Source organism: Actinosynnema sp. NPDC050801, from assembly GCF_040673975.1.
In the GTDB taxonomy this organism is placed as follows: domain Bacteria; phylum Actinomycetota; class Actinomycetes; order Mycobacteriales; family Pseudonocardiaceae; genus Actinosynnema.
Window position 1 is genome coordinate 114,052 of record NZ_JBFAQZ010000006.1, and the last position, 55,867, is coordinate 169,918.

The 55,867-nt window shown below is 73.2% G+C and carries 55 protein-coding genes, 1 pseudogene and 1 riboswitch (2 of these 57 running past the window's edge); of the genes and pseudogenes, 21 read left to right on the forward strand and 35 right to left on the reverse strand.

The genetic code is table 11. From position 1 onward, the window contains the following. Positions 1-1,724, reverse strand: partial view of a proline--tRNA ligase gene (locus tag AB0K14_RS15545; RefSeq protein ID WP_360447394.1) — the 5' portion only. 22 nt of this gene lie to the left of the window's left edge; 1,724 of the gene's 1,746 nt are visible here — the first part of the coding sequence; its start codon is at positions 1,722-1,724; its stop codon lies beyond the left edge, outside the window. Positions 1,725-1,860: 136 nt separating this feature from the next. Between AB0K14_RS15545 and AB0K14_RS15550 the strand changes: the two genes are divergently transcribed. Both AB0K14_RS15550 and yaaA read left to right on the forward strand, forming a co-directional pair. Beyond that, complete coding sequence (locus AB0K14_RS15550; protein WP_360447392.1) at positions 1,861-2,214, forward strand: VOC family protein; 354 nt, start codon at positions 1,861-1,863, stop codon at positions 2,212-2,214. A 54-nt stretch (positions 2,215-2,268) separates the two neighbouring features. Beyond that, a complete protein-coding gene (gene yaaA, locus AB0K14_RS15555) occupies positions 2,269-3,006 on the forward strand; it encodes a peroxide stress protein YaaA (protein ID WP_360447390.1) in 738 nt (245 codons plus the stop codon). Between the two features lie 15 nt (positions 3,007-3,021). On the opposite strand, the gene AB0K14_RS15560 is transcribed toward yaaA, so the two are convergent. Next, positions 3,022-3,264 carry a hypothetical protein gene (locus AB0K14_RS15560; RefSeq protein ID WP_360447388.1) on the reverse strand — a complete coding sequence of 81 codons (243 nt, stop codon included), beginning with the start codon at positions 3,262-3,264 and terminating at the stop codon, positions 3,022-3,024. An 86-nt stretch (positions 3,265-3,350) separates the two neighbouring features. Between AB0K14_RS15560 and AB0K14_RS15565 the strand changes: the two genes are divergently transcribed. The 3 genes from AB0K14_RS15565 to AB0K14_RS15575 all read left to right on the forward strand — a co-directional run bounded on the left by AB0K14_RS15565 (position 3,351) and on the right by AB0K14_RS15575 (position 6,078). Continuing rightward, entirely contained in the window at positions 3,351-4,313 is a 963-nt protein-coding gene (locus tag AB0K14_RS15565) for a helix-turn-helix domain-containing protein (protein ID WP_360447386.1), read from the forward strand. Positions 4,314-4,364: 51 nt separating this feature from the next. Then, positions 4,365-4,877, forward strand: a complete 513-nt coding sequence (locus AB0K14_RS15570; protein ID WP_360447384.1) for a hypothetical protein — start codon at positions 4,365-4,367, stop codon at positions 4,875-4,877. Positions 4,878-5,157: 280 nt separating this feature from the next. Then, positions 5,158-6,078 carry an RIO1 family regulatory kinase/ATPase gene (locus AB0K14_RS15575; RefSeq protein ID WP_360447599.1) on the forward strand — a complete coding sequence of 307 codons (921 nt, stop codon included), beginning with the start codon at positions 5,158-5,160 and terminating at the stop codon, positions 6,076-6,078. 88 nt (positions 6,079-6,166) lie between these two features. Here AB0K14_RS15575 and AB0K14_RS15580 read toward each other — a convergent pair whose 3' ends face one another. Continuing rightward, complete coding sequence (locus AB0K14_RS15580) at positions 6,167-6,289, reverse strand: hypothetical protein (protein ID WP_360447382.1); 123 nt, start codon at positions 6,287-6,289, stop codon at positions 6,167-6,169. Between the two features lie 377 nt (positions 6,290-6,666). Between AB0K14_RS15580 and AB0K14_RS15585 the strand changes: the two genes are divergently transcribed. Next, a complete protein-coding gene (locus tag AB0K14_RS15585; protein ID WP_360447380.1) occupies positions 6,667-8,145 on the forward strand; it encodes a DEAD/DEAH box helicase in 1,479 nt (492 codons plus the stop codon). A 159-nt stretch (positions 8,146-8,304) separates the two neighbouring features. Here the strand turns inward: AB0K14_RS15585 and AB0K14_RS15590 are convergent. Both AB0K14_RS15590 and AB0K14_RS15595 read right to left on the reverse strand, forming a co-directional pair. After that, a pseudogene (locus tag AB0K14_RS15590) lies at positions 8,305-8,407 on the reverse strand (class I SAM-dependent methyltransferase); the annotation flags it as partial. A 119-nt stretch (positions 8,408-8,526) separates the two neighbouring features. After that, entirely contained in the window at positions 8,527-9,432 is a 906-nt protein-coding gene (locus tag AB0K14_RS15595) for a DUF5937 family protein (protein ID WP_360447378.1), read from the reverse strand. 94 nt (positions 9,433-9,526) lie between these two features. Here AB0K14_RS15595 and AB0K14_RS15600 point away from each other — a divergent pair, with 94 nt between their 5' ends. Beyond that, positions 9,527-10,468, forward strand: a complete 942-nt coding sequence (locus tag AB0K14_RS15600) for a hypothetical protein (RefSeq protein WP_360447376.1) — start codon at positions 9,527-9,529, stop codon at positions 10,466-10,468. Here the strand turns inward: AB0K14_RS15600 and cobA are convergent. From cobA to AB0K14_RS15645, 9 genes are all read right to left on the reverse strand, one after another. Continuing rightward, complete coding sequence (gene cobA, locus AB0K14_RS15605; RefSeq protein WP_360447374.1) at positions 10,413-11,630, reverse strand: uroporphyrinogen-III C-methyltransferase; 1,218 nt, start codon at positions 11,628-11,630, stop codon at positions 10,413-10,415. The genes AB0K14_RS15600 and cobA overlap by 56 nt on opposite strands. Positions 11,631-11,704: 74 nt before the next feature. After that, positions 11,705-11,974: a hypothetical protein gene (locus tag AB0K14_RS15610; protein WP_360447372.1), complete on the reverse strand. Its 270-nt coding sequence runs from the start codon at positions 11,972-11,974 to the stop codon at positions 11,705-11,707. 70 nt (positions 11,975-12,044) lie between these two features. Continuing rightward, positions 12,045-12,836: a serine protease gene (locus AB0K14_RS15615; protein ID WP_360447370.1), complete on the reverse strand. Its 792-nt coding sequence runs from the start codon at positions 12,834-12,836 to the stop codon at positions 12,045-12,047. Positions 12,837-12,936: 100 nt separating this feature from the next. After that, positions 12,937-14,199 carry a cobalamin biosynthesis protein gene (locus AB0K14_RS15620; protein WP_360447368.1) on the reverse strand — a complete coding sequence of 421 codons (1,263 nt, stop codon included), beginning with the start codon at positions 14,197-14,199 and terminating at the stop codon, positions 12,937-12,939. After that, positions 14,196-15,038 carry a hypothetical protein gene (locus AB0K14_RS15625; RefSeq protein ID WP_360447366.1) on the reverse strand — a complete coding sequence of 281 codons (843 nt, stop codon included), beginning with the start codon at positions 15,036-15,038 and terminating at the stop codon, positions 14,196-14,198. The genes AB0K14_RS15620 and AB0K14_RS15625 overlap by 4 nt, the downstream gene beginning before the upstream one ends. A 1-nt stretch (position 15,039) precedes the next feature. Next, positions 15,040-16,200, reverse strand: a complete 1,161-nt coding sequence (locus AB0K14_RS15630) for a cobalt-precorrin-4/precorrin-4 C(11)-methyltransferase (RefSeq protein WP_360447364.1) — start codon at positions 16,198-16,200, stop codon at positions 15,040-15,042. A 65-nt stretch (positions 16,201-16,265) separates the two neighbouring features. Beyond that, positions 16,266-17,639, reverse strand: a complete 1,374-nt coding sequence (locus AB0K14_RS15635) for a cobyrinate a,c-diamide synthase (RefSeq protein WP_360447362.1) — start codon at positions 17,637-17,639, stop codon at positions 16,266-16,268. Continuing rightward, a complete protein-coding gene (gene cobO / locus AB0K14_RS15640) occupies positions 17,636-18,250 on the reverse strand; it encodes a cob(I)yrinic acid a,c-diamide adenosyltransferase (RefSeq protein ID WP_360447360.1) in 615 nt (204 codons plus the stop codon). Before cobO ends, AB0K14_RS15635 begins: the two co-directional genes overlap by 4 nt. Before the next feature lie 10 nt (positions 18,251-18,260). Next, complete coding sequence (locus AB0K14_RS15645; RefSeq protein WP_360447358.1) at positions 18,261-20,237, reverse strand: putative cobaltochelatase; 1,977 nt, start codon at positions 20,235-20,237, stop codon at positions 18,261-18,263. 56 nt (positions 20,238-20,293) lie between these two features. Next, positions 20,294-20,390: riboswitch (cobalamin riboswitch) on the reverse strand. Positions 20,391-20,498: 108 nt separating this feature from the next. On the opposite strand from AB0K14_RS15645, the gene AB0K14_RS15650 reads away from it, so the two are divergent. Together AB0K14_RS15650 and AB0K14_RS15655 are read left to right on the forward strand one after the other, a co-directional pair. Next, on the forward strand, positions 20,499-20,894 hold the full coding sequence (locus AB0K14_RS15650) for a DUF6247 family protein (RefSeq protein WP_360447356.1): 396 nt from the start codon (positions 20,499-20,501) through the stop codon (positions 20,892-20,894). A gap of 28 nt (positions 20,895-20,922) precedes the next feature. Continuing rightward, positions 20,923-21,183, forward strand: a complete 261-nt coding sequence (locus AB0K14_RS15655) for a hypothetical protein (RefSeq protein WP_360447354.1) — start codon at positions 20,923-20,925, stop codon at positions 21,181-21,183. Here AB0K14_RS15655 and AB0K14_RS15660 read toward each other — a convergent pair. Then, positions 21,135-22,352, reverse strand: coding sequence for a cytochrome P450 (locus tag AB0K14_RS15660; RefSeq protein ID WP_360447352.1), 1,218 nt, complete (start codon positions 22,350-22,352; stop codon positions 21,135-21,137). The two genes, AB0K14_RS15655 and AB0K14_RS15660, sit on opposite strands and share 49 nt — an antisense overlap. 36 nt (positions 22,353-22,388) lie before the next feature. On the opposite strand from AB0K14_RS15660, the gene AB0K14_RS15665 reads away from it, so the two are divergent. Further along, positions 22,389-23,567, forward strand: coding sequence for an 8-amino-7-oxononanoate synthase (locus AB0K14_RS15665; protein WP_360447350.1), 1,179 nt, complete (start codon positions 22,389-22,391; stop codon positions 23,565-23,567). On the opposite strand, the gene AB0K14_RS15670 is transcribed toward AB0K14_RS15665, so the two are convergent. Both AB0K14_RS15670 and AB0K14_RS15675 read right to left on the reverse strand, forming a co-directional pair. Next, entirely contained in the window at positions 23,521-23,979 is a 459-nt protein-coding gene (locus AB0K14_RS15670) for a GNAT family N-acetyltransferase (RefSeq protein WP_360447348.1), read from the reverse strand. The genes AB0K14_RS15665 and AB0K14_RS15670 overlap by 47 nt on opposite strands. A 20-nt stretch (positions 23,980-23,999) precedes the next feature. Beyond that, positions 24,000-24,719 (reverse strand): serine protease, encoded by a 720-nt coding sequence (locus AB0K14_RS15675; RefSeq protein ID WP_360447346.1) that lies wholly within the window; start codon positions 24,717-24,719, stop codon positions 24,000-24,002. Positions 24,720-24,896: 177 nt separating this feature from the next. Here AB0K14_RS15675 and AB0K14_RS15680 point away from each other — a divergent pair, with 177 nt between their 5' ends. Next, complete coding sequence (locus tag AB0K14_RS15680) at positions 24,897-25,502, forward strand: LysE family translocator (protein ID WP_360447344.1); 606 nt, start codon at positions 24,897-24,899, stop codon at positions 25,500-25,502. Between the two features lie 66 nt (positions 25,503-25,568). On the opposite strand, the gene AB0K14_RS15685 is transcribed toward AB0K14_RS15680, so the two are convergent. Together AB0K14_RS15685 and AB0K14_RS15690 are read right to left on the reverse strand one after the other, a co-directional pair. Then, complete coding sequence (locus AB0K14_RS15685; protein ID WP_360447342.1) at positions 25,569-26,387, reverse strand: serine protease; 819 nt, start codon at positions 26,385-26,387, stop codon at positions 25,569-25,571. Positions 26,388-26,460: 73 nt separating this feature from the next. Beyond that, positions 26,461-27,483: a M48 family metallopeptidase gene (locus AB0K14_RS15690; protein ID WP_360447340.1), complete on the reverse strand. Its 1,023-nt coding sequence runs from the start codon at positions 27,481-27,483 to the stop codon at positions 26,461-26,463. Positions 27,484-27,553: 70 nt separating this feature from the next. Here AB0K14_RS15690 and AB0K14_RS15695 point away from each other — a divergent pair, with 70 nt between their 5' ends. Further along, complete coding sequence (locus AB0K14_RS15695; protein ID WP_360447338.1) at positions 27,554-28,486, forward strand: alpha/beta hydrolase; 933 nt, start codon at positions 27,554-27,556, stop codon at positions 28,484-28,486. Between the two features lie 4 nt (positions 28,487-28,490). Here AB0K14_RS15695 and AB0K14_RS15700 read toward each other — a convergent pair whose 3' ends face one another. Together AB0K14_RS15700 and AB0K14_RS15705 are read right to left on the reverse strand one after the other, a co-directional pair. Beyond that, entirely contained in the window at positions 28,491-29,339 is an 849-nt protein-coding gene (locus AB0K14_RS15700; protein WP_360447336.1) for a serine hydrolase, read from the reverse strand. Continuing rightward, entirely contained in the window at positions 29,336-30,277 is a 942-nt protein-coding gene (locus AB0K14_RS15705) for a LysR substrate-binding domain-containing protein (protein ID WP_360447334.1), read from the reverse strand. The genes AB0K14_RS15700 and AB0K14_RS15705 overlap by 4 nt, the downstream gene beginning before the upstream one ends. 107 nt (positions 30,278-30,384) lie before the next feature. Between AB0K14_RS15705 and AB0K14_RS15710 the strand changes: the two genes are divergently transcribed. Further along, positions 30,385-31,320, forward strand: a complete 936-nt coding sequence (locus AB0K14_RS15710; RefSeq protein ID WP_360447332.1) for an MBL fold metallo-hydrolase — start codon at positions 30,385-30,387, stop codon at positions 31,318-31,320. A gap of 19 nt (positions 31,321-31,339) precedes the next feature. On the opposite strand, the gene AB0K14_RS15715 is transcribed toward AB0K14_RS15710, so the two are convergent. Beyond that, positions 31,340-31,768 (reverse strand): hypothetical protein, encoded by a 429-nt coding sequence (locus tag AB0K14_RS15715; RefSeq protein WP_360447330.1) that lies wholly within the window; start codon positions 31,766-31,768, stop codon positions 31,340-31,342. A 97-nt stretch (positions 31,769-31,865) separates the two neighbouring features. Here AB0K14_RS15715 and AB0K14_RS15720 point away from each other — a divergent pair, with 97 nt between their 5' ends. Beyond that, positions 31,866-33,779 carry a patatin gene (locus AB0K14_RS15720; RefSeq protein ID WP_360447328.1) on the forward strand — a complete coding sequence of 638 codons (1,914 nt, stop codon included), beginning with the start codon at positions 31,866-31,868 and terminating at the stop codon, positions 33,777-33,779. Positions 33,780-33,785: 6 nt separating this feature from the next. Here the strand turns inward: AB0K14_RS15720 and AB0K14_RS15725 are convergent, their stop codons facing one another. Both AB0K14_RS15725 and AB0K14_RS15730 read right to left on the reverse strand, forming a co-directional pair. Further along, positions 33,786-34,586, reverse strand: coding sequence for an SAM-dependent methyltransferase (locus AB0K14_RS15725; protein WP_360447326.1), 801 nt, complete (start codon positions 34,584-34,586; stop codon positions 33,786-33,788). A 74-nt stretch (positions 34,587-34,660) separates the two neighbouring features. Next, positions 34,661-34,831 (reverse strand): hypothetical protein, encoded by a 171-nt coding sequence (locus AB0K14_RS15730; RefSeq protein WP_360447324.1) that lies wholly within the window; start codon positions 34,829-34,831, stop codon positions 34,661-34,663. A 114-nt stretch (positions 34,832-34,945) separates the two neighbouring features. Here AB0K14_RS15730 and lon point away from each other — a divergent pair, with 114 nt between their 5' ends. Continuing rightward, positions 34,946-37,321, forward strand: a complete 2,376-nt coding sequence (lon, locus tag AB0K14_RS15735) for an endopeptidase La (protein WP_360447322.1) — start codon at positions 34,946-34,948, stop codon at positions 37,319-37,321. A gap of 61 nt (positions 37,322-37,382) precedes the next feature. On the opposite strand, the gene AB0K14_RS15740 is transcribed toward lon, so the two are convergent. The 4 genes from AB0K14_RS15740 to AB0K14_RS15755 all read right to left on the reverse strand — a co-directional run bounded on the left by AB0K14_RS15740 (position 37,383) and on the right by AB0K14_RS15755 (position 41,498). Next, the gene (locus tag AB0K14_RS15740; RefSeq protein WP_360447320.1) at positions 37,383-38,183 is read right to left on the reverse strand and encodes an NAD(P)H-binding protein; all 801 of its coding nucleotides are present in this window, start codon (positions 38,181-38,183) and stop codon (positions 37,383-37,385) included. A 60-nt stretch (positions 38,184-38,243) separates the two neighbouring features. After that, a complete protein-coding gene (locus AB0K14_RS15745) occupies positions 38,244-39,881 on the reverse strand; it encodes a substrate-binding domain-containing protein (RefSeq protein ID WP_360447318.1) in 1,638 nt (545 codons plus the stop codon). 198 nt (positions 39,882-40,079) lie between these two features. After that, positions 40,080-40,565: a hypothetical protein gene (locus AB0K14_RS15750; RefSeq protein ID WP_360447316.1), complete on the reverse strand. Its 486-nt coding sequence runs from the start codon at positions 40,563-40,565 to the stop codon at positions 40,080-40,082. A 69-nt stretch (positions 40,566-40,634) separates the two neighbouring features. Further along, complete coding sequence (locus AB0K14_RS15755; RefSeq protein WP_360447314.1) at positions 40,635-41,498, reverse strand: polysaccharide deacetylase family protein; 864 nt, start codon at positions 41,496-41,498, stop codon at positions 40,635-40,637. Positions 41,499-41,683: 185 nt separating this feature from the next. Here AB0K14_RS15755 and AB0K14_RS15760 point away from each other — a divergent pair, with 185 nt between their 5' ends. Together AB0K14_RS15760 and AB0K14_RS15765 are read left to right on the forward strand one after the other, a co-directional pair. Then, positions 41,684-42,211: a YbhB/YbcL family Raf kinase inhibitor-like protein gene (locus tag AB0K14_RS15760; RefSeq protein WP_360447312.1), complete on the forward strand. Its 528-nt coding sequence runs from the start codon at positions 41,684-41,686 to the stop codon at positions 42,209-42,211. A 41-nt stretch (positions 42,212-42,252) separates the two neighbouring features. Beyond that, entirely contained in the window at positions 42,253-43,638 is a 1,386-nt protein-coding gene (locus tag AB0K14_RS15765) for a mycothione reductase (RefSeq protein WP_360447310.1), read from the forward strand. Positions 43,639-43,801: 163 nt separating this feature from the next. Here the strand turns inward: AB0K14_RS15765 and AB0K14_RS15770 are convergent, their stop codons facing one another. Beyond that, positions 43,802-44,938 (reverse strand): MFS transporter, encoded by a 1,137-nt coding sequence (locus AB0K14_RS15770; protein WP_360447308.1) that lies wholly within the window; start codon positions 44,936-44,938, stop codon positions 43,802-43,804. Positions 44,939-45,141: 203 nt separating this feature from the next. On the opposite strand from AB0K14_RS15770, the gene AB0K14_RS15775 reads away from it, so the two are divergent. Then, on the forward strand, positions 45,142-45,813 hold the full coding sequence (locus AB0K14_RS15775; RefSeq protein ID WP_360447306.1) for a FadR/GntR family transcriptional regulator: 672 nt from the start codon (positions 45,142-45,144) through the stop codon (positions 45,811-45,813). Between the two features lie 193 nt (positions 45,814-46,006). On the opposite strand, the gene AB0K14_RS15780 is transcribed toward AB0K14_RS15775, so the two are convergent. Then, positions 46,007-46,915, reverse strand: a complete 909-nt coding sequence (locus tag AB0K14_RS15780) for a LysR family transcriptional regulator (protein WP_360447304.1) — start codon at positions 46,913-46,915, stop codon at positions 46,007-46,009. 73 nt (positions 46,916-46,988) lie between these two features. Here AB0K14_RS15780 and AB0K14_RS15785 point away from each other — a divergent pair, with 73 nt between their 5' ends. Further along, on the forward strand, positions 46,989-47,894 hold the full coding sequence (locus tag AB0K14_RS15785) for an EamA family transporter (protein ID WP_360447302.1): 906 nt from the start codon (positions 46,989-46,991) through the stop codon (positions 47,892-47,894). A gap of 119 nt (positions 47,895-48,013) precedes the next feature. Beyond that, complete coding sequence (locus AB0K14_RS15790; protein ID WP_360447300.1) at positions 48,014-48,955, forward strand: pentapeptide repeat-containing protein; 942 nt, start codon at positions 48,014-48,016, stop codon at positions 48,953-48,955. A gap of 330 nt (positions 48,956-49,285) precedes the next feature. Here the strand turns inward: AB0K14_RS15790 and AB0K14_RS15795 are convergent, their stop codons facing one another. After that, the gene (locus tag AB0K14_RS15795; protein WP_360447298.1) at positions 49,286-50,809 is read right to left on the reverse strand and encodes a cobyric acid synthase; all 1,524 of its coding nucleotides are present in this window, start codon (positions 50,807-50,809) and stop codon (positions 49,286-49,288) included. 69 nt (positions 50,810-50,878) lie between these two features. Between AB0K14_RS15795 and AB0K14_RS15800 the strand changes: the two genes are divergently transcribed. Further along, on the forward strand, positions 50,879-51,577 hold the full coding sequence (locus tag AB0K14_RS15800) for a hypothetical protein (RefSeq protein ID WP_360447296.1): 699 nt from the start codon (positions 50,879-50,881) through the stop codon (positions 51,575-51,577). Here AB0K14_RS15800 and map read toward each other — a convergent pair. The 4 genes from map to ispG all read right to left on the reverse strand — a co-directional run. Continuing rightward, on the reverse strand, positions 51,564-52,421 hold the full coding sequence (gene map, locus AB0K14_RS15805; protein ID WP_360447294.1) for a type I methionyl aminopeptidase: 858 nt from the start codon (positions 52,419-52,421) through the stop codon (positions 51,564-51,566). The genes AB0K14_RS15800 and map overlap by 14 nt on opposite strands. Before the next feature lie 280 nt (positions 52,422-52,701). Beyond that, positions 52,702-54,546 carry a penicillin-binding transpeptidase domain-containing protein gene (locus tag AB0K14_RS15810; RefSeq protein WP_360447292.1) on the reverse strand — a complete coding sequence of 615 codons (1,845 nt, stop codon included), beginning with the start codon at positions 54,544-54,546 and terminating at the stop codon, positions 52,702-52,704. 45 nt (positions 54,547-54,591) lie between these two features. Further along, positions 54,592-55,446, reverse strand: a complete 855-nt coding sequence (locus AB0K14_RS15815; protein ID WP_360447290.1) for a GNAT family N-acetyltransferase — start codon at positions 55,444-55,446, stop codon at positions 54,592-54,594. Positions 55,447-55,520: 74 nt separating this feature from the next. Continuing rightward, on the reverse strand, positions 55,521-55,867 hold the 3' end of the coding sequence (gene ispG / locus AB0K14_RS15820) for a flavodoxin-dependent (E)-4-hydroxy-3-methylbut-2-enyl-diphosphate synthase (protein ID WP_360447288.1). 811 nt of this gene lie beyond the right edge of the window; only the last 347 of its 1,158 coding nucleotides appear in the window; the start codon falls outside the window, past its right edge; its stop codon occupies positions 55,521-55,523.

Genomic DNA, 55,867 nt, shown 5'->3' on the forward strand with positions numbered 1-55,867 from the left:
AGGTGTTGCACGGCGTCGTCGACCGGCACCTCTTCGCGCTCGCCGGTGCGGCGGTCCTTGACCTCGACCAGGCCGTTGGCCAGGCCGCGGCCCACGACCAGGATGGTCGGCACGCCGATCAGCTCGGCGTCGGCGAACTTCACGCCCGGGCTCGCCTTGCGGTCGTCCAGCAGCACCGTGAGACCGGCCGCGGACAGCTCGCCGGCCAGCTTCTCGCCGCCCGCGAGCAGCGTCTCGTCCTTGCCCGCGACGACCACGTGCACGTCGGCGGGCGCGACGTTGCGCGGCCAGATCAGGCCGCGGTCGTCGTGGCTCTGCTCGGCGATCGCGGCGACCAGGCGCGACACGCCGATGCCGTAGGAGCCCATGGTGATCCGGACGGGCTTGCTGTCCGGGCCGAGGGCGTCCAGCGAGAACGCGTCCGCGTACTTGCGGCCCAGCTGGAAGATGTGCCCGATCTCGATGCCGCGCGCGGCGACCAGCACGCCCTTGCCGTCGGGCGACGGGTCGCCCTCGCGGACCTCGGCCACGTCGATCGTGCCGTCGGGGGTGAAGTCTCGGCCGACGACCAGGTCCACCACGTGGTGGTCGGCCTTGTCCGCGCCGGTCACCCACGCCGTGCCGCGCACCACGCGGGGGTCGGTCAGGTACCGCACACCGTTGGCCTGCAGCGCCGCCGGGCCGATGTAGCCCTTGACCAGGAAGGAGTTGCGGGCGAAGTCCGCCTCCTCCAGCATCGCCACCTCGGCGGGCTCGACCGCCGCCTCCAGGCGCTTGAGGTCCACCTCGCGGTCACCGGGCAGGCCGACGGCCAGCAGCTCCCAGTCCCCGTCACCGGGCTTGCGCGTCTTCACCAGGACGTTCTTCAGGGTGTCCGCGGCGGTGAAGGTGCGGTCGGTGTTGGCGTTGAGGAAGGCGACGAGGGACTCGATGGTGGGCGTGTTCGGCGTGTGGTGCACCTGCGCCTCGGGCCGGGTCGCCGGGTCCTGCTCGGCGGGCGCGGGCGTGGTGACGGCCTCGACGTTCGCCGCGTAGTCCGACTCCGTGCTGCGGACGAAGGTGTCCTCACCGTTCGGCGCGACCGCCAGGAACTCCTCCGACGCCGAGCCGCCCATCGCGCCCGACGTGGCGGAGACGATCACGTACTCCATGCCCAGCCGGTCGAAGATGCGGATGTAGGCGTCGCGGTGCTGCCGGTAGGACTGCGCCAGGCCCTCGTCGGTGAGGTCGAAGGAGTAGGAGTCCTTCATCACGAACTCGCGCCCGCGCAGGATGCCCGCGCGGGGACGCGCCTCGTCGCGGTACTTGGTCTGGATCTGGTAGAGCGTGACCGGGTAGTCCTTGTAGGAGGAGTACTCGCCCTTCACGGTGAGCGTGAACAGCTCCTCGTGGGTGGGGCCGAGCAGGTAGTCGGCGCCCTTGCGGTCCTTGAGGCGGAAGATGTTGGGGCCGTACTCGGTCCACCGGTTCGTCGCCTCGTAGGGCTCCTTCGGCAGCAGCGCGGGGAACTGGATCTCCTGCGCGCCGAAGGCGTCCATCTCCTCGCGCACGACCTGCTCGATGTTGCGCAGCACCCGCAGCCCCAGCGGCAGCCACGAGTAACCGCCCGGTGCGACGCGACGGACGTAGCCGGCGCGGACCAGCAGCTTGTGGCTGGGTACTTCGGCGTCGGCCGGATCCTCGCGCAGGGTGCGCAGGAACAGCGACGACATCCTCGTGATCACGGTGGGCGCTCCTCGTGGGCGGGTTGTCCGAGAAGGGTAGTGAACGGCCCCTGATCAGTTCCAACGGGTTCCGCCTGGGGTGGCGGCGGCGGACGTCGGCGGGAATTGTCGGTGGCCGGGTCTAGCGTGCCGGGTCATGACCTTCACCATCGGGATGATCACCATCGACACCGCCGACGTCCACCGGCTGGCGGACTTCTGGAGCAAGGCGCTCGGCACGTCGGTGCAGCACGACTGGGGCAAGTTCCTCGTCCTGGCGCCGACGGGCGGCGAGGGCGCGGTGCAGCTGGTGCTGCAGGAGGTGGACGACCCGACGCCGGGCAAGAACCGGGTGCACTTCGACGCGCACGTGCCCGACCGGCGGGCCGAGGTGGAGCGCCTGGTCGGGTTGGGCGCGACGGAGGTCGCCGAGCACACCGCGCCGGGGATGGCGTGGACCGTGCTGGCGGACCCGGACGGCAACCAGTTCTGCGTCGCCCAGTCGGACTGACCGCGGCCTCCGGCGCGGGAGCCGTCGGCAGGGGACCGCCTAGGCTTGCCCGTCGTGTTGGTACTGCTCCCCCCGTCGGAGACCAAGGCCCTCGGCGGCTCCGGCGCGCCGCTCGACCTCGACCGGCTGTCGCACCCGGAACTCACCCCGGTGCGCGGCAAGCTGGTCGACGCCCTGGTCGACCTCGCCGCCGACGTCCCCGCGAGCCTGGCCGTGCTCGGGCTCTCCGAACGCCAGGCGGGCGAGGTGGGGCGCAACGCCGAACTGCGCCGGTCACCCACGCTGCCCGCCCTCGCGCGGTACACGGGGGTGCTGTACGACGCGCTGGCCCTCGACTCGTTGACCAAGACGGAGAAGTCCCGCGCCCACGCACGCCTCGCGGTGGCGTCGGCGCTGTTCGGCGTCGTCGGCGGTGGTGACCCGATCCCCGCCTACCGGCTGTCCGGCGGCAGCGTGCTGCCGTCCGTCGGACCGCTGGGCGGTCTGTGGCGACCGGCGCTCGAACCGGTGCTGGCCGCCGCCGACGGGTTCGTGGTCGACCTGCGGTCGAGCCCGTACACGTCGCTGGCCCGCATCCCCCACGCCGCCGTGGTCCGCGTCGTCACCGAGGACGCGAAGGGCCGCCGCAACGCGGTCAGCCACTTCAACAAGGCCCACAAGGGTCGGCTCGCGCAGGCGATCGTGCGGTCGCGGTCGGAGCCGACCGACCTCAAGGGGTTGATCAAGGTCGCGGTCCGGGCCGGGCTGCGGCTGGAGCCGACCGGGACCAAGACCGCCGACCTGGTCGTCTAGCCGTACCGGCGAAGGTCAGACCGAGCGGACCGCGCGCATCGAGCGGACGGGTGCCGCCGGGCGGCGGTGCGCGGAGCGGTCGGCGGTGGTGTGCACGGACGCGGCCCGCAGGTCGGCCGCCACGCGCCGCACGTCCCGGTCCTCGACGTCGGTGCTGCCGGCGAGGCCGGTGCCGAGGCGGGTCCGGCGCTGGTGGTTGCGCTCCAGGCCGTAGACGACCAGGGCCAGGACGGTCAGGGCGAAGAGGATCGCTGTCATGGCACTAACTATGCGATGCACAAGAAACCGCCACAATTGGCAGTTGCGCCGTTGTGCATCAAAATCCTGCCAAGTACGGTGAGGTCATGCTCCGCTCCGTTGCCGCCGTGGTCATCGACGGCCTCGCGCCGTTCGAGTTCGGCGTGATCTGCGAGGTCTTCGGCATCGACCGCACCGAGGACGGCGTACCGGCGATCGACTTCAAGGTCTGCGGCGAACGCCCCGGCGAGCCCGTGCGCACGAGCGTCGGTGCCTCGCTCACGCCAGACCACGGCCTCGACGCGCTCGGCGAGGCCGACCTGGTGGCCGTTCCCGCCGTGGCGATCCGCGACGAGTACCCGCCGCTCGTGCTCGAAGCCATCCGCCGGGCCCACCGGGGAGGCAGCACGCTGCTGTCGGTCTGCAGCGGCTCGTTCGTCCTGGGCGCGGCCGGCCTGCTGGACGACCGCCGCTGCACCACCCACTGGCACCACGCCGCCGAGCTCGCCGAGCGCTTCCCCAACGCCAAGATCGACCCGGACGTGCTGTTCGTGGACGAGGGCGACATCGTGACCAGCGCGGGCACGGCCGCGGGCATCGACGCGTGCCTGCACGTGGTCCGCCGCGAGCTCGGCGCGGCCGTCACCGCGACCATCGCGCGCCGCATGGTCGTCGCGCCGCAGCGCGAAGGCGGTCAGCGCCAGTTCGTGGAACTGCCCGCGCCGCACCAGGCCGACAGCCTCCAGCCGCTGCTGGCCTGGTTGCAGGACCGGCTCGACCAGGAGCACACCATCGCGAGCCTGGCCGAGCAGGCCACCATGTCCGAGCGCACGTTCGCCCGCCGCTTCGCCGCCGAGACCGGCACGACCCCGCACCGCTGGCTCACCGTCCAGCGGGTGCTGCGCGCCCGCCAGCTCCTGGAGGAGACGCAGCTCACCGTCGAGGAGGTGGCCCAACGCGCCGGCTTCGGCACGGCCGCGTTGTTGCGCCACCACTTCACGACGGTGGTGGGCGTGCCGCCAAAGGATTACCGACGGTCGTTCGCGCACCGCCGACCGCCGAATGCGTGACGCAGCGCAGTGATTTGTCACCAGTCGTGAGGGTAGTGACAGAATGACCGGGTGAGCCCCGACACACCTGGCGACACACCCGGCGCGACACACCCCGACGCGGTCACCCCCGCGCAGCTGCGGGGCGTCACCGAAGACCTGCGGACCGACGCGCTGGACGCGCCGGAGGCCTTGAAGCGGGTGTGGGCGGGGCTGTGCCTGGCCCGGCTGCTCGGGCTGCGCCTGGCCCTGACCGACCCCACCTGGCGGCAGCGGCAGCTCAACGCGGAGTCGGTGGAGTACCAGCTCGCCCGCGACCTGGGCACCACGGCGACGTTCGCGGACGCCGCGCCCTCACTGCCGGACACCGCGGCACCCCGACCGCTCGCGTCGGTCGAGGTCGAGGAGGCGGTGGCGGCGTTGGTGGAGTTCAGCGGCACGGCCCGGCAGCGGATGCTGGCCGCCGCGCCCCTGGCCTCGCAGTGGCACGACGAACGCGTGCTGCGGCACGACTCGCTGGTGATCGCCCAGCTGGGGGCGGCCTGGTTGGGGGAGCGCGGCAGCTACCGCGTGGAGACGCGGTAATTCGGTTGCGACCGTGCCCGGGCGCCGGGCAACCTGTGCCGGTACGCGCACAGCGCCGGTGGTGGCAGACCACGGCGGAGTCGAGGAGGTGCCAGATGGCGACAGCTGTCCGGGACGTGGCACCGACCCGTCCGCTCGCCCCTCTCGCCTGACGCGAACCCGCGCGAAGGACCACACCGCGCCGGTGGGGGCGATCCACCCCACTTCACCTGGAGCTCATCCAGTGCGCGAGCACGAGCAGTACGCGGAACTCGAATCCGACTTCGACCACGCAGACGACCTGAAGTGGCGCGCCAAGAAGGCCAAGAAGGCCTCGGCGCGCGCTGACGGCGACATCGAGCCAGGCCGTCGTGGCCGGCTCACCGAAGAGGCCAAGGACCGCCTCGCCCAGATGCGGGAGGACGCCGCCGCTGCGGACGTGCCCGAGGACGGCGACCGGTGGTCCACCTGGGGCGATGCCGACCAAGGGCCGAAACCGCACCCGGACTGGCTGGTCACCGACCTGTCCGCGGTGGACCGCGAGCTGGGGATCGTCAAGACCGGCAAGGAGGCGGACGTCTTCCTGCTGGAACGCGCGATGCCCGGCACCGACCGGTCGTGCCTGCTGGCGGCGAAGCGGTACCGCAGCAACGACCACCGGCTGTTCCACCGGGACGCGGGTTACCTCGAAGGCAGGCGGATGCGGCGCTCGCGCGAGATGCGCGCGATGGCCAACCGCAGCGCGTTCGGCCGCAACCTCATCGCCGAGCGGTGGGCGGTGGCCGAGTTCGCCGCGCTGACGACGCTGTGGCAGTCGGGCGCCCCGGTGCCCTACCCGGTGCAGCGCGACGGCACCGAGCTGCTGCTGGAGTTCGTCGGCACGGACGGCGCGGCCGCGCCCCGGTTGGCGCAGCTGCGGCCCGAGCCGGACGAGCTGCTGGGGCTGTGGCGGCAGCTGGTGGACGCGCTGAGCGTGATGGCGTCGGTGGGTCTGGCGCACGGCGACCTGTCGGCGTTCAACCTGATGGTGCACGACGGGCGGCTGGTCGTGATCGACCTGCCGCAGGTGGTGGACCTGGTGGCCAACCCGCGCGGGCCGGAGTTCCTGGAACGGGACGTGCGCAACGTGGCCGGCTGGTTCACCGCGCGCGGCCTCCCACCGGAGCTGGCGGAGCCGCACGACACCACCGAGATGCTGCTCGACCTGGCCGGTCTGCGGTGACCGGTGGTCACCCGTTCGGCGTGAGCGAGGGCCGGACGAGGTCGCGGACGGCCCGCGCGGAGCGGGCCTCGCCGGGCGCCGGTCGGTGCTAGGACGGCAGGGCGCGCACGAGCTCCGGGTCGAAGTCGGCCCGGAGCTCGCCGCGCGACCGATCGGCGCGGCGCCGCACGAGCGCCTGCGGGAAGTCGAAGTCCTTCCGCCCGGTGCGCACCGCGCCGATCGTTTGTTGCTCCGTTCAGCTGGTGGGAACCGCGTCGGCACGAGCGGGCCGGAAGCCTTGCGCACCCCTCGCCACGTGCGGTTTCATGGTCCTGCACGATCATCGGCGCGGCCCATTCGATCGTCCGCACGGCCACCCGTGTGCGCGAGAACACCGCCGGGATGACGAACTCCGGTCCGTGATCGGCTAGACTGAGTGGTGCACCGCCCGGTGGCGCCGCTGCGTGCCCCAGGCCGCCAGAGTGGCCGGTGGTGCTTCCCAACCACTATCGGCGCGACCCGCGCGCCGGGCCCGTCCCCGCGATCGCGCCTGCTGAAGCAGAGCAATCCTCGAGACGTGCCGTGTCCCGGAGGTTTGTTTTGCCGACAATGTCCCAAGGCCGTTCCGAGCGCCCGCAGTTCCGCAAGCCCCGCAGTAACAGGCGCCCAGGCCAGGGCAACCGTCGTCCCGCTTCCAGCGTGGAGCTGACGACCACCATTCCCGACCACGTCGAGAGCACGATGCCCGAGGGCCCGCTGCCCTCGTTCGCCGAGTTGGGCCTGTCCGACGAGCTGCTGCGCGCGCTCGAGCAGGCGGGCATCACCGATCCGTTCCCGATCCAGGCCGCCACGCTGCCGGATGCCATGGCCGGCCGCGACCTGCTCGGGCGCGGCCAGACCGGCTCCGGCAAGACGCTGGCGTTCGGCCTGGCGCTGCTGTCCCGCCTGACCGGTGGTCGGGCCAAGCCGCTCAAGCCGCGCGCGCTCGTGCTGGTGCCCACCCGCGAGCTGGCGATGCAGGTCGAGGAAGCCCTCAACCCGTTCGCCCGTTCGCTGGGCCTGTGGTGCCGCACGGTCGTCGGCGGCACGTCGTTCCCGCGCCAGGTCGACGCGCTGCGCCGTGGTGTCGACCTGCTGATCGCCACGCCGGGTCGGCTGTCCGACCACGTGCGGCAGGGCACGGCGGACCTGTCCGAGGTCATGTTCACGGCTCTGGACGAGGCCGACCAGATGGCGGACATGGGCTTCATGCCGCAGGTCCGGGCGATCCTCGACCTGACGCCGCAGGACGGGCAGCGGCTGCTGTTCTCCGCGACGCTCGACGGCGACGTGGACAAGCTGGTCCGCCAGTACCTGCACGACCCGGTGGTCCACTCGGTGTCGCCGCCCACGGGCAGCGTCACCACGATGGAGCACCACCTGCTGTTCGTGTCCGCCGAGGACAAGCAGAACGTGGTAACCGAGGTCGCGGCGCGCGAGGGTCGCACGATCATGTTCGTGCGCACCAAGCACCACGTGGACAGGTTGGCCAAGAAGCTGCGGTCGATGGGCGTGCACGCCGGTGCGTTGCACGGTGGCAAGGCGCAGAGCGCGCGCACGCGGGTGCTCAGCCAGTTCCGCGAGGGCACGATGCCGGTGCTGGTCGCCACGGACGTCGCGGCACGCGGCATCCACGTGGACGACGTGAGCCTCGTCGTGCACGTCGACCCGCCGGCCGACCCGAAGGACTACCTGCACCGGGCCGGGCGCACCGCGCGGGCCGGCCAGTCCGGCACGGTCGTCACGCTGGTCACGCACGACCAGCGGCGCGCCGTGCAGGGCCTGACGTCGCGCGCGGGCATCCGCCCCACGTCGACCAAGGTCCGTCCGGGTGACGAGGACCTGGCCCGCATCACCGGCGCGCGGGTGCCGAGCGGCATCCCCGTGATCGAGCCCGAGGTCCCGGTCCGCGCTCGTCGCGGTGGCGGCGGTGGCGGCGGTCCTCGGCGCAGCGGCGGCACCGGCGGCGGCGGTTTCCGCGGCGGCCGATTCGACCGCGACCGCAGTGGCGCGGGCTCGGGCCGGCCTCGCCGGGTGGCGCAGCACTAGTCCACAGATCGTCGGCTGACGGGCTCTGACGCCAGAAATTGTCAGACCCTCGTGGCAGCATCACAGCAGGGGTCCCCTTGGCGGGGACCCCTGCTTTGCCGTTCACGGGGCCCTGCCTCGACTCCGGCCGTCCTGCGCGACCCGGTTGTTCCGCGCGACCCGGCCGCCGGGCTTCAGCACACGCCGCAACTCGGCCGGCGGTCCAGTCCTCCAGGTAGTGCAGCACCAGGGCCGCGACGACGTCGTCGAACGCCACGTCGGGGGTACGGCAGCGGTCTCGGGACCGACGGACATGTCGCCCGCACTGCCGAGTGATCAACCACGACGCCAGGAGGTCGACGTCCTCGGAGGCGCCGGCGCGGCGATCCGGTCAGTGCTCCCCTAGCCCAGGAGTGCGTCGGCCCGGGTGGTGCGCATGTGCAGGACGTGCCGCCCTTCACGCCGCGTCGTCACCAGCCGGGCCGCCCTCAGCACGCCGATGTGCTGCGAGACCGCCCCCGCCGTGACGCCCAGCGCCGCCGCCAGGTCGGACGTGCTCTTCGGCGCTTCGAGCAGCGTGAGCAGGTGGGCACGGGTGCGGCCGATCAGCGCGGCCAGGCCGTGCGGTGCCTCCCGGTCCTCCCACAACGTGCCGATGCCGCGCGCCGGGTAGCGCAGCACGCCCTGGCCGACGGGGTCGAGCGCGATCCACGCCTTCGGCCAGCAGAACACGCTGGGGCACAGCACCAGACCGCGCTCGGCCAGGTCGACCCGGTGCTCGGGCTTGCGGTGCAGGACCAGTTCGCCGTCGGCCCACGTGACCTCGGGGTGCAGGTCGTGGAACACCGCCTCGACGCCCTTGTCCGCCAGGGTCGCCGCCCGCGCCGCGATGTCGGCTTCGAGGACGGTGGTGATGCGCTTCCAGTGCGGCGCGATGAGCAGGTCGTGGCAGCGCCGGATGACGTCGGCCTCCGGTTGCGCGACGTGCCGCAGTTCCGCGTCCAGGTCGGGCATCCGCACGTCCGGCACCGGCATCAGGTCGGCCGGTTTCGCCGGACCCTCCAGCCTGGCCAGCAACGTGTCGAGGCCGGCGATCCCGTCGACCCGGTCCCGCGCCCACCGCACCCACGGCAGGTGCACGGCGTGTGCGCCCGGTGTGCGCAACCCGTCGACCGCCATGACGGTCTCGAACACCGGCGAGTAGGCGAACCGCACCTTGGCCAGCCCCACCCCGGCGAGCCGAACCCACACCGCCACGCCGACCCCGTTCCGCGCGGCCCGCCGCCGCGTCCGGGCCTCGTCCCCCATTGTCCCATCCGGACACGGGGGGAGGGCCTGCCCCACCTCCGAGTGCATGGACAGCACCAGTGATCTTGGTGGTGCGTCCGGCGAGGCTGGTCCCATGACGAAGACCTGGCACCGGCCCACCCTGTGGTTGGCCGTGGTGATGGCGGTGGGCGCGGTGGGGTTCGCGGTGGCGATGCTGCTGGACGGACGGGTGTTGCAGGGGGCGTCGCCGTGGGCGAAGCCGTTCAAGTTCGCGGTGTCGCTGGCGGTCTACTCGGCGACGCTGTCCTGGATGCTCTCGCTGCCGCACCGGGGGCGGAGGTGGACGGCCGGCGCCGCCACGTTCATCGCGGCGATCATGTTCGTGGAGGTCGGGCTGATCGCGGTGCAGGCCGGGCGCGGCATGTTCACCCACTACAACACCTCCGACGACCCGCTGAACCAGTTCCTCCAGGTCAGCTTCGGCACCGCGATCCCGGCGATGTTCCTGGCCAACGTGGTGCTGGCGCTGGTGCTGTCGTTCCAGCGCTTCGGGCGGCGTGACGTGCGGTGGGCGGTGCGCGGCGGGCTGTACCTGGCGATCGCCGGCATGTCGTCCGGCTACCTGATGGTGTTCCAGCGCAACGAGTACACGGCGGTCGACGCGGGCGGCCGGGAGGTCGAACTGGTCGCCGGGCACAGCGTCGGCGTGCCCGACGGCGGCCCGGGCCTGCCGCTCACCGGGTGGAGCACCACCGGTGGCGACCTGCGCGTGCCGCACTTCGTCGGCATGCACGGGTTGCAGGTGATGATCGTGCTGGCGCTGGGACTGGCCGCGCTCGGACTGGCCGAACGGGCCCGCACCCGCCTGATCGGCGTGGCCGCGCTCGGGTACGCCGGGTTGTTCGCGCTGCTGGTGTGGCAGGCGATGCGGGGTGAGGCGCTGGTCCACCCCGGCGGCACGACGTGGGCCACGCTGGGCGGGCTCGTCGCGGTCGTCGCCGCCGGGGCGGGGTGGGCGCTCAGGAGCGCGGCGGCAACTGCCCCGCCAGTGCGGCAACCGGTCCCGCAACGATGATCGCGGGCGGGCGGATGCCGTGCTCGGCGATGTCCGCGGCCAGGGACGCCAACGTGGACCGCACGACCTTCTGGGTGCGGGTGCCGCCCTCCTGGATCACCGACACCGGGGTGTCGCCCGGACGACCCGCCATGAGGGCGTCCGCGAACGCCGCCGCCCGCTCCACCCCCATGAGGATCACGACCGTGCCGCTCAACCTGGCCAACGCCGACCAGTCGACCAGCGACCTGGGGTCGTCCGGCGCGACGTGCCCGGACACGACCACCACCTCGTGCGCCACGCCCCGGTGCGTCACCGGCACGTCCGCCAGCGCGGGCACGCCGAACGCGCTGGTGACGCCGGGCACGACGGTGACCGGCACGCCCGCCTCGGCGCACGCGATCAGCTCCTCGAAGCCCCGGCCGAACACGTACGGGTCACCGCCCTTGAGGCGGACCACGAACCGGCCCGCCTTGGCGTGGTCGACCAGCGTGGTGTTGATGAAGTCCTGCGTCGCGGCCCGGCCGTACGGGATCTTCGCCGCGTCCACCACCTCGACGTGCGGCGGCAGCTCGTCCAGCAGCTCGCGCGGCGCGAGCCGGTCGGCCACCACCACGTCGGCCCTGGCGAGCAGCCTGCGCCCGCGCACGGTGATCAGGTCGGGGTCGCCCGGGCCGCCGCCGACGAGCGCCACGCCCGCCGGCTGGTCGTGGTGGTCTGCCAGGGAACCGTCGCGCAGGGCGGAGAGCAGCCCGTCCCGCACCCCCGCGGAACGGCGGTGCTGCCCGCCCGCGAGGACGCCGAGCAGCAGGCCGTCGTGCTCGCCGACCGCCGGCGTCACGGCGGTGCCCTTCACGGCCACGTCGGCGCGCACGCAGAACACGCGGCGCTGCTCGGCGTCCGCGGTGATCCTGGCGTTGACCTCGGGCGAGGAGGTGCAGGCCAGCACGTACCAGGCGCCGTCCAGGTCACCGTCGGCGTACTCGCGGGCGTGCCAGGTCGCCTCGCCGCCGTCGACGATGCCCTGGACCGCCGGGGTGACCTCGGGCGAGATCACCTCCACCCGCGCGCCCGCCGCGACCAGCCTGGGCAGCCTGCGCTGCGCGACCGTGCCGCCGCCCACGACGACGACGCGCCGACCGGTCAGGTCCAGGCCCACGAGGTAGTGCTGTTCACCGTGCATGGGTAGAAGCATCCACACCAGACATGTCCTGTCCAACCGGGGTGCTTCACATCACGGGAACCCGCTGGGAGCGGCTACCTCTGCTCGATCCACGCCTCCAGGGCGTTCGACCGGCAGCGGATCTTCGTCTTGCCGATGCCGTTGGTGAAGTTGAGCCAGGAGCTCCGGGCGGTCGAGCCGTCCTCGCAGGAGGCGAGCAGGCGGAACGACCCGCCGCCCTCGCACTGCCCCGAGGCCGTGTGCCCGTCGACCGACGTGGTGCACGAGTGCAGCACGCCCGACGCGGAGGCCACGCCCGGCACGGTGAACATCAGGGCCAGCATCGTCACGAGTAGTCGGCGCATGTCACCGGATCGAACCCGACGAACGTGCCCACGACCGGGAACCACCCGGTCGTGGGCACGTCACGGGTGACTACAGCTGAGCGGTGATCACGGAGTAGTAGGCCGCGATCCGCGCGTACACGCCGGGGTAGCCGGCCAGCGCGCAGCCCCGACCGAACGAGGTGGCGCCGATGAGCTTGCCGCCCGCGACCAGCGGGCCGCCCGAGTCGCCCTGGCAGGTGTCCACGCCGCCCTGCGGGTAGCCCGCGCACACCATCGAGGTGTTGCTGTAGTTGGAGTAGGCCGAGCGGCAGGTCGCGTCGGAGGTCACCGGCACGGTCGCCCCGAGCAGGTACCGCGACGCCGAGCCGCCCGAGGACGTGGTGCCCCAGCCGTAGATCCGCGCGCTCGTGCCCGCCGCGTACAGCGCGGTGTCCGACGGGGTGGCCAGCGGCAGGTAGGTCGAGTTGATGCTGGTGCCGAGGGTCAGCACCGCGACGTCGTAGCCGGAGCTGGCGGTCCGGTAGCTGGGGTGCACCCAGATCCGGCTCACCGTGGCGACGGTGCCCGCCGTGCTCTGCTTGTCGTCCCGGCCGTGCACCACGCGGGTGCTCGACGCGCTGCGGCCGCTCACGCAGTGCGCGGCCGTGACGACCTTGTTGGCCTTGACCAGCGTGCCGCCGCAGAACTGGCCGCCGGAGCTGGTGGCCAGGTAGACGACCCACGGGTAGGTGCTGGTGGACACGCGCGAGCCACCGACGATGAACGGTGACACACCGGTGTCGGAGGACGTCTCGGCCGAGGCGGGCGCGACGGTCATCAGACCGATCGCGGCCACGGTCGTGGCCAGGACGGTGAGCAGGCGACGCAGGGTTTTCGCCATGTCGATCCTTCCAGTGCAGGGGCGCCCCGGTTCGGGCGCACCTCCAGCTAGGACCAAGACGACGAACGCGACAACCGCCTTTCGACGGTGCCTCGCAACTTCACAGTTGACCGGTGACGCCGGTCACGCGGATGACATCGGCCCGTATCGGCCCGGCAACAACCGGCCCGGCGCCCGCGTCCACGAACGCCACCGCCGCACCCGCCTCGGCCAGCCGCACCGCGCCGTCGGCCGCCACCCGCGTGCCGGGCCGCAGCAGGTGGCGCACCTGCGCGACGCACTCGGCGCTGCCCACCACGACCGCCGCCCGCCGCAACTCCGCCTCGGCGCGCGGCGTGCGCTCGTCCGCGTCGCCAGGACCGAGGCCCACGAGCGCCAACCGGCCGCGGGGCAGCACGCGGGCGGCGGCGACGATCACCCCGACGCCCTTCACCTTCTCCGCCGCGATCTCCACCCGGCCGCCGCCGGACAGCTCCACCGCGCCGCGCAGCGCCGCCGCCTCGGCCACGCTCGGGATGCCGATGGCGAGTTCCGCCGGGTTGGGCACCGGGATCACCGCCAGCTCCTCGCCGGGGTAGGACAGCAGCGGCGCGGTGGTCGAGTCGTGCCAGAAACCCCAGTCCTCCAACGCGTCCGCGATGCCCTGCTCGGCGACCTTGCGGTCCAGCGTGGCGAACGCCCTGATGGCGCGCAGGTCCAGCCCGCGCTTCTCCTCCAGCTGCGCCAACGCCGCCGACACGGCCGCCGCGGACACGCCGGTGCTCGACCCGACGCCCACGACGAGCGTGCGCGGCACGACCCGCACCACGTGGTCGTCCGGCGGTCCCTTGGGCACGCGGTCGTCCACCAGCACCGTCCACGCCGCGTCGTGCCCGTGGCCCGCCACCACGTTGTCGGGCAGCGCGGGCAGCGGGAAACCGAGCGGGTTGGCCAACGCCACCGGCTCGCCCAGCCGCACCGCCTCGCCGCACCCGGCCAGGTCACCCTCGACGGTGGCGTCCAGCAGCTCCACCAGCTCGTCCAGCGGCGAGTCCACGTCCGCGGAGGTGAGCACGGCCCGCGCGCCGAGCACGTCGGCGACCCGTTCGGCCAACGCGTCCGCGCCGCCCAGCAGCGACACGGCGAACCCGCCGTCCACGCACACCACGCCCGGATCGGCGCGCTCGTCCCGCAGCAGCGGCGCGACCAGCCGCACGGTCGCACCCGTGCCCAGGAAGAACACCGCCGATCCCAGCCGGGGCCACAGCGCGCGCAACGCGGGCCCGATCGGACCGTCCGGCACCACCGCGTCCGGCCCGAGGAACCCGGCCAGCTCGACCGCGGCCCGCCGCCCGTGCTCGCCCGCGGCGAACACCCCGATCACGCCTTCTTCACCCCCCACAGGACGGTCACCGGGTTGGTGGCCAGCAACGTGCCGCCGGTCAGCCGCGCGGCGGCCAGCTGGCTGCCCTCGACCTCGTAGCCCGCGTCCAGCAACGCGTCCCGGGCGGGCAGGACGCGGTCCAGGTCGGGGGTCGCCACCACGACCCGCCGGGCGCCGGACCGCGCGCTGCGCCGCACCACGTCCGCGCCACCGCCGCCGACGAACACCGCGTCCGGCCGGGGCAGCTCGCCCGCCTCGTCCAGCTCGGCCTCGACCACGCGCACGTCCACGCCGTGGGCGGAGGCGTTGGCGATGATCCGCACGCACTGCACCGGGTCGCGTTCCACCGCGACCACCGCCGCACCGAGCCGGGCGCACTCGACGCCGATCGCGCCGGGACCCGCGCCGACGTCCCACACCAGCACGCCGGGGCGCGGTGCGAGCCGGGCCAGCACCAGCGCGCGCACCTCGGCGACCGCGACCATGCCGTCGCGGTGCGCGAAATCGTCGTCCGGCAGCGCCCAGCCCTCGCCCGAGGGCGCGAAGTTCTGCTCGGCCAGGCACAGGATCGCGCCGGGGTCCGCCCACGGCCGCGCGACCGCGTCGGCCGGGTCCACGGTGGACAGACCGGCGGCGGAGGAGACCACGAGGGCCCGTCGCCACCCGGCCAGCCCGCGGGCCAGCTCCGCCGGGTCCGCGCCGGACACGACGACGGCGGGCCGCGCCCGGCACACGTTCACCGCGTGCCGCAGGCCCAGCGCCGCCGCGTCCACGACGGTCACCTCGTCCCAGGACCGACCGGCCTCGGTGACGAAGCGGTGCAGCGCGACGACGTCCATGTCAGGTCACACGCTTGTTCTTCTTGGTCCGCGACGCGGCCGGCTTGCGCGGTGTCGTGCTCGCCCGCACGGTGGCGGGGTTGCGCTTCGCGGCGGCGGCGACCACGGGCTTGGGCTTCGGCCTGGCCGCCGGTTCGACGCCCGCACCCGCCGCATCGCCTTGGTCCGACACGTCCCGGTCCGACAAGTGCTGGGTCAGCACGCCCTGGTCGGGCGCACCCTGGTCCGACACGTCCTGGACCAGCTCCAACACCGGCTCGTCGGCGGGTGCCGGCTTCGGTCGCGACTGCCCGGAGCGCTTGGTGCGCGCCGTCTCCTGCCAGTCGTGCACGGCCGACCACGCCGCCGCGGCCGACGGCGACTCGCCGACCGACGACTTCACCACCGGTCGGTGCGCCCGCTTGGCCCACTTCGACGACCGCGGCCGGCGCGCCGGCTCGTCGCCCTCGACCACCGGCGCACGGCGGCGCGACGCGGGCGGCGCGAGCACCTTGCCGACCAGGAACAACGTGGTGCGGTAGAGCTTGTGCTCCTTCACGCACGCCTCCAGCTCGCCCACCGTGGTCTGCGCGACCGTCTCGTCGGGCAGGGAGACCTTGTACGCCACCACGACCGGCGTGTCGTCGGCGTAACCGCCCGCGCGCAGCCGCTCGACCAGCAGGCCGGCGCGCGCGCCGGACGCGGAGATCGCCATCGTGGTGCCGTGCGCGGCGAACTCCTCGACGTGCTCGGCGGTCTCGGGCCCGACCAGCAGCAACGACTGCGCGAGGTCCGAAGTGGTCAGCTCGCGGCCGACCGACGCCGCCGCGGCGGACACCTGCGACACGCCGGGCACGACGTCGGTCTCCAGGCCGAGGCGCTGGCACGAGTCCTGCTGGTCCCGCAGGCCGCTCCACAGCGACGGGTCGCCCGCGTGCAGCCGCACGACCCTGAGCTTGCCCGCCGACGCCCGCCGGTACACCTCGACCACGTCGGCCTCGGTGACCCGGGAGAAGTCGACCAGCTCGGCGTCCGGGCGGGCGTGCTCGCGCACGCACTCCACCTCGATCACGGTGGGCGCCCACAGCACGACGTCGGCCTCGGCTATCCGCTTCGCGCCGCGGATGGTGATGAGATCGGCGGCGCCGGGACCGGCACCCACGAAGGAGACCCGACCAGTCATCACAACTGCTCCCCACGACGTGTTCGGCTTGGTGGGCAAGGACCGTACCGCGCGAGCACGATCCACTAACGAGTGGCCTCGAAGCGCACGGACTCGTTCGCGCAGGCCCGCACGAAGCGGGTCACCGCCTCCGGCGCGGCCGCCGGGTGGGTGTGCAGGTACGACGCGTGCACCCGGCCGAGGACGAATCCTTCGGTCACCGGGCGCAGGTCGTGGCCGCGCCACTGCCAGGCCGGTTTCGCGCCGTGCGCCACGCTCAGCGCGGTGCGGTGGAACTCGTGCCCGGTGATCCGGGAGCCCGCGGGGGCCAGCACCGAGTCCTGCGGCGCGACGGCGTCGCGGTAGCCGAGGGTGAGCCGGGACGTCATCGCGCCCTCGGCGTCGATCACGCCGCACATCGGCACGCCGTCCAGGGAGTTCGCCAGGTACAGCAGGCCGCCGCACTCGGCGTGCACGGGCGCGCCGCCGCGGGCCAGGGCGGCGACGGCGGCGCGCAGCCCGTCGTTGGCCGACAGCTCGGCGGCGTGCTGCTCGGGGAACCCGCCGGGCAGCACCAGGCCGGCCGTGCCGTCGGGCAGGGTCTCGTCGCGCAGCGGGTCGACCACGACGACGTCCGCGCCCGCCGCGGCCAGCAGCTCGACCTGCTCGGCGTAGCCGAAGGTGAACGCCGCACCGCCCGCCACGGCGATCGTCGGCGCGCCCTCGACCGGCTCGACCTCGGTGCGCGGGTCCCACGTCGGCACGGCCATCGCGGGCACCTCGGCGGCGAGCCTGCGCACCGCGTCCAGGTCGACGTGCCGGGCGACCGCGTCGGCGATGGCGTCCACGGCGGCGACGGCCGCCGGTCCGTGCTCGGCCGCGGTGACCAGGCCCAGGTGCCGTGACGGGAGGGTGAACTTGTCGTCGCGCGGCAGCACGCCGAGCACGTCCAGCCCAACCTCGGCGCACGCGCCGCGCAGCACCTGTTCGTGCCGGGCGGAGCCGACCTGGTTGAGCACCACGCCGCCGAGCCGCACGGTCGGGTCGTAGCCGCGGAACCCGTGCAGCAGGGCGGCGAGGCTGCGGCTCTGGCCGCGGGCGTCGACCACGAACAGCACGGGCGCGGACAGCAGCTTGGCGACGTGCGCGGTGGACCCGATGCCCTCGGTGTCCACTCGCCCGTCGAACAGGCCCATCACGCCTTCCACCACGGCCAGGTCGCAGCCGCGGGCGCCGTGCGCGAACATGCTCGCCACCCGGTGCTCGCCGACCATGACCGGGTCGAGGTTGCGGCCCGGCCTGCCCGTGGCCACCGAGTGGTAGCCGGGGTCGATGTAGTCCGGGCCGACCTTGAACGGTGCCACCCGGTCACCCGCGCGGCGCAGCGCCGCCATCAGGCCGGTGGCCACGGTGGTCTTGCCGCTGCCCGACGCGGGCGCGGCGACCACCAGCCGGTTCACCACTCGATCCCCTTCTGGCCCTTCTGCCCTGCGTCCATCGGGTGCTTGACCTTGGTCATCTCCACCACCAGGTCGGCGGCGTCGACCAGCTTCGCGGGCGCGTACCGGCCGGTGATGACCACGTGCTGGTGGCCGGGCCGGTTGCGCAGGGCCTCCACCACCTCGTCCACGTCGATCCAGCCCCAGTGCATCGGGTAGGTGAACTCGTCGAGCACGTAGAGGCCGTGCCGTCCGGCGGCGAGCCGGCGGGAGATCTCCTGCCAGCCCTCGCGGGCGGCGGCGGCGTGGTCGTCCTCGGTGCCCTGCTTGCGGGTCCAGGACCAGCCCTCGCCCATCTTGTGCCACTCGACCGGGCCGCCCTCGCCGGTCTGCTCGTGCAGGCGGCCGAGCGCGCGGAACGCCGACTCCTCGCCGACCTTCCACTTGGCGGACTTCACGAACTGGAAGACGCCGATGGACCAGCCCTGGTTCCACCCGCGCAGCGCCAGGCCGAAGGCGGCGGTCGACTTGCCCTTCATCTCGCCGGTGTGCAGCACGACCAGCGGTCGGTTGCGGCGCTGCCGGGTGCTGAGCCCGTCGTCCGGGACCGTGGTTGGTTGACCTTGGGGCATTGCGACGCTCCTACGCGGCTCGGGCGGCGCGCACGACGCCGGCGACCTGGTCGGCGGACAGTTCTTCCAGGCGCACGCACGCCGCTTCGAGCGCGACCGCCACGCGTGCCGCCAGGCCGAGCCTGATCGGGCCGTGCTCGCAGTCGACCACCACCGACGCCACCCGGTCGGCGGCCAGCAGTCCGGCCGCGCGCAGCGCGTCGCGCATCGGGTCGCCGCCGGTGCCCGAGGCCGTCGCCCGACCGTCGGTGAGCAGCACCAGCAGCGGTCGGCGGCGGGGGTCGCGGACGCGTTCGGCGTCCAGCACGCGGCGGGCGCGCAGCAGGCCGTCGGCCAAGGGCGTGCGGCCGCCGGTGCGCAGGGCGCGCAGCCGGGCCGCCGCCGCGTCGACCGAGTTGGTCGGCGGCAGGGCGACCTGGGCCTCGCGGCCCCGGAACGTCACCACCCCGACCTTGTCCCGCCGCTGGTAGGCGTCGCGGAGCAGGGAGATCACCGCACCGCTGACCGCCGACATCCGCTGCCGGGCGGCCATCGAGCCGGACGCGTCGACCACGAACAGCACGAGGTTGCCCTCCTTGCCCTCGCGCACCGACAGCCGCAGGTCCGCGCCGCGCAGCTCAAGGCCCGGACCGCGGCGACCGCGGGCGGCCTGGTACGGCGCCGCCGCGCCGAGCGTGCCGACGACGTGCAGGCCCGTTCCATCCACAGTGGACGATCGGACCACCCGGCCGGTGCGCGCGCGGGCGCGGGACCGCTTGCCCGGCGCGCCCTCGCCGACCCCGGGCACCTCCAGCAACCGGGCGCGGAACGCGGGCGCGGGAGCGTGCGACCGCTCGGCCGAGCCCGCACCCTGACCGTCCGAAGTGGACTCCGGCGGCCCGCCGGGCGGCGGCGAGCCGCCACCGTCGTCCGGGCCTCCCGGGTCACCCGGGCCATCGGGGTCGTCCGGGCCCTCGGGGCCGTCTTCCGGTTCCCGCGCGGCCTCCTCGCCCTGCTGGAGGGCGTCGTTGAGCTGCTCCTCCTCCAGGCCGGGCTCGTCGAACGGGTCGCGGCGCTTGCGGTGCGGCAACGCCAGGCGGACGGCCGCCTCCACGTCCTCCTCGGTCACCTCCGCGGCACCGCGCCAGGCGGCGTGCGCGGTCGCCGTGCGGGCCACCACGAGGTCCGCGCGCATCCCGTCCACCTCGAACGCGGCGCAGATCCCGGCGATGCGGCGCAGCTCGGCGTCCGGCAGCACGACGTCCTCGAGCCGGTCGCGCGCGGCGACGATCCGCCGTGCCAGGTCCCGGTCGGTCTCCGCCCAGCGGGCGGCGAACCCCTCGGGGTCGGCTTCGTAGGCCAACCGCCGCCGCACGACCTCGGTGCGGGTCGGGACGTCCCGCGAGGCGCGCACCGCGACCGTGAGGCCGAAGCGGTCCAGCAGCTGGGGGCGCAACTCGCCCTCCTCCGGGTTCATGGTGCCCACCAGGAGGAACGACGCGGCGTGCGACACGGATACGCCTTCGCGCTCGACGTGCGCGCGGCCCATGGCGGCGGCGTCGAGCAGCAGGTCGACCAGGTGGTCGTGCAGGAGGTTCACCTCGTCCACGTACAGCACGCCCCGGTGCGCGGCGGCCAGCAGACCCGGCTGGTAGGCGCGGACGCCCTCGGTCAACGCGCGTTCGAGGTCGAGCGAGCCGATCAGCCGGTCCTCGGTCGCGCCGACCGGCAGCTCCACCAGCCGCGCGGGACGCCGTTGCGCACCCGCGCCGTGCGGCCCGTCCGGGCAGTCGGTGGGCGAGGTCGGGTCGCAGCCGAACCGGCAGCCCGGGACCACGTCCAGCTCGGGCAGCAGCGCGGCGAGCGCGCGCACCACGGTCGACTTCGCGGTGCCCTTCTCACCTCGGACGAGCACCCCGCCGATACCGGGGTGCACAGCGTTGAGCAGCAGAGCTGTGCGGAGGTCGTCGTGGCCGACGACAGCGGAAAAGGGGAAACGCGCGCCCATGCGGCGGTGTCCTTCCTCGGGTGTCCACGCCCGTGTCCGGTCGATGAGTCGGGGGTCGAGTTCCTGACTCCCGGCTCCTCGGTCCGGTCACAGTGGCGGGACCGCGCCGGATTCGCACCGGCTTCCTCGCACACCCCCTCTACAGCCTGGGCATCGTCGCACTTCGCCCGGCGCGCTCCAAGTCCGGCAGGGGCGAGGACGATCACACCGGCACGTGCCCGGGCGCAGGCTGGGCACCGGACACGGCGCTAGGATGCGGTCATGAGCCGACCGGCCGCGCGCTCCCCCGAACCCGCCCGCTCCGGGCGGCACTCGGCGGATGTCGACGGCCTGGAGCCCACGCCCGAGTGGGTGGGCGACACCGAGGCCGCCGCCCGGTTCGGCTCGCCGGAAGCCATCCGCGCCGCCTTGTTGCCCGAGCAGACCGCCGAGTTCGACGCCGCATTCGACGCCGCGCTCACCGCGGCCCGCCGGACGCTGCACCTCGACCAGTTGCGCGACACCTTGCAGGCATGGCGACGGATCGCGCTGCTCACCCACCGAAACCCCGCGGAGGCCCGGCGAGTGGCCGCCGCGATCGCCGACGTCCGGCGCACCGGTGCGCCGCGTCCCGGCAGCGTGGCGTGGGCGGACCTGCGCGCGCAACTCGACCGTTAGCGCCCACGCAGGAGCACTCGAACAGCACATGGCGTACGAGCTCGACGTCGACCCCGACGCACAGGACCAGATCCGCGCGCTTCCACCGGAAGGCCTCAAGGCGCTCGTCGAGGCGTTCGAGGTCTTGGTGCTCGTGCCGGAACGCGGTCGGCCGCTCAACCCCGACAATCCCGAAGGCGGGCTCTTCCAGCTCACCTTCGCGGGCGGTCGCGGCCTGGTCACCTACCTTTTGCTGAGAAGTCAGGCCCGCGTCGACGTGCTCGTCGTGACCTGGGTTTCGTTCGACTGACGGCCGGGTGCGCCCAGCTCGACCTCCACCCGCAACGGCGCGCGGAACGACAGCAGGCCCAGCATCGGTGGCGGTCCGGTCGAGGCCAGGCGCAGGTCGGGGAACCGGCGCGCGGTCTCGCGCAGGACCACCTCCGCCTCCAGCCGGGCCAGGCCCGCGCCCAGGCAGAAGTGCCTGCCGAAGCCGAACGCCAGGTGCTTGCGGGCACCCGACCTGGCCGGGCAGAACCGCTCGGGCTCGGGGAACACCTCCGGGTCCGAACCGCTGCCCGCGAGCATCAGCAGCAGCTGCGCGCCCGCCGGGACGTCCACCCCCGAGAGGGTGACCGGCTCGGCGGCCACCCGCCGCCAGGTGCTCACCGGCGGGTCGCGGCGCAGCACCTCCTCCACGCACGCGGCGGCCATGCCCGGCTCGCCCAGCCGTGACCACAGGCCGTCCTCCCGCAGCACCGCGTGGAACGCCGAGCACAGCAGCTGGGTGGTGGTCTCCTGCCCGGCGATCAGCAGGAAGTAGCAGAGCCCGGCCGCGTCCCGGATCGGCACGCCCTGCGCGCGCAACGCGCCGAACAGGTCGTCGCCGCCGGGGTCGGCGGCCTTGATCCGGGAGGTCAGCCACTGGTGGAACGCGGCGGTGGGACGGGCCAGCTCGTGCTGCCGCGCCACCGTGACGTCACCCCAGAACAGCTCCAATGACGCCGTGCTCCACGCCTTGAGCGCGTCGACGTCCACCTCGCGGATCCCCATGACCTCCAGCAGCACGATCGCGGGCAGGTCGCGGGCCAGGGCCGGGTGCAGGTCGGCACGCCCGCTCAGCCGGTCCAGCCGCTCCCCCGCCAGCTGCGCGATCCGCGGCCCCATCGCCGCCACCCGCGCCGGCGTGAGGAACCGGGCGACCAGTCGGCGCAGGTCGGCGTGCGTGTCGGTGCCGTTGTTGGCCAACGTCGGCGGCAGCGAGAAACCCGCGCGGGCCAGCACCCGCAGCACCGGCCCCGCGATCGGGACCACCGCGGTCAACGCGTTGTCCGGGTGGAAGCGGCGCGGGTCGGCCAGCACGGCGCGCACGTCGTCGTAGCGGCTCACCAGCCACAAGCCGGTCCGCTCGTCGCGGTGGACCGGCGCGTTCTCGCGCAACGAGCGCAGGTCGGCAGGCTCCGGCTGGAAGAGGTCCACGCCGGCACCGTAGCCGCAGGATGCGACACTGCCGGCGTGAGCGTGCGCACAGGTGACTCGGTGTTCGACTGGATCGACACGCGTGCCGAGGCCCGCGCGAAAGCCGGCCTCGCCCGCCGGGTCCGACCCCGCCCGGCCGACTCGACGAACCTCGACCTGGCGTCGAACGACTACCTCGGCCTGGCCCGCGACAAGCGGGTGACGGGTGCCGCCGCGGCGGCCTCGCTGCGCTGGGGCGCGGGCTCGACCGGGTCGCGGTTGGTCACCGGCTCCACCGAGCTGCACACCGAGCTGGAGTACGAGCTCGCGAACTTCTGCGGCGCGCAGTCGGCGCTGGTGTTCTCCTCCGGCTACCTGGCGAACCTGGGCGCGCTGACCGCGCTGTCCGGTCCGGGCACCGCGATCGTGGCCGACCAGCACATCCACGCCTCCCTGATCGACGGCACCCGGCTGTCCAAGGCCGACGTCGTGGTCGCCGGGCACTGCGACGTCGACCAGGTCACCCACGCCCTGTCCACCCGCGGCAAGCGGCGGGCGCTGGTGGTGACCGACTCGGTGTTCTCCGTGGACGGCGACCTGGCGCCGCTGGCCGACCTCGCCGCCGCCTGCCGCGAGCACGACGCGGCGCTGATCGTGGACGACGCGCACGGGCTCGGCGTCATCGGCGAGGGCGGGCGCGGCGCGGTGCACGCGGCGGGCCTGGCCAAGTCGCCCGACGTGGTGACCACGGTGACCCTGTCCAAGTCCTTGGGCGCGCAGGGCGGCGCGGTGCTCGGACCGAGCCGGGTGATCAAGCACCTGGTGGACACCGCGCGCACGTTCATCTTCGACACCGGGCTCGCGCCGGCCAGCACGGCGGCGGCGCTGGCCGCGCTGAAGGTGCTGCGGGACGAGCCGGAGCGGCCCGCGCGAGCGCTGGACGTGGCTCAGGACCTCGCGTTCCGGCTGAAGGAGGCCGGGTTGCGGGTCAGCACGCCCACCGCGGCCGTGGTGTCCGTGCAGGCGCCCTCGCCCGAGGCGGCGTTCGACTGGGCCGAGGCGTGCCGCGCGCAGGGCGTGGTCGTCGGCTGCTTCCGGCCGCCGTCGGTGCCCGACCGGATCTCCCGGCTCCGCCTGACCGCCCGCGCCGACCTGTCCGAGGGCGACGTCGAGCGCGCCGTGCGGGTGATCACGGAGACCGGCGCATCCGCAGGTGCGGTATCCCGTCCTCGATGAACTCGGCGCCCTGCGGCTCGAAGCCGAACGACGCGTAGAAGTCGACCACGTAGGTCTGCGCGTCCAGCACGCACTGCGCCCGGCCCACCTCCGCCAGCGCCGCCTCCACCAGCCGGCGGCTGTAGCCGCGGCCGCGCGCGGCGCGGGCCGTGCAGACCCGGCCGATGCGGAACGTGCCGCCGGGCTCCTCCAGCAGCCGCAGGTACGCCAGCGGTTCCGGTGAGTCGTCGGCCTCCAGCCAGAAGTGACGGGTGCCCGGTTCGAGGTCGCGCCCGTCCAGTTCCGGGTAGACGCAGTTCTGCTCCACCACGAACACGTCGGAGCGCAGCTTGAGCACGGCGTAGAGCTGATCGGGCGTCAGGTCGGCCGACCACTGCCGGCGCAACGTCGCCGGGTACGGGTGTGAGCGCACCCCACTGTGGTACCACAGTCTCAGATTTGGTCCCGGTACCGGCTCAGCCGCGTGTAGACGCCGGGTTGGCCCGGCCGGGCGCAACCGCGGCCGTAGGACACGACGCCGACCAGCTCGCCCGCCACGGTGAGCGGTCCGCCGGAGTCGCCCTCGCAGGCGTCCTTGCCGCCCTCCGGGTAGCCGGCGCACAGCATCCCGCCCGGCCGGTAGTCGGGGACCTCGGCGGCGCACTCGGCGTCCGCGCGGATCGGCACGTCGACCTCGCGCAGGCGTCGGCTGGGCGCGCTCAGCTCACCGGTCCGACCCCAGCCGTAGACCGTGGCTTGGCCCGATGTGGCGTCGGCGATCCGGATGGGCCGGTAGGGCAGCGGGGTGGCGAGGGTGAGCGTGGCCACGTCGTGACCGGCGGACACGTCGGTGAACGAGGGGTGCCGCCAGAGCGCGGCCACCCGCACCGCCCGGCCGGCGCCGGTGTCCAGGTCGGCGCGACCGGCGACCGCGGTCAGGTCGGCGGGCCGCCGGTCGCGGTCGCCGAGGGCGGTGCGCGCGACCGTGCAGTGCGCGGCCGTGACCACCTTGTCCGGCGCGACCAGGGCGCCACCGCAGAAGAAGGCGCCCCCGTCGAACAGCGCCACCGCCCACGGCGTCGCGGGCGCCTCCCGGCCACCCACGATGGCGTCCGCCGGCAGCGCGGACAGGATCAGCACGAGAACGGCGAAGACCGGCGCGCTGATGCGCATGGAGCACTCCTCCTACGACGTGTGGCCGAACGGGCACCGACCGTAGCGGACCGCCGCAACGGGCGTCACCGTGGGATGGAATCCGAAAATTCTGTTGCTAGGATGCTCTAGCGCCGAAGATTCAACGGCCAGTGAGGCAGATCACGACGGTCTGTCCGGAACATGAAGGACGTTTCCATGCACCTGGACTTCACCCAGCTGCCGGCGTTCCTGATCGCCTGCGCGGTGGTCGTGCTGACCCCGGGCGTGGACGCCTTCCTCCTGCTGCGCACCTCGATGCGGTCCGGCACGCGCGCCGGGCTGCTGGCGCTGGCGGGCATCCACACCGCGGCCTTCGTGCAGGTGGCGCTCGTCATCTCGGGCCTGGGCGTGGTGATCGCCCGCTACCCCGCCGTGCTGACCGGCCTGCGCTGGATCGGCGCGGCGTACCTGCTCTACCTGGCGGTGTCGATCACCCGCGGGCTGCTGCGGCGGTCGGGCGGCGAGGTGGTGGCGGTCACGCCCCGACCGTTCCGGCAGGGATTCCTGACCAACATCACCAACCCCAAGATGCTGCTGTTCTCGCTGGCGTTCCTGCCGCAGTTCATCGGCACGGGCGACCCGGCGTTCCAGCTCGGGATGCTCGCCGCGGTCTTCCTCGGGCTGGCCGCGCTGTGGGAGCTGACGATCGTGGTGGCCGCGGCGCGCGTCGCCGGTTCGTTGCGCCGACCCGGCGTGACGACGGCGCTGGACGCGGTGTGCGCGGCGGTGTTCCTCACCATGTCGATCGGGCTCGTGCTCTAGGGCGCCCGACGCCTCCCAGTTCCGGTGTGCGGACCCCCGAGGCCCGAGGGTCCGCACACCGCCCCATCAGGTCCCGATCTGGTCCTGGATCACGTCGGCGTAGGCGGCGACCTTGCCGTAGATCCCCGGCTTGCCCTCGCGGGCGCAACCTTCACCCCAAGAGGTGATGCCGATGAGCTTCCCGCCGGCCACGAACGGACCACCCGAGTCACCCTGGCAGGTGTCCACGCCACCCTCCGGGTAGCCGGCGCACGTCATCTCAGCCGGGTCGTACTGCGGGTACGCGTCCCGGCAGTAGTCGTCCTCCATCACCGGCACGGTCGCGCCCAACAGGTACCGCGACAACGCGCCCTGCTCGCTGGTCCGCCCCCAGCCCAGCACCAGGCCGCTCGTGCCCGGCTCGTACAGCGCGCCGTCCGACGGGCCGGCGAGCGGCAGGGGCGTCTGCTCCACCGGCGAGCGCAGCGTCAGCACGGCGACGTCCGCGCCCTGGTCCGCGGCCGCGAAGTCCGGGTGGATCCAGATGGCGGTCAGCCGCAGGACCCTGCCCTCGCTGCCGTTGCGGTCCTCGCGGCCGACCACCACCCGCGTGTTCCTGGGCGTGCGCGCGGTCGCGCAGTGCGCGGCGGTGACCACCTTGGTCGGCGCGACCAGCGTGCCGCCGCAGAACTGGTTGCCGGCGGAGTCCGTCAGGTACACCACCCACGGGTGGTCCTCGATCGACACCCGTCGGCCACCCACCACGCGGTCGTCCACCACGCGGCCGTCCACCGCCGGGCCGTTCACCGCCGGACCGTCCACCAGCGGGCTGTCCGCGCGTTCGTCCGCCGTGGCGGTGCCCGCGAGAGCCATCAACAACGTCATCGACAACGCGGCAAGCCGCATCGGCCCCTCCTCCTGATCAAAAGTCTCCAGGAGGAGGTTAGTCAGAACAGCCGATCCCGCTGGACCAAGTGGACTAGTCCGCTCCGGTGAACTTGCCGCGCACCCGACCGGCCGCGCCCACGAGCACGTCGCCCACCTCGTTGATCACCTTCATCAGCGGGTCCTCGGACTGGGCCGCCGACTCCTTGTACGACCGGGCCGCGGACCTGATGTCCTCGGTGAACGAGCTCGTCGGCCGGTCGTCCTCGCGCCGCTGGTACTCGCCGGTCAGGATGGCGCGGTACTCCTCGCCCGCCGCCCACCTCTGCAGCTCCGCGGCGCGCACCACGGCCATCGGGTGGGTCAGGGGCCACGTGCGGATCAGCTTGAGCACGCTGTCGCGCACGTCCTCGACCTGCTCGTACTCCTTGGCCTGCTTGAGGAACTCGGCGGTGTCGACCCGGGTGAGGTCCATGCCGCCCGCCATGGCCACGTGCACCCGCAGCGCGGCGGCCGGGTCCTGCGCGCACAGCAGGCCGGCGCGGTCGCAGGACAGCTCGGTCTTGCGGTACCACTCGCGCAGCGCGGCGATGATCGCGGTGATCGCCCAGTAGCCCCCCGGCATCCAGCCCAGGCCGTGCTGCAGCTGCATGAGCCGTTGCAGGATCGTCTGGTACAGCGCGTGCCCGGACAGCACGTGGCCCATCTCGTGCCCGATGGCGAACCGCAGGCCGTCGGCGTCCAGCAGCTCGATCAGGCCCGTGGTGAGCACGATGAACGGCTTGTCGATGCCCAGCGTCATGGCGTTGGGCACCGGGTCGCGCTTGACGAACAACTCCGGCACCGGGTCGACGTCCAGCGTCGCCGCCGTCTCCAGCCGGAGCCGGTCCAGCTCCGGGTACTGCTTCGGGCCCACCCTGATGCTCGACGCCAGGTAGCCCAACCGCTCGCCGCGTTCCGTGAACGCGCCCGCCACCGCCTGCAACACCGGGCCGATGCCCGGCACCGCGCGCAAGACCGCCAACGCCCCCCGGTCGACCGGGTGCTCGTACGCCCGCGGGCTGATGCCCGGGAACCGCACGCGCGCGCTCGACCGTTCGATCTCCTCGCTGCTCATGCCTCCCACAGTGCCACGACAGGGCACCCGCCTCTCCCCGATCGGACGAATCGGCGTGCACACTGGCCCGGTGAACGCAGACGTGCTCGGCACCGACTACGAACTCCGCGCGCTGCCCCTGGGCGGCGGGGACACGACCGCCACCCTGGTCCGCCGCCGCGCGCGGCCCGCCACCCGGGGCGCGGTGCTGTACGTGCACGGTTTCGCGGACTACTTCTTCCAGCGGCACGTCGCCGAGCACTTCACCGCGCGGGGCTTCGACTTCTACGCCATCGACCTGCGCGCGTACGGGCGGTCGTTGCGGCCGGGCCAGGTGGCGAACTTCGTCACCGACCTGGCCGAGCACTTCGAGGAGATCGACGCGGCGGCGCGGGTGATCCGCGAGGAGGACGGGCACCGGCACCTCGTGGTGATGGGTCACTCGACCGGCGGCCTCATCACCAGCCTGTGGGCGCACGAGCGGCGTTCGGACGACCTGCTCGACGCGTTGGTGCTCAACAGCCCCTGGCTCGACCTGGCCGAGCCGTGGTTCGTGCGGACGGTCGGCACGGCGCTGGTGCGCGGCGTCGGCCGCTTCGCGCCGCGACTGGTGCTCAAGCCCGGCCTGGGCCCGGTGTACGGCGAGAGCATCCACCGCGACCACCAGGGCGAGTGGGACTTCGACACGGCGTGGAAGCCGATCGAGGCGTTCCCGGTGCACGCCGGGTGGCTGCGCGCGATCCGCCGCGGTCACGCCCAGCTGCACCGGGGCCTGGACGTCCGCCCGCCCGTGCTGCTCCTGCGGTCCGGTCGCAGCCACCTGCACGCGAAGCGGTGGACGCCCGAGGCGATGACCGCGGACACCGTGCTGGACGTGGAGCACATGCGGCAGTGGGGGCCGAAGATCGGCAAGCGGGTGACGATCGTGCCGGTGGAGGGCGGCATGCACGACCTGTTCCTGTCCGCCGAGCCGGTGCGCAGGCGTGCGCTGGCCGAGGTGGACGAGTTCCTGGACCAGGTCTGAACGGTCAGCGCAGGTGCTCGACCGCCAGCCGGGCCGCCGTGCCGATCACCGCGTCGGCCGCGGGCAGGGTGAAGGCCGTGCTCGCGCTGCGGGTGCACACCGCCACCGCGTAACGGCCCCCGTCCGGGTACTCGACCACCCCGATCTCGTTGCGCACGGTCGGCAGGGTGCCGGTCTTGCCCGCCACCCGCACGTCGTCGAACGGGAAGCCGGACGCCAGGCGGTGCGGCCACACCTGCAACGCCATGGTCCGGCGGATCGGCGCGCACCCGTCGTGCTCCCACACGTGCCGCAGCAGGGTGGTCAGCTCGCGCGGCGTGCCGCGGTTGGTCCGGTCGGGGTCAAGGGCGCGCAGCCGTGACAGCACGGCGGGATCGGTCAGGGCGCCCGGCAGCACGTCGGGGGCGGCGTCCTCGGCCGCGGTGCGCGTGAAGTCCCGCGTCCGGTGCACCACGAGCGTCCTGATCAGCCCCAGCTCCCTCAGCGCGCGGTTGACCTCGTCCAGGCCGATCAGGTCCACCAGCGCGTCCGCGGCGGCGTTGTCGGACACCGTGACGGCGAGGTAGGCCAAGTCGCGCAACGACATCGTGACCGGGTCGAGCATCCCGCCGACGCCCGTCGGGCCCGTGCTGCGGTCGTGGTCGAGGGTGATCCGGCGGGTCAGGTCGAGGTCGCCGTGGTGCAGCGCGACGACCAACGGGATCTTGAAGACGCTCGCCAGCACCACGGGGTCGTCCGCGCCGACGGACACCTCGCGTTCGGGGTGGTCGAGGTCGACGGCGTGCAGCCGGCCGGTCACCCCGGCGTCGGCGAACGCGGCCCGCACCCGCGCGGCGGCGCGTGCGGCGGTCATGCCAGGTACTCCGCGGCCGGGCGCGGGTAGCGCGGCAACGTGCCCTCGGCGTGCCGCATCCCCTGCGCGGTGAGGACTTCGGTGACGGCGTCGGCGAACGCGGTGACGGCCGGGGTCTGCCGGCCGCGTGGCCAGGCGGCCGACGTCCGCCAGAGCAGGGGTGTGCCGCGCAACGGCCGCCAGACCGCGTCCGGCGGGGGTGCGACGCCGTCGTGCAACGCCACCGCGCCGCCCGCCAGCACCAGGCCGAGCGCGAACTCCGGGTTGCCCGCCTGGTGCACGTCGGCGGGCGTGTAACCGTGCCGCGCGCACGTGGTCAGCACCTCGTCGTGCAACGCGGGCGCGGTGGCGCGCGGGAACAGCACGAGCGCCAGGCCGTTCAGGTCGGCCAGCCGGACCTCCCGGTCGGCGGCCAGCGGGTGCTCGCGCGGCAGCAGCACGCCCAGCGGGCTGGTCAGCACCGGCCCGAGGGTCAGCCACGACACGTCGAACGGGAACCGCAGCACGCCGACGTCCAGGCTCCGGTCGGCCAACGCGCGCAACTGCTCGGCGGTGCCGATCTCCCGCAGCCTCAGCTCCACCGTGCTGCGACGGCGGAACGCGGGCAGCAACGCGCCCACCGCACGCCCGCCCAGGTCCGGCGGCACGCCCGCGCGCAGCGACCCGGCCTCGCCGTTGCGGAACCGCCCGGCCGACGCCCGCAGCCGGTCCTCGCCCGCCAGCAGGTGGCGGGCCTCGGCGAGGATGTGCCTGCCCGCGTCGGTTAGCGCGACGTGCCGGGCGTCGCGGTCGAGCAGGCGGACGCCGAGCTCCCGCTCCAGGCGTTGGATGCTCTGCGACAGCGGCGGCTGGGACATGTGCAGGCGGGCCGCGGCACGACCGAAGTGCAACTCCTCGGCGACCGCCAAGAAGTACCGCAGGTGCCGCAACAGGTCCACGAGCAGCGATGATAGCCGTTCGCATATCGCAACCCCGGTGATATCGGACTTGGACACCCCGGTCGCGCACTGGTCTTGTCGGTGGCATGTGCGTGAGCAGGCGACAGGTGTTGATCGGATCGGCGGCCGTCGCGGTGGCGGGCGCCAGGCCCGGAGTGGCGAGCGCGGCCGGCACGGCGGCCGCGGCGGAACCCGCGTCGACGTCGGGCGGCAGCGGGGTGAGCCTGCGCTGGCTGGGCGTCGCGGGGTGGGAGCTGCTGGTCGACGGCCGCCGGGTGCTGGTCGACCCGTACCTGAGCCGGTTGCCGGTGTTCGACGACGAGGGCGGGTTCATCGCCGACCACCCGCTGGCGGTGCGCACGGACCTGGTGGACCGCCACCTCGGCGAGCGGCCGGAGTTGGTGCTGGCCACGCACGGCCACTACGACCACCTGCTGGAGATCCCGTACGTGGTCGAGAAGCACGGTTCGCGGGTCATCGGCACCGAGACCCACCGGCACCTGCTGACCGCGCAGGACGTGCCCGGGGACAACGTGGTCGTGGCGTCCGGCGGCGAGCACCTGGACTTCCACGGCTTCACCGTCCAGGTGTTCCGCAGCCTGCACAGCCAGTTCGGCGCCTACGGCTACTTCGCGCCCGGCAGCCTGACCGCCCCGCCACCGCGACCGGCCACGATCAGCGACCTCGTGGAAGGCGGCTCACTGGCGTACATGATCACCGTGCGGAACTTCTCGGTGCTGTTCCTCTCCGGCACGGCCAACTACGTGGAGCGCGAGATCGCCGGCCTGCGACCGGACGTCCTCGTGCTCGGCATGAGCGGTCACGCAAACGTTTACGACTACACCGCGCGCGCCCTGCGGGCGACCAGGCCCAAGCTGCTGGTCCCGAGCCACCACGACGACATGGTGACCCAGCTGGACGACCCGGCCCTGCCGCCGCGCGGCAACCCCGCGGCCGCGGCCGAGCTGACCGCGACGGCGCGGCGGATCGGGCTGGCGGCACGCGTGCTCGACCCGGAGGTCCTGCGCTGGTACGAGCTGTAGGCGCGCACGGCGCCGGGGCTCACACCTCCAGGTTGAAGTGCGGCAACCCCTCGTCCACGCCGAACCCCGTGCCGCCGACCAGGTCGCACAGGTGCCGCGCGATGCGGGCGCTGAACCCGGCGGCCTCCAGGTCGTCACCGCGCGGCTGCACCGGCCCTCGCAGCCGCAGCACCTCCACATCGTGCTCCGCGGGCGGGTTGCCGCCGATGTACCGGGCCAGGTCCCGGTTGACCACCCAACCCCACACGTGCACCCGCGCCGGTTCGCCGCCGGTCGGCCGCCACAGGGCCACCCGCGCGTAGGTGGCGTCGTCGTCACCGCCGACGGACACGGTCGCCTCGAACAGGGGCCCCCAGTCGTACCGGTCGCGCTCCCGCAACCGGCACACCTCGACCAGGTCGCGCAGGGCGGGTTCCAGGCGGCGCGCCATCATCTCCGAATAGACCACCGCGCCACCACACCACATCGGGAACGTCCCGTGAACAACCGATCGGTCTAGCGCCACGCCGCCGGGCTCGGGAGATCATGGTGGGCGGGAGGTTCCCATGGCCGAGGACTTCAACCGGTACTGCGACCTGACCATGCGGGGCGGGACGGCGAGCGGGGTCGTCTACCCGTTGGCGGTGGTGGAGCTGGCCCGGCACTACCGGTTCAAGTCGTTGGGCGGCGCTTCGGCGGGCGCGATCGGGGCCGCGTTCACCGCGGCCGCCGAGAAGGGGCGCGACCAGGGCGGTTTCCGCAAGCTCGAAGAGGTCGTCGACTGGTTCGCCGCGCCCGGCTGGCGGCTGGCGCAGCTGTTCCAGCCCAGCGGGCACACCCGCAAGCTGTACCGGATCGTGGCGGCCTCCATGCAGCGCCGCGACTCCACCGGCCGCAGCCCGCTCACGTGCCTCCTGCTGGCCCTGATCAGCGCGATCGGGTGGCGGGCACGGGCGTTCCTGGCGGTGGCGCTGGCGTTGTGGCTCGTCGGACCGACGCTGTGGTTTCACTCGGTCGAGTGGGGTTCCACGCCGACGTGGGTGCTCATCGGCCTCACCGCCGTGGTCCTGGTCGGGGTGCCCGGGATCGTGCTGCGGGTCCTGCCGAAGGGCCGGGACGCCTGGCTGCGCCGCGCCGGTACCGCCCTGCTCCTGGTCGTCCCGCTGGTCCCGGTCGCCCTGAGCACGCGGTGGACGGCGCGGGGCCTGGCGAGCGCGGCCACCGCCGCCGGGTGGTGGCTGGTGCTCGGCTTCGCGTTCGTCAGCGCGGTCGCGCTCACCTTCGGCCTGGGCGCCAAGCGCTTCCTCGACCGGATGGCCACCACCATCCACTTCGGACTCGTGCCGGGCACCGGCGAGTTCCGGCCGTCCTTCTGGGACCGGCGCTGCGGTGTCCCGGCGTCGACCGGCGTGCCGCCGTTGAGCGACTGGATCGCCGACCGGCTGGACGACCTGTCCGGCACCGCGGACCTGACGTTCGACGACCTGACCACCAACCTGGTCCTGATGACGACGGACCTGTCCGAGGGCCGCCCCTACCGGCTGCCGTTCACCGAACCCGCCGACGCGTGGCTGTTCTGCCCGACGTGCCTGAAGAAGGTCCTGCCGGGCCGCACCGTCGACAAGCTGGGCGACGACGCCACGGAGCACCAGTGCCCGTTGCACCCCACCGAGGCCGTGCGCGTGCTGCCGGAGAACCTGCCGGTCGCGCTGGCCGTGCGGATGAGCATGCCGTTGCCGGGCCTGATCGCCGCGGTCCCGCTGGTGCGCGCCGAGCCGGAGCCGCGCGTGCACTGGTTCTCCGACGGCGGGATCACCAGCAACTTCCCGATCCACTTCTTCGACAACCTGCTGCCGCGCTGGCCGACGTTCGGGCTCTCGCTGCAGTCCTACCCGCCGGGCGACGACCGGCCCGTCTGGCTGCCCGGGCAGGACGCGTCCACCAGCGGCACGCCGTGGCGCGGCATCGGGCTGGTGCGGCACTTCGCGTCCGCGATCCTGGACACCATGCTGGACTGGCGCGACACCATGCAGTCCGCGCTGCCCGGCTACCGGGGCCGGATCGCGCACGTCCGGGTCGGCGCGCTGGAAGGCGGCACGAACCTGTTCATGCGCCCGGAGACCATCCGCGCCCTGGCCGAGCGCGGTGCGGAGGCCGGGCGGCTGCTGCGCACCCGGTTCACCGAGGACGGCGGCGACAAGACCGACCGCTACCGCTGGATCCGGATGCGGCTGGCCATGCGCGAGTACCGGCAGCTGGCCGAGCAGTCCGGCGAGCGCGGCGAGCTGTACCGAGACCTCACCGCCCGCTACCGGATCCCGGAGGACCTGCACGAGTGGTTCACGACCCCGCCGACCGGCCTCGACCCGCACGCGCGGGACATCGGCCTGACCCTGGACGCGCTGGGCGCGATGCCCGACGGCCCGTTCGACGGCGAGCCGCCCGTCGACCCCGACCTGCGCCTGACCCCACCGGAGTGACGGGGGTCAGGCCTTGCGGCCGACGCCCGCGTACGCGTTGATGTAGGCGTCGTCGGAGTCCGGTCGCCACTCGCTCAACGGCACGACGCCGGGTTCCACCACGTCCAGCCCGGTGAAGAACGCGGCGACCTCCGCGCCCGACCGGAGCACCAGCGGGCTGTCGGTGCGGCGGTAGATGGCGTTGACCTGCTCACCGCTCTCCCGCGCCTCCTGCGACACGCCGTCCCAGCTGGCGTGCGAGATGGCCAGGAAGCTGCCCGGCGCCAGCACGTCCCGGTACCGGGCGATCGCCGAGTGCGGGTCGTCGGTGTCGGGCACGAAGTGCAGCACCGCGAGCATCAGCAGGCCGATGGGCCGGTCGAAGTCGAGCGTCGCGCGGACCTCGTCGTCGGCCAGCACGGAGTCCGGCTCGCGCAGGTCGGCCTGGATCGCGGTGGCCAGCGGGTTGTCCGCCAGCAACGCCGTGCTGTGCGCCACGGCGACGGGCTCGACGTCGGCGTACACCACGCGGGCCGCCGGGTTGGTCTGCTGGGCGATCTCGTGCACGTTGCCCACGGTCGGGATGCCCGACCCCAGGTCGAGGAACTGGTCGATGCCCTGCGACAGCAGGTAGCGCACGGCCCGCCGCAGGAACGACCGGTTGGCCCGGGCCGCGCCGGACATGCCGGGGAAGATCTGCTCGACCGACTTGGCCGCCTCGCGGTCGACCGCGAAGTTGTGCGACCCGCCCAGGTAGTAGTCGTACATCCGGGCCGCGCTCGGTCGTTGGAGGTCCACCGAGGACGGGACCCAGCTCGCCTGCTCCATGCGCACATCTCCTCGTCAGTGGACGGCGTGATCGTCGCGGTGCGGCAAACCGGGCACAACCCCCGAATGGACGCTCACGGCGCGTTTCGCGGTAACCCTAGGAGGCCCGGCAGGCCGCGGTCCGGCCGGTCGAGGGCGGCGAGGTCGAGGGCGGCGAGGTCGAGGGCGGCGAGGTCGCGCTCGACCCGGGCGGCTTCGTCGTGACGCCGCTGCGCCCGGTACTTCTCGAACGCTTCCCACCACACCTGCCGAGTGGTCCTGCTGGCCGAGCGCGGCCTGCTCGCTGTGGGCGAACACCAAGCGGAAACAATCCCGCGCTCACCTTGGTTGAGCCAGTCAGACTCAACTTTGGAGGGATCATGGGCGAGACGTTGGCGCTGCCGGTGCTGCCGCTGGACGACGTGGTCGTGCTGCCGGGCATGGTCGTGCCGATCCGGCTCAGCGGCTCGGACGCCACCGCCGAGGCCCGCGCCGCGATCGAAGCGGCGACGGCCGCGGGCGAGGCCTCCGGCGACCGGTCGAAGGTCCTGCTGGTGCCCCGGCTGGACGGCAAGTACGCCAAGGTGGGCACGCTGGCGGTGATCGAGCAGGTCGGCCGGCTGCCCGGCGGCGAGCGCGCCGCCGTGGTGCGCGGCACCGAGCGGGTCCGCATCGGCACCGGCACGACCGGGCCGGGCGCGGCGCTGTGGGTCGAGGCGACCGTGGCGGACGAGCCGCCGACGGACGACCGCACCCGTGAGCTGGCCCGCGAGTACCGGGCGCTGGTCACCACCATCCTCCAGCAGCGCGGCGCGTGGCAGGTCGTCGACTCGGTGCAGCAGGTGGACGAGCCGTCCGCGCTGGCCGACCTCGCGGGCTACGCCTCGTACCTCGACGAGGAGCAGAAGGTCTGGCTGCTGGAGACCAGCGACGTCGCCGAGCGGCTGGAGAAGCTGCTGGAGTGGGGTCGCGAGTACCTGACCGAGCTCGACGTGGCCGAGACGATCCGCAAGGACGTCAAGGAAGGCGTCGAGAAGCAGCAGCGGGAGTTCCTCCTGCGCCAGCAGCTGGCCGCGATCCGCAAGGAGCTGGCCGAGCTGGACGGCAAGCCCGCCACCGAGGAGCAGGACTACCGGGCCCGGGTCGAGGGCGCGGACCTGCCGGACACCGTGCGCAAGGCCGCGCTGGCCGAGGTCGACAAGCTGGAGCGGACCTCGGAGCAGTCCCCCGAGGTCGGCTGGATCCGCACGTGGCTGGACACGGTGCTGGAGCTGCCGTGGAACGAGCGCACCGAGGAGTCCTACGACATCGCGGGCGCCCGTGCCGTCCTCGACGCCGACCACGCGGGCCTGGACGACGTGAAGGAGCGCATCACGGAGTACCTGGCCGTGCGACGTCGTCGGGCCGACCGCGGCCTCGGTGTGGTCGGCGGTCGCCGTTCCGGCGCGGTGCTGGCCCTGGTCGGACCGCCCGGCGTGGGCAAGACCTCGCTCGGCGAGTCGGTCGCCCGGGCCATGGGCCGCAAGTTCGTCCGGGTCGCCCTCGGCGGCGTGCGGGACGAGGCCGAGATCCGCGGCCACCGGCGCACCTACGTCGGCGCGCTGCCCGGCCGGATCGTCCGGGCCATCGCCGAAGCGGGCTCGATGAACCCCGTCGTGCTGCTCGACGAGATCGACAAGGTCGGCGCGGACTACCGGGGCGACCCGACCGCGGCGCTGCTGGAGGTCCTCGACCCCGCCCAGAACCACACCTTCCGCGACCACTACCTGGAGGTCGAGCTCGACCTGTCCGACGTGGTGTTCCTGGCCACGGCCAACGTGCTGGACTCCATCCCCGGCCCGCTGCTGGACCGGATGGAGCTGGTGCGGCTCGACGGGTACACCGAGGACGAGAAGGTGACCATCGCCCGCGACCACCTCCTGCCCCGCCAGGTCGAACGCGCCGGCCTCACCACGCAGGACGTCACGATCACCGAGGCGTCACTGCGCAAGCTGGCGGGCGAGTACACCCGCGAGGCGGGCGTGCGCCAGCTGGAGCGCTCGCTGGCACGGGTGCTGCGCAAGGTGACCGCACGGGTGGCGCTGGACGAGGCCGAACTGCCGGTCACGGTCGACGTGCCGGACCTGCGCGGCTACCTGGGCTCGCCCAAGCACACGCCGGAGTCGGCCGAGCGGACCACCGTGCCGGGCGTGGCCACGGGCCTGGCGGTCACCGGCGCGGGCGGCGACGTGCTCTTCGTCGAGGCTTCGCTGGCCTCCTCCGGCACCGGCGGTGCGGGCGTCGCGCTGACCGGCCAGCTCGGTGACGTGATGAAGGAGTCGGCGCAGATCGCGCTGTCCTACCTGAGGTCGCACGACGACCGGGCGGAGGCGCTGGCCGATCGGGGTGTGCACATCCACGTGCCGGCGGGCGCGGTGCCGAAGGACGGGCCGTCGGCGGGCGTGACGATGACCACGGCGCTCGCGTCGCTGCTGTCCGGCCGCCCGGTGCGGTCCGACGTGGCGATGACCGGCGAGGTCTCGCTGACCGGCCGCGTCCTGCCGATCGGCGGCGTCAAGCAGAAGCTGCTGGCCGCGCACCGGGCGGGCATCACGACCGTGCTGCTGCCGCGGCGCAACGAGCCCGACCTGGACGAGGTGCCGGAGTCGGTGCGGGCCGAGCTGACCGTCCACCTGGTGGCGGACGTGAGCGAGGTGCTGGACCTGGCCCTGGAGCCGGTCGCGGTGGCGACCACCGCGACCACCGCGGCCGCCTGACCCCGGTGGTGAAGCCCCGGTCGACCCCCAGGTCGGCCGGGGCTTCACCGGTCGCGTGCCCTCAGAAGCGGTCGGCGTGCTCGGCCGCCCAGTCCGCGAACGTGCGCGGACGGCGACCGGTCACCGCGGCGACCGTGTCGACCACGGTGGCCGCCTCCACGGGCGGGGAGGCGTGCCAGCCGATCACGAACTCGGCGTCCTCGCGGGACACGCCGGTCGCGACCAGCCGGTCGACCGCCTGCCGGTGCGTGATCCCGGCGAACGCGATGTCGCGCCCGAGGACCTCGGCGAGGATCGCGACCCGCTCACGCGGGGTCAGCGACTCCGGCCCGGTGAGGTTGTAGGCGCGGCCCGCGTGACCGTCCTCCAGGAGCGCGGTGACCGCGACGGCGGCGATGTCCGCCTCGTGCACCACCGCGCCGGGCAGGTCGTAGGGCTCGCGCACGACGCCCTCGGCGCGGATCGAGTCGACCCAGGTCAACGTGTTGGACATGAACTCCTGCGGCTCCAGGCGCGTCCACTCCACACCGGACTCGGCCACCGCCTGCTCCGCCGGTCCGACCCACCCGCCCCACACGACGGTCATCCGGCGCACGCCCGCGGCCACCGCGCGCTCGACCAGTTCGGCACCGACCTCGGCGAGCCCCGCGGTCACCGTCATGTGCAACCGGGTGACGCCGTCGAGCGCCTCGGTCAAGGTCCCGGGCGCGGTGTGCGTGCCCCGCACCACCTCCACACCGGCGGGCAGCCGCGCCCGCGCCGGGTCGCGGGACAACGCCCGGACGCGCTCTCCGCGACGGACCAGCTCGGCCACGACGTGCCTGCCGGTGTTGCCGGTGGCGCCTGTCACCAGGACGGTCATGGTGATCCCCCTTTCGTCACCGGCCACGCTAAGAGCTCGACCAAGCTGGAGGTCAACCGCTCACCGCAGGTTGCACAGGTCCACCGGCGCGCCGTCCGCGGTCAGGCACGGCAGGTACCCGGCGTCCTTCATCCGCACCCGCGCGTCGTCGTGCTCGCGCACGTACGCCACGAACCGGCCGATCAACTGCTCGGCCGCCGGCTCCGACCGCGTGTACAGGTACTCCACCGTCCAGAACGGGTAGCCGGCCTCCACGCCCGACGCCGCGTCGAACACCTTGCCGTCCAACGACAGCGCGGTGAGCGCGTTCGTCTTGCGCGCCTCGGCCACCGACGGCGCGTCGGCGTACCCGATCGCGCCCTCGACCGCGCCGATCTCCCGGACCACATCGGCGTTCTTGTCCCGCTCGCACCGGATCACCGGCGCGGCGGGCGCGCGGTCCTTCGCCCGGCAGTCGTTGGACGACAACGCGCTCTCGCTCGCGCCGAGCACCCGTCGCTCGAACAGCTCCCGGGTGCCGGACTCGCCGCCGCGCCCGACGATCCGGATCGGCAGCGGCGCGCCGCCGCGCAACTGGCTCCAGTCGGTGTACACGCCCGCGTAGACGCCGCGCAGCTGCTCCACCGAGATGGTGTCCAGCCCGACCGAGGCGTGCACCACGACGTGGTACACCACGATCGCCAGCTGCTGCGCGAACACGCCCTGCGCCTCCTGCTTGCCGTCGGACAGCGCGACCACACCCTCCTCGCCGCCGGCGACCTCGCGCACGCCCTGGATGCTCCCCGTCGCGGACGTGGTGATCTCGGCGCCGGGGCACGCCCGCTCGTACTGGTCGGCGATGGTGGCCATGGTCGGCATGAACACGCTCGACCCCTCCACCCGCAACGCGCCCGACGCGCACGCGACCGTGGCGTCGTGGGAACTCGGCGGCCACGCCAGCACCAGCACCAGGACCGCGGCCAGCAGGGCGGCCAGGCCGCCGGTGAGCCGGGGCAGGGTGAGCAGCCGTTCCGGGCGCTCGTCGTGCACGATGCCGGCGCCGCCGAGGCTGCCGACCACCTTCACGTCCTTGCCCAGCTCGCCGGTCGCGTTGCCGTCCGGCTCGCGCAGCACCACCAGCAGCTTGAACTTCTGCTTGCGCCCCAACGCCAGCTTCTCCAGCCGCACCCCGTGCCACACCGGCTCGCCCGGCGGTTCCGCGGGCACCGCCAGCCCGCCCCACCGGGCCACGCGCTGCGCCATCCGCTCCCGCACCGTCGGCAGCGTCGCCTTCGCCGGGCCCGCCTCCGAGCCGAAGAACTGCATGCTCCGCCGGATCTGCGCCTTCACCTCGTCCGACCCGGCCTCGGAGACCCTGGCGTTCCACACCACCCGGTTGCCGAAGGTGAACGTCAGCGGCTGCTCGAAGTCCTCGCCGTCGATGTCGTAGCTGCCGGTGTTGCGGACGCGGACCACCACGATGCTCATCCGGTCCAGCACCCGCACCAGTTCCCGCAGCTGCGGCGAGTTCGGGTCGGTGCCGTCGTGCAGCTGCTCCGGCCCGAGCCCGATCCTGGAGTTGTAGAGCACCCGGAACCCGAGCCGCTTGCGGCGCACGAAGAGCCGGTCGATGACCGGCGTGGCGAACAGCAACCCGATCGCCAGCAGCACCGGACCGGGACCACCGAGGAAGTCCAACGCGGACCGCAGCACCTGCACACCGAATTCTCGGTCGGCGGACCGACCGAGAACCGGGTCATCGCCGGGTGTTCACCGCGGCTTCACCGCGCGGCAAGCGCTGCCCCACCGGACGGACGATCTCCGGCCGGTCGCCGAGGTCGGTGCCGGACGTCGGTGCCGGACGTCGGTGCCCGACGTCAGTGCCCGACGTCAGTGCCCGAGCAGGGTGCCCGGGGGTCAGTGCCCGACGTCGATCACCACGCGGGTCGGCGAGTCGAGCAGGAACACGCGGTGCCACGAGTCGCGCCGCATGCCGAGCCCGACGGTGAGGTTGGCCTCGTAGTCACCGGTGATCGCGACCGCCTGCACGTTGGTCAGCGCGGGCGTCGTGAACTGCCGGGGACCGGTGTAGGTGAGGTTGCCGTTGTCGTCGTGCGCGGCGGCCGGCGCCGACCGGACTTCCAGGAAGTACGAGCCCGGCAACGAGACCGGGTGGCCGGAACCGTCGTAGTACAGCTGGTCGACCGACCGGATGAAGAACTCCGGCCGGTGGCCGTCGAGGTCGAGCACGACGCGGTCGAAGCCGGCGTGTCTGCCGGTGCGGATGTCGGTCAGCACCGGGGTCTGCGTCATCGACGTGGCGGCCGACGCCGCCGGGATGGCGACGCCGATCGCGGCCAGTGACAGGACGAGCAGTGCGAGTTTCCTGAGGCGGCTGTTCATGGTGGCCCTCCAAGGGCTCTCCCGGCTCCGCTGTTCCAAGCCGGCATACCCCTAAAGACGTGTCGCAGGTCACACGGTTGCCTTCGGGTCCGCCAGGAAGTCCTCCAGCACGACCGGTGTGAGGCCGTCGAGCTTGCAGCGCTCCAAGAAGGCCAGGAAGTCCTCCACGAACGTGTGCCGGAAGTGCATGAGCACGATGTCGCCCGCGTTCAACCGACCACCGGCCTGGAACTGCACGACACCGTCGTTCACCGCCGCCGTCCACATCACCAGCGCGGTGAACCCGCAGTCGGCCGCCGCCCGGCGCGTGGTGTGGTCGAAGTTGCCGAACGGCGGCCGGAACAGCGTCGGCCGCGCGCCCAGCTGCGCGCGGAGCAGGTCGGCGTTGCCGCAGATCTCCCGGCGCTGGAAGTCGTACGACGTGCCGGACAGGTCGGGGTGGGTCGCGGTGTGCGCGTGGACGGTCGCGACGCCGTCGAACCCCTTGAAGTAGTCGGCGTGGCCGTCGACGTGCTTGGAGTTGAGGAACAACGTCGGCTCGACGCCGCTCTTGCGCATCAGCTCGATCGCCGCGGGGTGGCGGACCGCGCCGTCGTCGACGGTGATGAACACGTACGGCCGGTCGGTCTCGATCCGCCGGACGACCGGCACCATGCCGTCGACGATCGGCGGCACGTGCTGCTGCGGCGTGCCGTACGCGTAGGGCTGCCGGAAGACGGGAATGGTGGTGCCGCCCGGGCCGGGCAGGGCCGTCGGCGGTGTGGTGGTCGTCACCGCGGTCGTGGTGGTAGTGGTCGCCGCGGCCGACTGCTCCTGAGCGGCTTCCGGCTGTGGCGAGCACGCGACCGCGATAACGGCGGCCAGGACCGCCACTCCCCCGCGTCTGGTGCCCCTGCGTCTGATGCCCTTGCGCCTGGTGCCCTTGCGTCTCATCCGGGTCCCCCTCCCACGAGCGCCGATCCGTTCAGGAGGCGCTTCCTCGACTGAGACGCCACGAGGATCACTCAGGTTGCCCGCGCCGGCCGGCCGAACCGCCTCCGCTCCCCCGTCTGCGTCACTCCCGACCCGGCGCTAGGGTCGAGCGGGTCTGTCCCGCAAGATCACGTGTGGAGGACCCGATGAGCCTTGAGCGACCCGTCGCTCCCGACCCCTACTCGCTGCTGCCGCAGGTGGCGTCGTTCACGGTCAGCTCGACCGACGTGGCGGACGGCCGGCCGCTGCCGCAGGCCCAGGTGTTCGAGGCGGGCAACACCTCGCCGCAGCTGAGCTGGACCGGGTTCCCGGAGGAGACCAAGAGCTTCGCGGTCACCTGCTTCGACCCGGACGCGCCGACGCCGTCGGGCTTCTGGCACTGGGTCGTGGTGAACGTCCCGGCGTCGGTGACCTCGCTGGACACCGGCGCGGGCGCCTCGGACGACACGCTGCCCGCGGGCGCGTTCCACGTGCGCAGCGACTTCGGCACCCGCGCGTTCGGCGGCGCCGCGCCACCGCCCGGCGACCAGGTGCACCGCTACTACTTCGTGGTGCACGCGGTGGACGTGGCGGAGTTGGACGTCGACGGCGACGCCTCGCCGGCCGTGGTGAACTTCAACCTGGCGTTCCACACGCTGGCCCGCGCGATCCTCGTGCCGACCTACGCGCACTGACGGCGGGAACAAGTGCCTCACGTCGTCGGTTGGAGCACGACGTGAGGCACTTCGACCTGGTCATCATCGGCACCGGCTCCGGCAACTCCATCGCGGACGAGCGGTTCGCCGGTTGGAACATCGCGATCGTCGAGAAGGGTGTGTTCGGCGGCACGTGCCTGAACGTCGGGTGCATCCCCACGAAGATGTTCGTGCACACCGCCGACGTCGCCGCGGCACCCGCCTCGGGCGCGCGGCTGGGCGTCGACGCCCACCTTGACGGCGTGCGGTGGACCGACGTGCGCGACCGGATCTTCGGTCGCATCGACCCCATCTCCGCCGGTGGCCGCCACTGGCGGGCCGAGGAGAACGCCAACGTCACCGTCTACGAGGGCACGGCCAGGTTCACCGGTCCGAAGACCCTCGACACCGGCACCGGCGAGGTGATCACCGCGGACCGGTTCGTGATCGCCGCGGGCAGCCGCCCGGTCGTGCCCGACGTGGCGGACCTCGACTCGGTCGGCTACCACACCAGCGACACCATCATGCGGCTCGACTCCCTGCCCGCCCGCCTCACCATCCTGGGCAGCGGTTTCGTCGCGGCCGAGTTCGCGCACGTGTTCTCGTCGTTCGGGGTGGAGGTGACCGTGGTCGGGCGCTCGGACGTGCTGCTGCGCCACGAGGACCGCGAGATCGCCACCCGGTTCACCGGGATCGCCGAGCAGAAGTGGGACGTGCGGCTCAAGCGCAAGGCGGTGCGGGCCGAACGGGTCGACGGCGTGGTGCGGCTGCACCTGGAGGGCCCGGACGGCGCCGAGGTCGTGGAGTCCGACGAGCTGCTGGTCGCGGTCGGCCGCACGCCGAACTCGGACCTGCTCGACCTCGCCGCCACCGGCGTGGAGGTGCACCCCGACGGCCGCGTGGTCGTGGACTCCCACCAGCGCACCTCGGTCGAGGGCATCTACGCGCTGGGCGACATCAGCTCGGAGTACCAGCTCAAGCACGTGGCCAACCACGAGGCGCGGGTCGTGCGGCACAACCTGCTGCACCCCGACGAGCCGATCGAGTCGGACCACCGGTTCGTGCCGGCGGCGGTGTTCTCGTCGCCGCAGATCGCGTCGGTCGGGCTGACCGAGGAGCAGGCCGTCGAGCGCGGCGTCCGGTACGTGGCGGCGGCACAGGCCTACGCGTCGATCGCGTACGGCTGGGCGATGGAGGACACGACCGGGTTCGCGAAGGTCCTGGCCGATCCCGACACCGGCCTGATCCTGGGCGCGCACGTGATCGGGCCGCAGGCGTCGAGCGTGATCCAGCCGGTGATCCAGGCGATGAGCTTCGGCCTGGACGCCGGGACGATGGCGCGCGGGCAGTACTGGATCCACCCGGCCATGCCCGAGGTGATCGAGAACGCGCTGCTCAACCTGCCCCTGACGCACCGACCGGCCTGACCGGCCCGAACAGCGCCAAGCCCCCGTTGACGGGAGACCCGGCCAACCCCTCGTGCGGCCGGGTCTCCCGTTCGTATCCGTAACCGACACATCGCGCCGAGAAGACGAGGCGTTATCAACTACACCGCGCTCGGCGTGTTGTCGGCTGCGGAGTGTTTGTCGGCTACACCGTGCGCGGCCGGCCGGCGACCCAGCCGAGGGCGGTCAGCAGGACCAACAGTCCGACCAGCACGAGCATCGACACCGTCCAGGTGCCCGTGACGCCGCGCAGCACGCCGAACGCGAACGGCCCGGCGGCCGAGATCAGGTAGCCGATGCTCTGCGCCATCGCCGACAACCGGGCGGTGTCCGCGCCGGACGACGTGCGCAGCGAGATCATCACCAGCGCGAGCGGGAACATGCCCATGCCCACGCCGATCAGCACGACCCACAGCCCCGGTGCGGCGGCGGGCGCGAGGGCGAGACCCAGCACACCCGCGACCGACAGCGCGCCCAGCGCGAGCACCAGCCCGGACTGGCCGGGACGCCGTGCCGCCAGCGGCGGGACGATCAGGCTCACCGGCACACCGAGCACCATGGTGATCGCGAGCAGCAGGCCCGCCGTCGTGCGGTCCACCCCGGCGTCACCCAGGATCTGCGGCAACCACCCCATGACGGTGTAGGCCAGCAGCGACTGCAGGCCGAAGAACACCGTGATCACCCACGCCAGCGGGCTGCGGAACAACGAACGCCCGGCGCCCGCCCGACGCGCCGCCGGCCGGACCGGGGCACCGTGCCGCGCACCCGCCGCCCACACCAGCAACGCCGCCAGGGACAGCAACGCCCACGCGCCCACGGCCAACCGCCACGAGCCGAGCGCGGACTCCAGCACCGGCGTGAACGCGGCGCCGAGCGCGGCACCCGCGGCCAGCGCGGCCGTGTAGACACCGGTCACCAGGCCGACCCGGCCCGGGAACGAGTCCTTCACGACCACCGGGATCAGCACGTTGGACACCGCGATGCCCGCGCACGCGATGAACGTGCCGCCGAGCACCGCCGCCGGGCCGTCCACCACCCTCAGCACCAGGCCCGCGGTCAGCACCAGCAACGACAGCCCGACCGCGCGCGCCATGCCCAGCCGCCGCCCCAACCAGGGCGCGAGGAACGCGGAGAACCCGAAGCACACCGTGGGCACGGCGGTCAGCAGGCTCGTCCACGCGGTGGAGACGCCCAACGACACGCGCACGTCACCCAGCACCGAGGCCAGGCTCGTGACGGCCGGGCGCAGGTTGGCCGCGGCCAGCGCTACGCCGATCGCCAACAGGGTGCTGCCGACCAGGGCAACTTGGCGGTTCCGCCGCGCCTCACCGGTCCCGGTGCGGCCAGGATGGTCCGCGATCGTCGCATCGGCACCGGGATCGGTGGCAATGTGGGCGGTCGACGGTGACCAGTCTGGCCGGGTCTGCTGGATTGGCACCGGACCACTATCGCAAACATGGGATGTTCGGATGAAAGGATGGCGCTGTGCCGTTGGCCACTACTCGGCGGGCCGGGCTCGTCGACCAGGTGATCGACCAGATGAGGGGAGCGATCACCGCCGGTGAATGGCCGGTCGGACGGCGCATCCCACCGGAGCCCGAACTGGTCACCGCCCTGGGTGTGGGTCGCAACACCGTGCGGGAGGCGGTGCGCGCGCTGTCCCACGCCGGCCTGCTGGAGGTGCGCCAGGGCGACGGCACCTTCGTCCGCGCGACCAGCGAGCTGTCCGGCGCGGTCCGCCGCATGTGCGGCAACGAGCTGCGCGAGGTCTTGCAGGTGCGCCGGACGCTGGAGGTCGAAGGCGCCCGCCTGGCCGCCACCCACCGCACCGACGAGGAGCTGGGCAGCCTCCGGCAGCTGCTGACCGAGCGGGACGAGGCGCTGGCCGCCAAGGACTGGGCGCGGCTGGTGGAGCGGGACACCGCGTTCCACGTGCTGCTCGTCCAGTGCTCGCACAACACCCTGCTGGCCGAGCTGTACCAGGGCCTGACCGAGGCGGTCCGGGCCAGCATCACGGCCACCGTGGAGACCGACCACGACGACGACCACGTGTCGCACACCGGTTTGCTCGACGCGGTGCGCGACCGCGACGCGGCCCGTGCCGCGATCGAGGCGGGCGGCTTCCTGGAGGAGTTGTTGGAGCGTCACAAGGACTGAAAGCAGGGACGACGCACCGGCCGCGTCCAGCGGGACGGGCGAGGGCTTCGACAACGGGGCGGAGGCCTCCCACGGCGGCGGATTTCCACAGGAGGCCCCCTGGTGAGTGGCTCGTGCGACCCCCAGCCCCGGTCTCACACCGATGGTCGCCGAGAAAGGCCCAGCCGCAACGCCGGGATGCCCGATCGTTACCTCACGCGGTCTCGCGGAGGTCCCAGCAGTCCCGCAACGCCGCCAGCGTGGCGGTGACCGCGGGCCGGCGGGTGGCCTGGGTGCGCCACACCGCGAACACCCGGCGGGTCGGCGTCGGCCGGAACGGCACCGCGCGCACCGAGTCGGGCAACGCGCCGCGACCGAGCCTGGGCAGCAGGGCCACGCCGATCCCCTTGGCCAGCAACGCCAACTGCGTCTCGTACTCGGCGATCCGGTAGGCCAGGTCGGGTTCCATGCCCGCGCCCCGGAAGGTGTTCACCAGCCAGTCGTGGCAGATCGTGCCCTCCGGCTGGCAGATCCACCGCTCGCCCGCCAGGTCTTCGGGCGCCACGCCGTCCCGCCCGGCCAACGGGTGGTCGACCGGCAGCAGCACGTCCGCGAAGTCCTCGCCGAGCCGCGCCCGTGACACCGGGTCCGGCACGGCCAGCGGCGCGTTGACCCAGTCGTGCATGACGGCCAGGTCGAGCTCGCCGCGCGCCACCGCCTCCAGGCAGTCCGGCGGGTCGAGCTCGACCAGCCGCACGTGCAGCTGCGGGTGGTGCTCCGCGAGCCGCACGAGTGTGGCGGGCAGCAGGCCGCGCGCGGCGGTGGCGAACGCACCGACCCGCAGCTCGCCGACGGCCGCGCCGCGCTGCTCCTCCAGCGCCACCTCGGCGTGCTCCACGAGCGCGAGGACCTGCCCGGCGGTGGCCGACAGCAGGTGGGCCGCGTCGGTCAGCGCGACACCGCGACCGCGCCGTTCCAGCAGCGTGGTGCGGGTCTCGCGTTCCAACTTGGCGATCTGCTGCGACACCGCCGACGGTGTGTAGCCCAACGCCGTGGCCGCCGCGCCGACCGAGCCGTGTTGCGCGACCGCGTGCAGGGCGCGGAGCCGTCCGAGATCCAGCATGTAGTAATCCTAAACTGAAACCTTCAGCACTAGTCGCTGGTGCTAAACGTTGTGGCGATCAAGACTCGGTGGCGTGAAACCTCGTCACGTCGCTGTCGCGGTGCTCGTCGCCACCATCTGGGGGATCAACTTCGTCGTCATCAAGGTGGGTCTGCGCGACTTCCCGCCGCTGTTCTTCTCCGCGCTGCGGTTCCTGGCCGCCGCCGTGCCCGCGCTGTGGTTCGTCGGACGGCCCAAGGTGGCGTGGAAGTGGGTCGTCGCGGTCGCGCTGGCGCTCGGCGTGGTCAAGTTCGGGTTGGTGTTCGTCGGGATGGCCGCCGGGATGCCCGCCGGGTTGTCGTCGTTGGTGCTCCAGAGCCAGGTGTTCTTCACCGTGCTGTTCGCGGCCGTGCTGCTGCGTGAACGGCCGCGACCGGTGCAGCTGCTGGGCATGGGGGTGGCGGCGGCCGGGATCGTGGTGATCGCGTTCGACTACGGCGTCGGCAGCCCCGTCTCGGCGTTCCTGCTGGTGGTGCTCGGCGCGGTGGCGTGGGGCCTGGCCAACGTCGCCACCCGGTACGCCCGACCGCCGGACCCGGTCAACTTCATCGTCTGGGTCAGCGCGCTGGCCGTGCCGCCGCTGCTCGGCCTGTCGCTGGTCTTCGAGGGCCCGGCCGCGGACCTGGCCGCGCTGCGGGAGCTGAGCTGGACCGGCGTGGGCGCGATCCTGTTCATCGCGTGGGTGTCGACGTTGCTCGGCTTCGGCCTGTGGAACCTGCTGCTGCGGACCTACGAGGCGAGCGCCGTCGTGCCGTTCGCGCTGCTGGTGCCCGTGGCGGGGATGCTGTCGGGTTGGCTGCTGCTGGACGAGACGATCACCGCGGTGCGCCTGGGCGCGGCCGCGCTGGTGATCACCGGCATGGCCGCCACCACGCTGAAACGCCGCGAACCCCGCACGCCGGAACCGGAACCCGAACTGGTCGGGTCGGCGGCGCGGTGACTTCGACGGCCGCACCGCATCCGTGCGGTGCTGGTGGGGGCGTGGCGGGCAACCAGACGTGTTCCTACCGCCCGCCTCGGTGATTGACGGCCCGCCGGCGGTCCGATGGGCTGGAGGCCGTGGAGCACCGCGTGCTGTCGGCCAGGACCATCGTGCTGTGGGCGGTCGGGTTGGGTGTGGTGGCCGCGGCGTCCGTTGTGCTCCTGCTGGTGCTGCTCGGATCGGGCGAGCCGCAGGACGGGGTGCGGCTGGACGTGATCCGCACCGCCGCCGGCATCGTGCTCGGCACGGGTGGCGCGGCGGCGCTGCTGCTCACCGCCCGCCGCCAGCGCTACTCCGAGCTGGACCTCGTGCAGAAGGACCACGACGCGACCGAACGCCGTGTCACCGAGCTGTACGGCAAGGCCGCCGACCAGCTGGGCAGCGACAAGGCGCCGGTGCGGCTGGCCGGGCTGTACGCGCTGGAACGACTGGCGCAGGGCAACCCCGCGCACCGGCAGACGATCGTGAACCTGGTCTGCGCCTACCTGCGGATGCCGTTCACCCCGCCGCCCGAGACCCGCGCCAGGGCCCGGATCGGGCCGCGCGACGCGCACCGGTTCCAGGAGCTGGAGGTGCGGCAGACCGCGACCGGGCTGCTGGCCGCCCACCTGCGGCCGGACCGGCCCGAGGCCTTCTGGGACGACATCGCGCTCGACCTGTCCAACGCCACGCTGGTGAAGGCGACGCTGACGCACGCGCGGATCCGGTCGGCCTCGTTCGCGGGCACCACGTTCGTCGGCCCGGCGACGCTGCGCGGCACCGAGATCACCGGCACGGCGGACTTCCGCGACACGTCCTTCCGCGACCTGGCCGACTTCCGGCGGGTCCGGTTCGGCGACTCGGTGTTCCGGGGCGCGGTGTTCGAGGGCGGCACGGACTTCGGCGTGCACACCTCGGCGACGCTGACCGGCGCCCGGACGCGGACCCGTGACGTGCGGCGGAAGTGGCCGTCGGGATGGGTGGAGCAGGCCGCGGAGCCCGACTGGGCCGTGCTCGTGGCCGTCCGTGAAACCCGTTGACCCGAACGGGCGACGTATCCCCGGGTGCGGTGCCGGTACCTTCACAGTGTGACTACCCGTGAGCGGAGGTGTGACGTGTCGTCGATCTGCATCCGCCCGTCCCTCCGCCTGACGGCGGACGGCAAGAACTAGCCCTCCACCGCGGACTCGGACGAGTCCCTCACCGCACGGTCGCACCGCACGGTCTCGACGACCCGACGCGGGTGGTCCGCCCGGCTTGCCGGTCGAGCGGCCCGCCGCGTCCCGTCGGGCACCGCTCGCCGATCCGGCACCGCCCACCGGTGCACTACCGCGCGACTTGCCGGTCGCGCGCACCGGCGCGGAACGTCGTCACGCGACAGGCGGAGCACCCGCGGGAGGGATGACCGGCAGCCCCGGTGGCGCACCCTTCTCCAGCAACGCCCACACCGCGTCGGTGTCGAGGTGGTCGGCGACCAGGTCGCCGAGCAGGTCGAGCTGCGCGGCCCGCCGACCGGCGAAGTCCACGTCCGGCGCGGGGGTGAATCCTTCCCGACCCGCGTGGCCGGCCGCCCAGCGCAAGAGGGCGCGGCGGAAGGCGTCGTTCTCCAGCAACCCGTGCCAGTGCGTGCCGGCGACCCGGCCGCGCAGCGCTCCCTCCGGCGTGCCGTCGGGCAGGGTGACCAGACCCCGCTCCGCGTTGCGGGTGACCACGCCGTGGTGGATCTCGTAGCCGGTGACGGGTTCGCCGAACGCGTCGCCGTGCGGCCGCTCCAGGGTCTTGTCCGGCGCGAACCGCACGTCGACGTCCAGCAGGCCCAGGCCCGCCACCGCGCCCGCGCGCGACTCCACCTCGTCCTCGATCGTCCGGCCGAGCATCTGGAACCCGCCGCAGATGCCCAGCACCGGTCCGTCGTGCGCGACGATCGCGTCGGCCAGGCCCGTGCCGCGCAACCAGCGCAGGTCCTCGACGGTGGCCTTCGAACCGGGCACCACCACCAGGTCCGCGTCCGCCAGCCGGGACGGCTCGGTGACGAACCGCACCGACACGCCCGGCTCGCACGCCAGCGCCTCCACGTCGGTGGCGTTGGAGATCCGCGGCAGCCGCACCACCGCCACCCGCAGCCACTGGTCGCCGTGCGGCGGCTCCGGCCTGCCGATCACGCCGTCCGCCGCGTAGGACAGGGAGTCCTCCGCGTCCAGCCACAGCTCCTCCCGCCACGGCAGCACGCCGAGCACCGGACGGCCGGTCAGGGCGCGCAACTGCCGCAGGCCCGGTTCGAGCAACGCCGGGTCGCCGCGGAACTTGTTCACCACGAACCCACCGACCAGCGCCTGGTCGGCCGGGTCGAGCAGGGCCAGCGTGCCGAACAGGTGCGCGAACACCCCGCCCCGGTCGATGTCGCCGACCACGAGCACCGGCAGGTCTGCGGCCCGCGCCAAGCCCATGTTCGCGATGTCGTCGGCCCGGAGGTTGATCTCGGCGGGCGAGCCCGCGCCCTCGCAGACCACCACCTCGAAGTCGTCCCGCAGGTCGTCCAGGGTGGCCAGGACCGTGGCGAACAGCTCGGCCTTGCGCTTGCGGTAGGACAACGCGGACACCTCGCCCACGGCCCGTCCCAGCACCACGACCTGCGAGCTGCGGTCGCCGCCCGGCTTGAGCAGCACCGGGTTGAACCGCACGCTCGGCTCCAGCCCGCACGCGGCGGCCTGCAACGCCTGCGCCCGGCCGATCTCACCGCCGTCGGCCGTCACGACCGAGTTGTTGGACATGTTCTGCGCCTTGAACGGCGCGGTCCGCACGCCGCGGCGGGTGAGCCACCGGCACAGCCCGGCGGTCAGGACGCTCTTGCCCGCGTCCGACGTCGTGCCGGCCACCAGCAACGCGCTGCGCACGTGGTCCCCTCACCGTCGGTCGAGTCGACAATCGGACGTTTGTCGGTCGCGGCTGACATCATCCACGTCATGGTCGACGTCCCCGCCACCGCGGTCCTGGTGCACAGCCCCTACCTCGGGCCGGCGAGCCTGCGCCCGCTCGCCGGGGCGCTGGCCGCGCTCGGCCACCCCGTGACGCTGCTCGACCTGCGCGTCACGGTCAACGCCGCGCCGGTGCACCAGCGGCTGATCGGTGCGTTCGCGGACGCGGTGGAGGACTCCGCGCTGGACGGCGACCTCGTGCTCGTGGGGCACAGCGGCGCCGGTCCGCTGCTGCCCGCGTTCGCCGACGCCCTGGAGACGCACGTGCGCGGGCTGGTGTTCCTCGACGCCAACCTGCCCACACCGGGCCGCAGTTGGCGCGACGACGCGCCGGACGGGCGCATGGCCCACCTGAAGACCATCTCGCGGGACGGGCTGATGCCCCGCTGGGACCTGTGGTTCGCGCCCGAGGCGCTGTCGGCGATGGTGCCGGACGTGCGGTTGCTGGAGGAGATCGTGGCCGAGGCGCCCGAGGTGCCGCTGGCGTTCCTCAAGGAGCCCCGGCCCACCGTGGCGTGGGCCGGGCCGTGCTCGTACGTGCGGCTCAGCCCCGCTTACGACGACGCCGCGGCGTCGGCGCGTGAGCTCGGCTGGCCGGTGGTCGAGCTCGACAACCACCACCTGGGCGCGGTGACGTCGCCCGACGAGGTGGCCGCCGCCCTCGTGCCGCTGCTCAACAGACGGTGAGGATCTCCGCGCCGTCCGCGGTGACCACGATCGTGTGCTCGAACTGGGCGGTCCAGCTCTTGTCCCGGGTCGTGACCGTCCAGCCGTCGTCCCACAGGTCGTGCTCGATGCCACCGAGGGTGATCATCGGCTCGATGGTGAACGTCATGCCCTCTTCGATGATCGTGGGCACGTGCGGCGCGTCGTAGTGCAGCACGACCAGGCCGCTGTGGAAGGTGCGGCCGATGCCGTGGCCGGTGAAGTCGCGCACCACGCCGTAGCCGAAGCGGTTGGCGTAGGACTCGATGACGCGGCCGACCACGTTGAGCTGCCGGCCGGGCTTGACCGCCTTGATGGCGCGCATGGTGGCCTCGTGCGTGCGTTCGACCAGGAGGCGGACCTCCTCGCGCACGTCGCCCGCCAGGAAGGTGGCGTTCGTGTCGCCGTGCACGCCGCCGATGAAGGCGGTGACGTCGACGTTGACGATGTCGCCGTCCTCGACCACGGTCGAGTCGGGGATGCCGTGGCAGATGACCTCGTTCAGCGAGGTGCAGCAGGACTTCGGGAAACCGCGGTAGCCGAGCGTGGACGGGTACGCGCCGTTGTCGCACAGGAACTCGTGCGCGACCGCGTCGATCTCGTCGGTGGTGACGCCGGGCACGATGACCTTGCCCGCCTCCTGCAACGCCTGCGCCGCCAGCCGACCCGCGACCCGCATCGCCTCGACGATCTCGGGCGGCTGCACCCACGGATCGGTGTTGCGCTGGGGTTCGGGCCGGTCGACGTACTCGGGCCGCTCGATCTGGGCGGGCACCGGACGGCGCGGGGACAGCACACCTGGCTGGAGGACGGCACGCACGGACATGCCCTCCAGATTACGGCTCAGCGTGACGGGACATGCGCCACGTGTCCGTTACGGGGTCGGCTCCAGGTCACCAACGCTCCTCTTCGCGACGCCGGAGCAGCACCTCGGCGAGCATCGGGCTCAGACGCGGCGGGCAAGGGCCCAGCCCACTCCCCCGTCGGCGATCGGAGCGGCCGACGCGCGGCGCCCGGTGGCCGGGATCAGCCCACCAGCCGCGATGAGGCGTTCCCGCAGTTCTTCGTCCCGTCCATCAGCGGGATGATGCCCGCGGGTAGGCCGTTCAGCCCAACGCACCCAGGAAGCGGGCCGAGGCCTCGACCGCCGGTGCGGAGCTGTTCGTGCCCAGGATCAGGGTGGCGAAGGCCACGTCACCGCGATAGCCGACGAACCAGCCGTGCGAGTTCGTGCCGTCGCCGAACTGCGCCGTGCCGGTCTTGCCGCGCACGTCCCCGTACGGCTTGAGCTGCGGCGCGGTGCCGGACTCGACCACTTCCCGCATCATCGCCCGCAACGGTTCCAGCACGGCGGGCGCGGGCGGGGTCGGGGTGCGGTCGGCCTTCGTCTCACGGCCCTTCAGCAGCGTCGGGACCGGCACCTTGCCCGTCGCTGTCGTCGCCGCCACCAGGGCCATGCCGAACGGGCTGGCCAGCACCTTGCCCTGGCCGAAGCCGTCCTCCGCCCGCTCCACCACGTCGGTGGCGGGCGGCACGGAGCCGGTGATCGTGGTGATCGCCGGGATCTCGAAGTCGACCCCGAGGCCGAACCCCTCCGCCGCCTTGGTCAGCGCGTCCGGCGCCATCCCGGCCGCGAGCTGCGCGAACGTGGTGTTGCACGAGAACGCGAACGCCGAGTGCAGCGGGATCGTGCCCTTCTCGAACTCGTGGTCGTTGGGCACGATCCGGCGCCCGTCGATTACCGCCTTGCCGGGGCACGGCAGCGCGCTGTCCGCCGTCGCCTGCCCGGACGACAGGGCCGCGGCCGCCGTCACGATCTTGAACGTCGACCCCGGCGGGTAACGCCCGGTCAGCGCCACCGCGCCCTCCGCGTCGGCCGGCGCGTTCTGCGCCACCGCCAGCACCTCGCCGGTCGACGCCTGCACCGTCACCAGCATCGCCGCCTGCGGGATCGGCTCCAGCGCGTCCTCGGCCGCGGCCTGCGTGATCCGGCTCAACGTGGTCGAGATCGCCTGCGCCGGCTCGGGCACCTGCTCGTGCAGGGTCTCCACCTCGTCACCGGCCGCGTTCACGGTGTAGACGCGCAGCCCGGCCTTGCCGGCGATCTCCTCCTCCACCGCCTTGCGCACGGCGGGCAGCACCTGCGAGCCGAACGTCCGCGACGGCGCGAGCAGGCTCGTGCGCGTGGTGAACCGCACCCCGGGCAGCTCGTAGATCGCGGGCTTGACGGTCTGGTAGTCCGCGTCGCGCAGCGCGGCCACCTGGTAGACCTGCCCGGCCGGCACCTTCGACACCCCGTCCACGATCGCCGCCTGCGTGATCGCGGCGTCGATCGGCGTCAGCGCCGCGGCCAGCGCACCGGCCACCGCGCCCACGTCACCGGCCTCCTTGGCGTCGAGCAGGATCGACACGACCTGGTCGGGCGCGAGCAGCGGGGTGCCGTCGCGGTCCAGCACCGGCGCCAGCGTGGGCTGCACGTCGGCCACGCCCAGCGTCTGCTGCACGGCGAGCTTGGGGTGCACGACCGAAGGCGCCCAGTGCACCTTCCAGTCGTCCTCCTCGCGCCGCAGGTCGAACTTCGTCTGGTAGCTCCACGCGTGGTCGTGCCCGAGGTCCCAGTCGAGGTGCGCGGTCGCGTCGGCGGTGGTCGACTCGCCCGTCGAGCGCACCTGCTCGACCCTGGTGCCCAGGCCCTCGGGCTTGAGCACCTCCCGGACCTTGCCCAGCACGTCCTTGGCGCCGCCCGGGTCGTCGGTCAGCCCGGCCGCGCCGTCCACGTCGCCCGCGGCGAGCTTGGTGAGGAAGTCACCGGCCACCTGGTCGGGACCGGGACGGGAGGAGAACAGGCCGCAGCCGCTGACGAGCAGCAGGACCACCCCGAGCAGGACCAGCCCGGGCAGGACCAGCCCGGGCAGGACCAGCGGAGCCGGGGCCAGCTTGCGCGCGATCACGGCGCCGAGTATGCCGGGTGCGGCCTACACCACGCCGCGACGGCCTCAGAACAGCACGGTCGCGTACTCGCCGACCTGCGAGAACCCGATCTTGCGGTACGCGGCCTTGGCCACGTCGTTGTAGGAGTTCACGTACAGCGACGCGGTCCGCCCCAGGCCCCGGACCAGGCGTTCGGCCACCGCCGCGGTGCCCGCCGCGCCGATGCCGCGGCCGCGGCGGTCCGGCCGCACCCACACGCCCTGGATCTGGCCGACCTGCGCGGACATGGCCCCGATCTCGGCCTTGAACACCACGTCGCCGCCCTCGAACCGGGCGAACGCCCGCCCGCCCGCGATGAGCTCGGCCACCCGCGCCCGGTAGGACACGCCGCCGTCCTCGGCGCACGGGTCGACGCCGACCTCCTCGATGAACATGGCGATCGCGGCGGGCAGGTACCGGTCCAGCTCATCCGGTCGCACGGGCCGGACCAGCGGGTCCATCGGGATCGACGGGCTGCCGCCCAGCGCCATCAACGGCTGCGCGGCGCGCACCTCGCGAGCGGGGCCCCAGTCCGGGGCCAACTCCTCCCACAGGCCGAGCACCTGCTCGGCGGGGCCGACCAGCGAGGAGCACATGCGACCCCGGCGACGGGCCCGGTCGGCGAAGCCGCGCAGCGCGGCCGTGTCACCGCGCAGCGGGATGAGGTTCGGACCCGCGAAGCACAGGGCGTCCACCCGGCCACCTCGCAGCGACCGGTGGTCGTACGCCCACACCTCGCCACCGAGCCGCCACGGGTCCAGGCCCGCGACCTCGACCCGTGCGGCGACCATGCAGGACGCCACCGGGTCGGCCGCGAGCACGGCGAGGACCTCGGACAGGTCCCGCTCGTCGACCAAGCGCGCGCCAGCCAACCTCAGCACGTCGTCAAGCCTGCCAGATGCAACCCGTTACCCGCGCGTCCGCCACCCGCTCAGCGCAGGCGTGCGACCGGTCCTCAACCGACGGTGACCACCGGCTCGCCGCCCTCGACGGTCTCGCCCATCTCCTCGGCGATGCGCATGGCCTCTTCGATCAGGGTCTCGACGATCTGGTGCTCGGGCACGGTCTTGACGACCTTGCCCTTGACGAAGATCTGCCCCTTGCCGTTGCCGGAGGCCACACCCAGGTCCGCCTCACGAGCCTCACCCGGCCCGTTCACCACGCAGCCCATCACGGCGACCCGCAGCGGCACCTCCATGCCCTCCAGACCCGCCGTGACCTGCTCCGCCAGCGTGTAGACGTCCACCTGCGCCCGACCGCAGGACGGGCAGGAGACGATCTCCAGCTTGCGCGGGCGCAGGT

What these genes read in the sequence shown, in the direction of transcription:
- AB0K14_RS15610 (WP_360447372.1), bottom strand. Translation starts at nt 11,974, where the DNA reads ATGCGCCGACTACTCGTGACGATGCTGGCCCTGATGTTCACCGTGCCG.
- AB0K14_RS15650 (WP_360447356.1), top strand. Translation starts at nt 20,499, where the DNA reads ATGAGCCGACCGGCCGCGCGCTCCCCCGAACCCGCCCGCTCCGGGCGG.
- AB0K14_RS15585 (WP_360447380.1), top strand. Translation starts at nt 6,667, where the DNA reads ATGTCCCAAGGCCGTTCCGAGCGCCCGCAGTTCCGCAAGCCCCGCAGT.
- map (WP_360447294.1), bottom strand. Translation starts at nt 52,421, where the DNA reads ATGTCCGTGCGTGCCGTCCTCCAGCCAGGTGTGCTGTCCCCGCGCCGT.
- AB0K14_RS15740 (WP_360447320.1), bottom strand. Translation starts at nt 38,183, where the DNA reads ATGACCGTCCTGGTGACAGGCGCCACCGGCAACACCGGCAGGCACGTC.
- AB0K14_RS15725 (WP_360447326.1), bottom strand. Translation starts at nt 34,586, where the DNA reads ATGGAGCAGGCGAGCTGGGTCCCGTCCTCGGTGGACCTCCAACGACCG.
- AB0K14_RS15700 (WP_360447336.1), bottom strand. Translation starts at nt 29,339, where the DNA reads ATGACCGCCGCACGCGCCGCCGCGCGGGTGCGGGCCGCGTTCGCCGAC.
- AB0K14_RS15680 (WP_360447344.1), top strand. Translation starts at nt 24,897, where the DNA reads ATGCACCTGGACTTCACCCAGCTGCCGGCGTTCCTGATCGCCTGCGCG.
- AB0K14_RS15675 (WP_360447346.1), bottom strand. Translation starts at nt 24,719, where the DNA reads ATGCGCATCAGCGCGCCGGTCTTCGCCGTTCTCGTGCTGATCCTGTCC.
- AB0K14_RS15550 (WP_360447392.1), top strand. Translation starts at nt 1,861, where the DNA reads ATGACCTTCACCATCGGGATGATCACCATCGACACCGCCGACGTCCAC.
- AB0K14_RS15630 (WP_360447364.1), bottom strand. Translation starts at nt 16,200, where the DNA reads ATGACTGGTCGGGTCTCCTTCGTGGGTGCCGGTCCCGGCGCCGCCGAT.
- cobO (WP_360447360.1), bottom strand. Translation starts at nt 18,250, where the DNA reads ATGCCCCAAGGTCAACCAACCACGGTCCCGGACGACGGGCTCAGCACC.
- AB0K14_RS15565 (WP_360447386.1), top strand. Translation starts at nt 3,351, where the DNA reads ATGCTCCGCTCCGTTGCCGCCGTGGTCATCGACGGCCTCGCGCCGTTC.
- AB0K14_RS15560 (WP_360447388.1), bottom strand. Translation starts at nt 3,264, where the DNA reads ATGACAGCGATCCTCTTCGCCCTGACCGTCCTGGCCCTGGTCGTCTAC.
- AB0K14_RS15600 (WP_360447376.1), top strand. Translation starts at nt 9,527, where the DNA reads ATGACGAAGACCTGGCACCGGCCCACCCTGTGGTTGGCCGTGGTGATG.
- AB0K14_RS15760 (WP_360447312.1), top strand. Translation starts at nt 41,684, where the DNA reads ATGAGCCTTGAGCGACCCGTCGCTCCCGACCCCTACTCGCTGCTGCCG.
- cobA (WP_360447374.1), bottom strand. Translation starts at nt 11,630, where the DNA reads ATGCACGGTGAACAGCACTACCTCGTGGGCCTGGACCTGACCGGTCGG.
- lon (WP_360447322.1), top strand. Translation starts at nt 34,946, where the DNA reads ATGGGCGAGACGTTGGCGCTGCCGGTGCTGCCGCTGGACGACGTGGTC.
- AB0K14_RS15615 (WP_360447370.1), bottom strand. Translation starts at nt 12,836, where the DNA reads ATGGCGAAAACCCTGCGTCGCCTGCTCACCGTCCTGGCCACGACCGTG.
- AB0K14_RS15690 (WP_360447340.1), bottom strand. Translation starts at nt 27,483, where the DNA reads ATGAGCAGCGAGGAGATCGAACGGTCGAGCGCGCGCGTGCGGTTCCCG.
- AB0K14_RS15625 (WP_360447366.1), bottom strand. Translation starts at nt 15,038, where the DNA reads ATGGACGTCGTCGCGCTGCACCGCTTCGTCACCGAGGCCGGTCGGTCC.
- AB0K14_RS15750 (WP_360447316.1), bottom strand. Translation starts at nt 40,565, where the DNA reads ATGAACAGCCGCCTCAGGAAACTCGCACTGCTCGTCCTGTCACTGGCC.
- AB0K14_RS15685 (WP_360447342.1), bottom strand. Translation starts at nt 26,387, where the DNA reads ATGCGGCTTGCCGCGTTGTCGATGACGTTGTTGATGGCTCTCGCGGGC.
- AB0K14_RS15645 (WP_360447358.1), bottom strand. Translation starts at nt 20,237, where the DNA reads ATGGGCGCGCGTTTCCCCTTTTCCGCTGTCGTCGGCCACGACGACCTC.
- AB0K14_RS15655 (WP_360447354.1), top strand. Translation starts at nt 20,923, where the DNA reads ATGGCGTACGAGCTCGACGTCGACCCCGACGCACAGGACCAGATCCGC.
- AB0K14_RS15755 (WP_360447314.1), bottom strand. Translation starts at nt 41,498, where the DNA reads ATGAGACGCAAGGGCACCAGGCGCAAGGGCATCAGACGCAGGGGCACC.
- AB0K14_RS15720 (WP_360447328.1), top strand. Translation starts at nt 31,866, where the DNA reads ATGGCCGAGGACTTCAACCGGTACTGCGACCTGACCATGCGGGGCGGG.
- AB0K14_RS15595 (WP_360447378.1), bottom strand. Translation starts at nt 9,432, where the DNA reads ATGGGGGACGAGGCCCGGACGCGGCGGCGGGCCGCGCGGAACGGGGTC.
- AB0K14_RS15800 (WP_360447296.1), top strand. Translation starts at nt 50,879, where the DNA reads ATGGTCGACGTCCCCGCCACCGCGGTCCTGGTGCACAGCCCCTACCTC.
- AB0K14_RS15780 (WP_360447304.1), bottom strand. Translation starts at nt 46,915, where the DNA reads ATGCTGGATCTCGGACGGCTCCGCGCCCTGCACGCGGTCGCGCAACAC.